The 53,111-nt window shown below is 65.0% G+C and carries 51 protein-coding genes and 2 pseudogenes; 22 read left to right on the top strand and 31 right to left on the bottom strand.

What is annotated here, in order from left to right:
• A pseudogene (locus JWN03_RS03795) lies at window positions 1-605 on the top strand (ATPase); the annotation flags it as partial.
• Window positions 606-651: 46 nt separating this feature from the next.
• On the opposite strand, the gene JWN03_RS03790 reads toward JWN03_RS03795, so the two are convergent.
• A complete protein-coding gene (locus tag JWN03_RS03790; RefSeq protein ID WP_297609729.1) occupies window positions 652-1,656 on the bottom strand; it encodes a helix-turn-helix transcriptional regulator in 1,005 nt (334 codons plus the stop codon).
• Between the two features lie 110 nt (window positions 1,657-1,766).
• On the opposite strand from JWN03_RS03790, the gene JWN03_RS03785 reads away from it, so the two are divergent.
• Window positions 1,767-2,234: a VOC family protein gene (locus JWN03_RS03785; RefSeq protein ID WP_297609726.1), complete on the top strand. Its 468-nt coding sequence runs from the start codon at window positions 1,767-1,769 to the stop codon at window positions 2,232-2,234.
• A 206-nt stretch (window positions 2,235-2,440) separates the two neighbouring features.
• Window positions 2,441-3,196: a class I SAM-dependent methyltransferase gene (locus JWN03_RS03780; protein ID WP_297609723.1), complete on the top strand. Its 756-nt coding sequence runs from the start codon at window positions 2,441-2,443 to the stop codon at window positions 3,194-3,196.
• Between the two features lie 409 nt (window positions 3,197-3,605).
• Here JWN03_RS03780 and JWN03_RS03775 read toward each other — a convergent pair whose 3' ends face one another.
• Window positions 3,606-4,046 (bottom strand): hypothetical protein, encoded by a 441-nt coding sequence (locus JWN03_RS03775; RefSeq protein ID WP_297609721.1) that lies wholly within the window; start codon window positions 4,044-4,046, stop codon window positions 3,606-3,608.
• Between JWN03_RS03775 and JWN03_RS03770 the strand changes: the two genes are divergently transcribed.
• Window positions 4,036-4,302: a hypothetical protein gene (locus JWN03_RS03770; RefSeq protein WP_297609718.1), complete on the top strand. Its 267-nt coding sequence runs from the start codon at window positions 4,036-4,038 to the stop codon at window positions 4,300-4,302. The two genes, JWN03_RS03775 and JWN03_RS03770, sit on opposite strands and share 11 nt — an antisense overlap.
• A 297-nt stretch (window positions 4,303-4,599) precedes the next feature.
• A complete protein-coding gene (locus JWN03_RS03765) occupies window positions 4,600-5,088 on the top strand; it encodes a MarR family winged helix-turn-helix transcriptional regulator (protein WP_297609714.1) in 489 nt (162 codons plus the stop codon).
• Between the two features lie 95 nt (window positions 5,089-5,183).
• Here JWN03_RS03765 and JWN03_RS03760 read toward each other — a convergent pair whose 3' ends face one another.
• From JWN03_RS03760 to JWN03_RS03715, 10 genes are all read right to left on the bottom strand, one after another.
• Window positions 5,184-6,128, bottom strand: a complete 945-nt coding sequence (locus JWN03_RS03760; protein ID WP_297609711.1) for an alpha/beta hydrolase — start codon at window positions 6,126-6,128, stop codon at window positions 5,184-5,186.
• A 364-nt stretch (window positions 6,129-6,492) separates the two neighbouring features.
• On the bottom strand, window positions 6,493-7,080 hold the full coding sequence (locus JWN03_RS03755; RefSeq protein WP_297609708.1) for a DUF4291 domain-containing protein: 588 nt from the start codon (window positions 7,078-7,080) through the stop codon (window positions 6,493-6,495).
• 158 nt (window positions 7,081-7,238) lie between these two features.
• Window positions 7,239-7,916 carry a response regulator transcription factor gene (locus JWN03_RS03750; protein WP_297609705.1) on the bottom strand — a complete coding sequence of 226 codons (678 nt, stop codon included), beginning with the start codon at window positions 7,914-7,916 and terminating at the stop codon, window positions 7,239-7,241.
• Window positions 7,913-9,151, bottom strand: a complete 1,239-nt coding sequence (locus tag JWN03_RS03745; protein WP_297609702.1) for a sensor histidine kinase — start codon at window positions 9,149-9,151, stop codon at window positions 7,913-7,915. Before JWN03_RS03745 ends, JWN03_RS03750 begins: the two co-directional genes overlap by 4 nt.
• A gap of 224 nt (window positions 9,152-9,375) precedes the next feature.
• Window positions 9,376-10,692: a cytochrome P450 gene (locus JWN03_RS03740; RefSeq protein WP_297609699.1), complete on the bottom strand. Its 1,317-nt coding sequence runs from the start codon at window positions 10,690-10,692 to the stop codon at window positions 9,376-9,378.
• Window positions 10,650-11,798, bottom strand: a complete 1,149-nt coding sequence (locus JWN03_RS03735; protein WP_297609697.1) for an MAB_1171c family putative transporter — start codon at window positions 11,796-11,798, stop codon at window positions 10,650-10,652. The genes JWN03_RS03740 and JWN03_RS03735 overlap by 43 nt, the downstream gene beginning before the upstream one ends.
• Window positions 11,798-12,274, bottom strand: coding sequence for an ImmA/IrrE family metallo-endopeptidase (locus JWN03_RS03730; protein WP_297609694.1), 477 nt, complete (start codon window positions 12,272-12,274; stop codon window positions 11,798-11,800). Before JWN03_RS03730 ends, JWN03_RS03735 begins: the two co-directional genes overlap by 1 nt.
• Entirely contained in the window at window positions 12,261-12,692 is a 432-nt protein-coding gene (locus tag JWN03_RS03725) for a hypothetical protein (protein WP_297609691.1), read from the bottom strand. The genes JWN03_RS03730 and JWN03_RS03725 overlap by 14 nt, the downstream gene beginning before the upstream one ends.
• Complete coding sequence (locus JWN03_RS03720; RefSeq protein WP_297609688.1) at window positions 12,689-13,357, bottom strand: XRE family transcriptional regulator; 669 nt, start codon at window positions 13,355-13,357, stop codon at window positions 12,689-12,691. Before JWN03_RS03720 ends, JWN03_RS03725 begins: the two co-directional genes overlap by 4 nt.
• A 260-nt stretch (window positions 13,358-13,617) precedes the next feature.
• Window positions 13,618-15,849: an MMPL family transporter gene (locus tag JWN03_RS03715; protein WP_297609686.1), complete on the bottom strand. Its 2,232-nt coding sequence runs from the start codon at window positions 15,847-15,849 to the stop codon at window positions 13,618-13,620.
• A 324-nt stretch (window positions 15,850-16,173) separates the two neighbouring features.
• Here JWN03_RS03715 and JWN03_RS03710 point away from each other — a divergent pair, with 324 nt between their 5' ends.
• Window positions 16,174-17,412, top strand: coding sequence for an Ig-like domain-containing protein (locus JWN03_RS03710; protein WP_441342930.1), 1,239 nt, complete (start codon window positions 16,174-16,176; stop codon window positions 17,410-17,412).
• 1 nt (window position 17,413) lies between these two features.
• Here the strand turns inward: JWN03_RS03710 and ligD are convergent, their stop codons facing one another.
• From ligD to JWN03_RS03695, 3 genes are all read right to left on the bottom strand, one after another.
• Complete coding sequence (ligD, locus tag JWN03_RS03705; protein WP_441342929.1) at window positions 17,414-18,382, bottom strand: non-homologous end-joining DNA ligase; 969 nt, start codon at window positions 18,380-18,382, stop codon at window positions 17,414-17,416.
• Window positions 18,383-18,445: 63 nt separating this feature from the next.
• Window positions 18,446-18,697: a hypothetical protein gene (locus tag JWN03_RS03700; RefSeq protein ID WP_297609677.1), complete on the bottom strand. Its 252-nt coding sequence runs from the start codon at window positions 18,695-18,697 to the stop codon at window positions 18,446-18,448.
• A gap of 178 nt (window positions 18,698-18,875) precedes the next feature.
• Window positions 18,876-19,367, bottom strand: coding sequence for a hypothetical protein (locus JWN03_RS03695; protein ID WP_297609674.1), 492 nt, complete (start codon window positions 19,365-19,367; stop codon window positions 18,876-18,878).
• Between the two features lie 217 nt (window positions 19,368-19,584).
• On the opposite strand from JWN03_RS03695, the gene JWN03_RS03690 reads away from it, so the two are divergent.
• From JWN03_RS03690 to JWN03_RS03680, 3 genes are read left to right on the top strand one after another with little or no spacing between them, the layout of a single operon-like run.
• Entirely contained in the window at window positions 19,585-19,914 is a 330-nt protein-coding gene (locus JWN03_RS03690) for a hypothetical protein (RefSeq protein WP_297609672.1), read from the top strand.
• A complete protein-coding gene (locus JWN03_RS03685) occupies window positions 19,895-20,413 on the top strand; it encodes a DUF6879 family protein (RefSeq protein WP_297609669.1) in 519 nt (172 codons plus the stop codon). The genes JWN03_RS03690 and JWN03_RS03685 overlap by 20 nt, the downstream gene beginning before the upstream one ends.
• 3 nt (window positions 20,414-20,416) lie before the next feature.
• Window positions 20,417-21,250 (top strand): helix-turn-helix domain-containing protein, encoded by an 834-nt coding sequence (locus tag JWN03_RS03680; protein WP_297609666.1) that lies wholly within the window; start codon window positions 20,417-20,419, stop codon window positions 21,248-21,250.
• Between the two features lie 17 nt (window positions 21,251-21,267).
• Here the strand turns inward: JWN03_RS03680 and JWN03_RS03675 are convergent, their stop codons facing one another.
• A complete protein-coding gene (locus JWN03_RS03675; protein ID WP_297609663.1) occupies window positions 21,268-24,027 on the bottom strand; it encodes an AAA domain-containing protein in 2,760 nt (919 codons plus the stop codon).
• A 136-nt stretch (window positions 24,028-24,163) separates the two neighbouring features.
• Window positions 24,164-25,399, bottom strand: a pseudogene (locus tag JWN03_RS03670) (cytochrome P450).
• A 239-nt stretch (window positions 25,400-25,638) separates the two neighbouring features.
• On the opposite strand from JWN03_RS03670, the gene JWN03_RS03665 reads away from it, so the two are divergent.
• On the top strand, window positions 25,639-26,184 hold the full coding sequence (locus tag JWN03_RS03665; protein WP_297609660.1) for a hypothetical protein: 546 nt from the start codon (window positions 25,639-25,641) through the stop codon (window positions 26,182-26,184).
• 18 nt (window positions 26,185-26,202) lie between these two features.
• On the opposite strand, the gene JWN03_RS03660 is transcribed toward JWN03_RS03665, so the two are convergent.
• Window positions 26,203-26,754 carry a cutinase family protein gene (locus JWN03_RS03660; RefSeq protein ID WP_297609657.1) on the bottom strand — a complete coding sequence of 184 codons (552 nt, stop codon included), beginning with the start codon at window positions 26,752-26,754 and terminating at the stop codon, window positions 26,203-26,205.
• Window positions 26,755-27,186: 432 nt separating this feature from the next.
• Here JWN03_RS03660 and JWN03_RS03655 point away from each other — a divergent pair, with 432 nt between their 5' ends.
• The 7 genes from JWN03_RS03655 to JWN03_RS03625 all read left to right on the top strand — a co-directional run bounded on the left by JWN03_RS03655 (window position 27,187) and on the right by JWN03_RS03625 (window position 33,719).
• Window positions 27,187-27,837 carry an ABC transporter permease gene (locus JWN03_RS03655; protein WP_297609735.1) on the top strand — a complete coding sequence of 217 codons (651 nt, stop codon included), beginning with the start codon at window positions 27,187-27,189 and terminating at the stop codon, window positions 27,835-27,837.
• On the top strand, window positions 27,830-29,011 hold the full coding sequence (locus tag JWN03_RS03650; protein WP_297609654.1) for an ABC transporter ATP-binding protein: 1,182 nt from the start codon (window positions 27,830-27,832) through the stop codon (window positions 29,009-29,011). The genes JWN03_RS03655 and JWN03_RS03650 overlap by 8 nt, the downstream gene beginning before the upstream one ends.
• The gene (locus tag JWN03_RS03645; RefSeq protein ID WP_297609651.1) at window positions 29,008-29,796 is read left to right on the top strand and encodes an ABC transporter permease; all 789 of its coding nucleotides are present in this window, start codon (window positions 29,008-29,010) and stop codon (window positions 29,794-29,796) included. The genes JWN03_RS03650 and JWN03_RS03645 overlap by 4 nt, the downstream gene beginning before the upstream one ends.
• A complete protein-coding gene (locus JWN03_RS03640) occupies window positions 29,793-30,773 on the top strand; it encodes a glycine betaine ABC transporter substrate-binding protein (protein ID WP_441342928.1) in 981 nt (326 codons plus the stop codon). Before JWN03_RS03645 ends, JWN03_RS03640 begins: the two co-directional genes overlap by 4 nt.
• Window positions 30,774-30,854: 81 nt before the next feature.
• The gene (locus JWN03_RS03635; protein ID WP_297609648.1) at window positions 30,855-32,225 is read left to right on the top strand and encodes a TIGR01777 family oxidoreductase; all 1,371 of its coding nucleotides are present in this window, start codon (window positions 30,855-30,857) and stop codon (window positions 32,223-32,225) included.
• A 214-nt stretch (window positions 32,226-32,439) separates the two neighbouring features.
• Window positions 32,440-33,210: a type 1 glutamine amidotransferase domain-containing protein gene (locus tag JWN03_RS03630; protein ID WP_297609645.1), complete on the top strand. Its 771-nt coding sequence runs from the start codon at window positions 32,440-32,442 to the stop codon at window positions 33,208-33,210.
• Between the two features lie 56 nt (window positions 33,211-33,266).
• Complete coding sequence (locus tag JWN03_RS03625; protein ID WP_297609641.1) at window positions 33,267-33,719, top strand: SRPBCC family protein; 453 nt, start codon at window positions 33,267-33,269, stop codon at window positions 33,717-33,719.
• Window positions 33,720-33,766: 47 nt separating this feature from the next.
• On the opposite strand, the gene JWN03_RS03620 is transcribed toward JWN03_RS03625, so the two are convergent.
• The gene (locus tag JWN03_RS03620) at window positions 33,767-34,531 is read right to left on the bottom strand and encodes a glucose 1-dehydrogenase (protein ID WP_297609638.1); all 765 of its coding nucleotides are present in this window, start codon (window positions 34,529-34,531) and stop codon (window positions 33,767-33,769) included.
• Between the two features lie 177 nt (window positions 34,532-34,708).
• Between JWN03_RS03620 and JWN03_RS03615 the strand changes: the two genes are divergently transcribed.
• Complete coding sequence (locus tag JWN03_RS03615) at window positions 34,709-35,983, top strand: hypothetical protein (protein WP_297609635.1); 1,275 nt, start codon at window positions 34,709-34,711, stop codon at window positions 35,981-35,983.
• Here the strand turns inward: JWN03_RS03615 and JWN03_RS03610 are convergent.
• The 6 genes from JWN03_RS03610 to JWN03_RS03585 form a co-directional block, all read right to left on the bottom strand.
• Entirely contained in the window at window positions 35,973-36,512 is a 540-nt protein-coding gene (locus JWN03_RS03610) for a hypothetical protein (protein WP_297609632.1), read from the bottom strand. The two genes, JWN03_RS03615 and JWN03_RS03610, sit on opposite strands and share 11 nt — an antisense overlap.
• 278 nt (window positions 36,513-36,790) lie before the next feature.
• Entirely contained in the window at window positions 36,791-37,174 is a 384-nt protein-coding gene (locus JWN03_RS03605) for a DUF5313 family protein (protein ID WP_297609629.1), read from the bottom strand.
• 118 nt (window positions 37,175-37,292) lie between these two features.
• Window positions 37,293-38,012, bottom strand: a complete 720-nt coding sequence (locus JWN03_RS03600; protein WP_297609626.1) for an acyl-CoA thioesterase — start codon at window positions 38,010-38,012, stop codon at window positions 37,293-37,295.
• Window positions 38,013-38,185: 173 nt separating this feature from the next.
• A complete protein-coding gene (locus JWN03_RS03595; RefSeq protein ID WP_297609623.1) occupies window positions 38,186-39,136 on the bottom strand; it encodes a hypothetical protein in 951 nt (316 codons plus the stop codon).
• Window positions 39,133-40,011 (bottom strand): alpha/beta fold hydrolase, encoded by an 879-nt coding sequence (locus tag JWN03_RS03590; protein ID WP_297609620.1) that lies wholly within the window; start codon window positions 40,009-40,011, stop codon window positions 39,133-39,135. Before JWN03_RS03590 ends, JWN03_RS03595 begins: the two co-directional genes overlap by 4 nt.
• Window positions 40,008-40,511, bottom strand: coding sequence for a cupin domain-containing protein (locus JWN03_RS03585; RefSeq protein WP_297609617.1), 504 nt, complete (start codon window positions 40,509-40,511; stop codon window positions 40,008-40,010). The genes JWN03_RS03590 and JWN03_RS03585 overlap by 4 nt, the downstream gene beginning before the upstream one ends.
• Before the next feature lie 126 nt (window positions 40,512-40,637).
• Between JWN03_RS03585 and JWN03_RS03580 the strand changes: the two genes are divergently transcribed.
• On the top strand, window positions 40,638-41,441 hold the full coding sequence (locus tag JWN03_RS03580) for an IclR family transcriptional regulator (protein WP_297609614.1): 804 nt from the start codon (window positions 40,638-40,640) through the stop codon (window positions 41,439-41,441).
• On the opposite strand, the gene JWN03_RS03575 is transcribed toward JWN03_RS03580, so the two are convergent.
• Window positions 41,405-42,907: a flavin-containing monooxygenase gene (locus JWN03_RS03575; RefSeq protein WP_297609612.1), complete on the bottom strand. Its 1,503-nt coding sequence runs from the start codon at window positions 42,905-42,907 to the stop codon at window positions 41,405-41,407. The genes JWN03_RS03580 and JWN03_RS03575 overlap by 37 nt on opposite strands.
• A 169-nt stretch (window positions 42,908-43,076) precedes the next feature.
• Between JWN03_RS03575 and JWN03_RS03570 the strand changes: the two genes are divergently transcribed.
• Window positions 43,077-43,565 (top strand): cupin domain-containing protein, encoded by a 489-nt coding sequence (locus JWN03_RS03570; protein ID WP_297609609.1) that lies wholly within the window; start codon window positions 43,077-43,079, stop codon window positions 43,563-43,565.
• A 1,257-nt stretch (window positions 43,566-44,822) separates the two neighbouring features.
• The gene (locus tag JWN03_RS03560; protein WP_297609606.1) at window positions 44,823-45,587 is read left to right on the top strand and encodes an SDR family oxidoreductase; all 765 of its coding nucleotides are present in this window, start codon (window positions 44,823-44,825) and stop codon (window positions 45,585-45,587) included.
• Window positions 45,588-45,652: 65 nt separating this feature from the next.
• Here the strand turns inward: JWN03_RS03560 and JWN03_RS03555 are convergent, their stop codons facing one another.
• Window positions 45,653-46,594 carry a hypothetical protein gene (locus JWN03_RS03555; protein ID WP_297609603.1) on the bottom strand — a complete coding sequence of 314 codons (942 nt, stop codon included), beginning with the start codon at window positions 46,592-46,594 and terminating at the stop codon, window positions 45,653-45,655.
• A gap of 91 nt (window positions 46,595-46,685) precedes the next feature.
• On the opposite strand from JWN03_RS03555, the gene JWN03_RS03550 reads away from it, so the two are divergent.
• Window positions 46,686-47,792 (top strand): lycopene cyclase family protein, encoded by a 1,107-nt coding sequence (locus JWN03_RS03550; protein WP_297609601.1) that lies wholly within the window; start codon window positions 46,686-46,688, stop codon window positions 47,790-47,792.
• Window positions 47,793-48,084: 292 nt separating this feature from the next.
• Here JWN03_RS03550 and JWN03_RS03545 read toward each other — a convergent pair whose 3' ends face one another.
• The 4 genes from JWN03_RS03545 to gcl form a co-directional block, all read right to left on the bottom strand.
• Window positions 48,085-49,215 (bottom strand): MFS transporter, encoded by a 1,131-nt coding sequence (locus JWN03_RS03545; protein ID WP_297609598.1) that lies wholly within the window; start codon window positions 49,213-49,215, stop codon window positions 48,085-48,087.
• A gap of 181 nt (window positions 49,216-49,396) precedes the next feature.
• On the bottom strand, window positions 49,397-50,419 hold the full coding sequence (alc, locus tag JWN03_RS03540; protein ID WP_297609595.1) for an allantoicase: 1,023 nt from the start codon (window positions 50,417-50,419) through the stop codon (window positions 49,397-49,399).
• A gap of 15 nt (window positions 50,420-50,434) precedes the next feature.
• Window positions 50,435-51,565, bottom strand: coding sequence for a glycerate kinase (locus tag JWN03_RS03535; protein WP_297609592.1), 1,131 nt, complete (start codon window positions 51,563-51,565; stop codon window positions 50,435-50,437).
• 44 nt (window positions 51,566-51,609) lie between these two features.
• Window positions 51,610-53,111, bottom strand: a 1,502-nt coding sequence (gcl, locus tag JWN03_RS03530; protein WP_297609589.1) for a glyoxylate carboligase, incomplete at its 5' end; no start/stop codon positions are given.

The following is a 53,111-nucleotide window of genomic DNA, read 5'->3' as shown; positions in this document are numbered from 1 at the left end:
GCAGCGTCCGATTCCTCGAATCGTGGCACCGCACCGGCAGCCCCACCGGGTCGGGCCTCGGCGCGGCAGTGGCCGGTGTCGAGTTGATCCACGGCCTCCGCGCGGACGACGACGCCCGGTCCGAATGGACCTCCGTCATGAACCAGCTCGACACCCCGCCGGAACATGCCTACGGCTACAGGGCCGTCTTCGACTCGATCCTCCTGCTGCACAACGGCTATGCCGACGAGGCACTGGAAAGAATGGCGCCCGAGCCCAGCGAGGTCTGGCGCTGGCTCACCTGGATCTGGCTCCACTGGTATGTAGCGCTGCGCGCCGAAGCCGCCGTGCTCGCCGGAAACCCCGACGCCGGTGCACGTCTCACCGAGGCCCGGACCATCGTGGCCGCAAACCCCATATCCACAGCCATTGTGGAGCGAGCCGAAGCACTGTTCACCAAAGATCACGAGCGACTGCTGGCCACCGCAGGGGCGTTCACCGCCGCCGGTTGCCACTACCAGTCGGCGCGCACCCTGGTGCTCGCCGGGGGCGACCATGCAATTCGCGGCGCCGCAGCACTGGCCGATCTCGACCTCACGCCGATGGTTCCGTACCGATACTTTTGATGACCGGACGCTGGTGTTCCGCGAAAACTGTAGGGACGCCGGATGTTCACGCGGCCGTGCTGCCCGCAGCGCGTTCGGCGCGGCGGGACAGCTCGGCGAAAGCCTGCCGCAATGCGTTCGGTCCGATGACCTCGATCTCGGCGTCGAAACGTGCGAGCGTCGCCGCGAGAGCACCCCAGGACCAGGCACCTGCCCGCAGTCCGGTTCGGTCCGGGCCGAGCTGTTCGACAACACCATCAGCGGCGAACGGGGCCACCCGCTCGGCCGGGAGGTTCAGGATCACCTCGCCCTGGCATGGCCAGGTGTTCGCGCTCGGGGAGCCTTTGAACCGGGCCGCGAGGAAGTCGGCGACATCACCGCCAGGTACCTGCCGAGGGGTGAAACGTGGTCCGTTGGGGGTACGAAGGGTCATCCGGTCGAGGCGGTGGATTCGCCAGTCTCCACGCTGGGGGTCCCATCCGATGAGGTACCAGCGTCCACCGCGGACCACAAGGTGGTGCGGCTGCACCCGGCGAGGCGGGCGCGGACCGGCATCGTCCGGCCGGACCGGTGACCCGTAGTCGAACCGCACTTCCTCCGCGGATCGGATGGCGGCGCTCAGCGCGAGCAGAACCTCGGTGTCGGCTTGGGGGCCGTCCCCGCGTGCCGCTGATTCGACAGCGGTGATCTCGAGGGCATCGATGCGGTGCCGCAACCGGGACGGCATTACCTGCCGCACCGTGGCCAGGGCCCGTGCGGCGGCCTCCTCGATGCCCGCTCCCGTCCCGACCGCGATCCGCAGCGCCACCGCGAGCGCGACCGCCTGCTCGTCGTCGAACAATAGCGGCGGCAGGTCGCTGCCTGCTTCGAGGCGGTATCCGCCGTCGGGCCCCTTCACCGCTGTGACCGGGTAACCCAGATCGCGCAGGCGGTCGACGTCGCGCCGCACCGTCCGGTCGCTGACACCGAGCCGCTGGGCGAGCAGCTCCCCCGGCCAGTCACGCCGGACCTGGAGCAGCGACAACAGCGAGAGCAGGCGAGAAGAGGTTCCGGTGGCGGATGCGGTCGGCATGAATTCCACACTGCCAGCAGTAGCGGACAATAACTGACCGGTACTGCTGACACGGTGGGTCTCGTCGCCGGAACCACGGTGGCGAAACCACTCCCGTGAAGGACCAGACCATGACGGTAAACGCTGTTGCTCACTTGAACTTCCACGGTCGAGCTCGTGCGGCACTGGAGTTCTACCAATCGGTATTCGGCGGGCAGATCAGCATCGCTACCTACGGCGACTTCGGCATGCCCGCCGAGGCGCCCGACGCCACCAAGGTGGTGTTCGGCCAGGTCGTCGCCGACAACGGCTTCCGGGTGATGGCCTACGACGTGCCCGGCGACGACGCACCGGTCGCCGACGGCACGCCCACCACACGCCGCGAGAACGGCGCCACCCTCACCGACGAGCGGTTCTTCCTCTCCGTTCGCGGCGAGACCGTCGACGAGGTCGGCGCATTGTGGAAACGCCTGGCCGAGAACGCAACTGTCATCGAGGAATTCGGTCCGGCGCAGTGGGCACCCGCCTTCGGCATGCTGACCGATCGCTTCGGCGTCACCTGGATACTCGACGTCGCCGCCGAGTACACCCAGGCCTGAGCTTTATCGGTCTACCCCGCTCCGGGGTGCGCGCCGGACCGGCCGCACCCCGAGGTTCGAACGCCACCGGTCGACATCGCGCTGACCGAACCTCCAGAATCATCGTGCTATCTCTGCGATCACATGATGTTCGCTCGACTATCCAGAATGGTTGACTGACAAGGCTTTCCAGCGCATACACATGCCGACGTGCCAGGATGGCACGCATGACTCCGGTTCCAGAATGGCGTGCACTTCCCACTGATCCGGCGCAGGCGAACGGCTACGACACCATCGCCGATGGATACACCGCCGAGAACGAGACCAGCCTGCTGAACGCGTATTACGAGCGGCCCGCGATGCTGGAGCTCGCCGGGGACGTGACCGGACAGCGGATCCTCGACGCCGGCTGCGGCTCGGGTCCCCTGTTCGCCGCCCTGCGCGACCGAGGCGCCATCGTGACCGGCATCGACGCGAGCGCTGGGATGCTGGAGCTGGCCCGTCGGCGACTGGGCGCCGACGCGGACCTGAGGGTCGCCGACCTTGCCAACCCACTACCGTTTCCCGACGATGCCTTCGACGATGTCGTCGCGTCCCTGGTTCTGCACTACCTGCAAGATTGGGCACAGACGCTGGCCGAGCTGCGACGCGTGCTGACGCCTGGCGGCCGGCTCCTCGTCTCGGTCGAGCATCCCTTCGCCATCTGGCTCGCGCAGCGCTCGGCCGGGGAGAAGACCGACTATTTCGAGACTCGCAAGCGGACCGAAGAGTGGACCATGGGCGGGCAGATCGCCCGGTTGAGTTTCTGGGACCGGCCGCTGCACGCGATGACCGAGGCTTTCACCGCGGCGGGCTTTCGCATCAGCGTCATCAGTGAACCGCCACCTGTGCCTGCCGCCCGCGATCTGTTCCCCGAGGTATTCCGCGAGGTCATCGGCACAAGCTTCCTAGCCTTCCTGTTCTTCGTCCTACAGGCGGGCTGACTGCCAATCGTATTCGTATCGGCGTGACCATCCTGATATCTCTACCACAGACGGCTCGAATGATCAGAAGGGTCACGAGGCATTGATGTCAACAAGTTCGAGCTCGCACTCCGATTTTCGGCAAGATAGTCCCTGGACCCGCAAGCGTACGCAGGTAAATCGATAGTCGGCAAAAGAACTATATCCAGTTCAGGGCCGGTATTATATCGAATTTTCTCCGCATTGTTCCTGCGTTCGGAACGCTGACGTGCGACATGCATTTGATCGATTCGCGTCAATGTCTTAGTGAAATTAGCTTTCTAGAGTGAATATTTAACTGCGGATAAATACATACCGCACAGCCGCCCCGCAGGGATGGACGATACCAAACCGTTATTTCCGATTTCGCCCACAAGAAGATGAGAACAGGTTACATTTCAAACCTCTTGAGGTTACGGCTCACCATCCCCGGGTCGTACCATTGCTTCACATTTTTGGAGATAATTATGAGATCGACCGCATCCGTGCTGCTTCGTGCCGGCGTCGTTACTCCGGTGGCGCTTGCGACTCTCTTCTGTTTGGCTGCACCCGCAAATGCCACCCCCGTCAGCGTGAACTGGAGTTGCCAGGGCACGGTCTTCGGCATCAGCCAAACCTCGAGCATGACCACATCGGTCGACGGCACCGCGCCGAGCTCGGCGGCATCCGGCTCGGCCGTGGCCATCACCCTCACCCCCGGCGTTTCCTCGGTTCCCAGTTCGGCCGCCGGCCTCAGCGTGACGAACATCAGCAACTTGAAGATGACCTTCCCGACTCCGGCGAATTCGACGCTGGTCTCGGCTACCGTCTCCGGCGGTACCGTGGCCGGCACTGTGGCCACCTCGGGCGGGAATGTCGTTCTCACCGTGCCGGGTCCGATCGCGGGCGGCACCACCTTCACCCCGCCGGCGGTGACCATCAATGTCACTGCCGGCGCCTCCGGAACGCCGATCACCAGCAAATACGCGGGGACCAGTTATGCCAACCCCGGTATGACCATGACGACCAAGGTTTCGCTCGTCGGCAATGTCGCGACCGCGTGCTATCCGAGTCCGTCCCCGACGCTTACCACCACAACCGTCAGCTGAGCCTCAGGGCAGAAGGAACAGCGTGACGGCCGGTAGCCACACCGGCGAAATGTGGTGAATACCTGGACTGGACTGTCATCAGCAGCCCAGTCCAGGGTTCCGCCCGAGTCGCATCAGGCAATTACCATGCCCTGCTTCGGTTTTCATGCGCGAAAACCGCTATGACCCGGATATGCGATGCAGACTATCGCATCGGCCACTGTGTCGTACAGTGCATGTCCGGCCCAGACGTGGACGGTGACTCCTGTTGAGAGGTTTCATGTTTCAAGTGTTCGAGGATGGGAGCCTGTGCGTCCGATGTCAACCGACCCGGCTCCGATCGCAGTAGAGCTCGGAAAGGCCCTGGAGTTCTATCACGGAACCCTCGAGGATCTTGCCCGCGAATTGATCAGATTGCTGGGCGTGAACGAGACCGATCGACGTGCGCTGGAAATCGTCCTGCTCGGGGACGGGAAGTCCACCACACCTGGAATGCTGGCCGAACGGCTGGGCCTCACCGCCGCCGGTGCCACGATCATGCTCAACCGGCTGGAGAAGCAGGGCTATATCGCCCGGTCACTGCACCCCACCGATCGTCGCCGCGTAATCGTGGTGGCCACCGATCTCGCCGCCCGTCGCGTCCACGACCTCATCTCGACATTGGTCGACGAGGGCTACAAGATGATGCTGAGCTGGTACGACCCCGCCGAGCTCGAAATGATCGCAGGCTTTCTCACCCGGGTGAGCGAACTGCAACGAAGCCACCGACAACGACTACGCGACATGGACCCCTACCCACGCCCCTGAAGATCCAGGCGTTCCGTCGTGCAGCCGTCGCCTCCGCTGCACGACGACACAGGCCTGCTGGTGTGAAACGTCTTGTCATTCGGCGCTACCCGGGTTCATTGGGTGAGCGCGGCCCGCAATGCCTCACACTGGCTTGCGAAGAATGACCGTGACACCGATGCCCCGGGCGCGATCGTGTCGAACCCGTGGAATGCTCCCGCGATCACCTCGATGCGGCATGACACATCTGCCTCCGCGAGCCGTTCCGAGTAGACCACGCTCTCATCATGGAACAGGTCAGCGGTACCGACGCCGATCCAGGTAGGGGCGACCCCGGCAAGATCCCTCCGGCGGGCCGGGACCGCGACCTCCGGATCGCCATCGCCGAGATATGCGGCCCATCCGAAACGGTTACTGCGCCGATCCCACACTCGGTAGCCGCTGTCGTCGAGGTCGGTGCGTGCCGATGTCCGGTCATCGAGCATGGGATATGTCAGCAGTTGCAGTACGGGAGCGATGTCACCGCGGTCGCGTGCCAGCAGTGCCAGCGCCGCCGCGAGGCCGCCGCCCGCGCTCGCGCCGCCGATCGCCACACGCGCAGGGTCGATATCCGGCCGACCGGCCAGCCAGGCCATCGCGCTGTAGCAATCTTCGAGGCCTGCGGGGAACGGATGCTCAGGGGCAAGCCGGTAGTCGACTGCGGCGACCACGATGCCCAACGTCTGGGCGAGACGGCGGCACAGTATGTCGTCCTGCTCCGCCAGGCCCAGGACATACCCGCCACCGTGGATCCACAGCAGCGCAGCCGTCGGCCCGGCCGGCACGGTCCGAGGGCGGTGCACCCGAACGCGCACCCCGGCGTCGATCACGACGACCTCGACACCCGCCGAGGGACGCAGTCGAAACAACTGGAACAGCACGCGCATCCACGGCAATGTCGCCGGGGAGATCATGTGGCGCGGCATGGCGACCGCCACCGAGCGCAGATCGGGGTGGAATTCCTTCGCCGAGAACGCGGCACGGATTCGCGCACGCAGGCCGAAGATTGTGCGATGAACCATCCTCGGCGTCCCCATACCGCCGACGCTAACACGAAAACTGAAACAAGTTCTACGCCCCGTGAAGTACTCGGATCAGATTCGTGAGATAACAGCAACACGATCGACCAGGAGAACCGAACTCCCCTCTCCTGCAACTGAAACGACGGCGACCAGGAACTGTCGGCGGCAAACATCGAGAAGGTCCCGCCGTCAGTTCCTGGTCGACTCCACTCCACACCACCGACCATGGAGAAGCGCCCACAAGTACCGCACAGGGCAGGCGTTGGCGCTGTCCGCGTTCTATCACTGTGCACGCCAGCCACGTTCGGTGACATTCCACCAACACCCCGGTGTGCGGTCGACCCAGTTTCGCCGCGGGCGCGGATCAGCGGTACAGCCGCCGCGCGAGTTCCGGCGAAATCGGATAGATGCCTTCTTTGGGGAGCAGCGCGGCGACCTTGTCGTAGCGGCCCTCGGCTCGCAGTGCGGTTATTTTGCGCACGGTCGGAGTCAGATCTCTGATTTCGGTGACCCACTCATCGACGAACTGCTGGATGATGTGCCGGCTCAACCCGACCTGGATCGATCGGGCGTCCTGGCTCGCGCCCGTGAGCGTCCGCTCCGGATCCCACTGCACGTTCACAGTCGCGCGCTTGATCTGCTGCTCCCAGTCGGCGCGGTCCAGGTGGACGCCGCGCTCGTAGCCGGTGAGGACCGCTTGTGACAGTGCGGTCTCCCAGCCATTGCGGGTGATCCGAACGGCCAAAACCCTTTCCTGGCCAGGTTTCCGGCCCCAGTTGCTGCGCTCCATCATCCACAGGAACGACGGTTTGATCCATGTCATCCGGTTGGTCGAGAACGGCGGCACGAAGCGCTGCGCCGCAACCGCGGGCTGCGCGATTGCCGGAGAATATGCCTGGTAGACAACGATCGACTTCTGGTCGTAGTCAGCACGAATTTCGTGTAGCGGCAAGGTGATTCCCCGGGATTTGGCAATGGACTATCGCTGATTCTGACACGGAGGCCTGTGGCCCGTCGCGGGGTTTATCAAGCCCTGCAGTCCCCGCGGGTTCAGGTGGCCATGCACTCAGCCCGGTCGAGCCGAAAGAGGGTGTGGGGTATGCGCGTTCGTCAGGGTTGGCGGGGTGGTTCGACGCGGACGAGGCCTGATTGGAAGGCGATTACGACGAGTTGGGCGCGGTTCTGGACGCCTACTTTCGACATGGCGCGCTGGACGTGGGTGCGGACGGTGAGGGGGCTGACGTACATTTTTTCGGCGATCTCCTCGTTGGACATACCCTCGGCGACCATGGCGACGACTTCGCGTTCGCGGGCGGTGAGGACTTCGAGGGATTCGGCTGCGCTGATGCGGCTTTCGGGGCGGGCGAGGTAGCGGGCGATGAGGGTGCGGGTCGCGGTGGGCGAGAGCAGGGAGTCGCCGGCGGCTACGACGCGGATGGAACGCAGGAGTTCTTCGGGGCCGACGTCTTTGCCGAGGAATCCGCTGGCGCCGGCGCGCAGGGCCTGTGCCACATACTCGTCGAGTTCGAAGGTGGTGAGGATCAGAACGCGGGTCTCGCGCAGATTCGGATCGGCACAGATCTCCTGAGTCGCGGTGAGGCCGTCGACGCCGGGCATGCGGATATCCATGACCACCACATCGGGTGTGGCCGCCTGGGCGAGTTCGACTGCCTCCCGGCCGTTTCCGGCAATGCCGACCACCTCCATATCCTCGGCCGAGTCGATCAGCAGCCGGAAGGTTCCGGCCAGCAGGGCTTGATCGTCGGCCAGCAGAACACGGATGGTCATAGTGTCTTGTCCTCGTCGTCAGGGGGTTTCGGTGGCTCGAGGGGCAGTTCGGTGGTGACTTCGAAGCCGCCGTCCGGCCGGCACCCGGCCTGCAGGTGACCGCCGACGGAGACGGCTCGTTCGTTCATGCCGATCAGACCATAACCCTGGCTGTCCGAATCCTCTTCGGCGCGAACGGGTTCGGAGACGGCGCCGCCGTCATTGGTCACGCTGATCGTCAGCAGCAGCCGGGAGTAGACGAGCCGCACCGTCGCCGCCGAGGTACCCGCGTGCTTGGTGACATTGGTGAGCGCCTCCTGGATGATCCGGTACGCCGTCAAATCCGCGCCGGGCGAGAGCGGGCGCGGCACCCCGGTGATCGACAGCGCCAGGGTGAGACCGGTTCGCTCGAAAGAGGTCAGCAGTTCCGACAACTGCGCGAGGCCCGGCGTCGGTTCCAGCGGAGCGTCGGAGTCGTCCTCACGCAGCAGTCCCACGGTGGCTTTGAGTTCCCGCAGCGCCGCAGAGGTGGTGCCTGCCAATTGATCGAGCATCTCCTGCGCCTGATCGGGCTTGGTGCGCAGCAGGTATGCGGCAGTGGAGGCTTGAGCGTGCGCCAATGCCATATGGTGCGCGACGATATCGTGCAGTTCGCGCGCGATCCGGAGCCGCTCCTCACCGACGCGTTGCCGCGCCTCCTCCTCACGAGTCCGTTCGGCCAGTTCGGCTCTCGCGTGCAGGGCCGCCAGATAGTCGCGCCTGCTGCGCCCGGCCTCCGCGAACGCGCCCGCCACCAGCACCGCGGCCACCAAAGTGATGCGGCCGGGATTCAGCAACGGCCAGAATTCGTGGAAGAGCGAGGTGATCAGCAAGACGCCACCGGCAATCACCGGTGCGACCTTGGCGGTGCGCAAATCCGGCGTCCAGAGCCCGACCGAATACGCCGCGACCAATGCCGCACCCGCGGTCACTATGGACATCTCGAAACCCAGAGCGCCGATGGCAACACCGCAGGCAGTGGTGATCACCAGCACCGCACGCGGAAACATGCGCCGCCACAGCAGTGTGAACGAGGCCAGCGCCGACAACCCGAGTACCGCCAGCGAGGCCGGGCGGACCACCACCGCACCCTGCCCGGCGCCGTGATCGGGGGCCAACCGGCTCGCATAGGTGGCCAGCCCGCACAGCAGAATGGCGATGACCACATCGACGGCACGGCTGTGCCTTCGTGGCCACTGCGACCATTCTGCGGTCATCATGCGTTCCTCTCGTCGTTGAGAACCCTAATCGGCCGACTCCGAAGAGACCGGTAGGCCGCCCACCCGGGACGGCCTACCGCAATCGCGCCATATTCCCATCGTCGTTGCAGGGCCATGTAGTCGGCATCGTGCATGTGAAGGCCGTCACGCGTACTGCGCATGCAGTACATCTGCCCGCCACGTACTGCGTTCCGCAGATCGAGTGCTGCGATCTGCCGAGTTCAGCTCGAATACTGGTGGGCGGTCAGCGCGAGAGTGCAGTCGCGGGGCTTCAGGGTCGGGAACTCCTCGATGTCCAGACGGTATCCGGTCGGGGTGAGGGTCTGGGTATGCAGGACGTGGACGAGAGTCAGCACGGCTTCGTGCAATGCCAGGGCACGACCTATACAGGCTCGAGCGCCGGTGCCGAACGGCTTATAGGACTTGGGGGTAGGTCCGGTGAGGAATCGATCCGGGGAGAACGCGTCGGGGTTGTCCCAGCGGGCGGGATCACGGTGGATCGCGAGCAGGTTCAGATAGACCCAGTCCTGCGGCGTGACCGGATGCGAGCCGATTGTGGTGTCGGACAGCGCGCTTCGAATGAATGCCGGGGCCACCGGGTGCAGGCGGAGGGTTTCGTCGATGATCGCGCGCAGGAAGCGCAATCCGACGATGTCTTCGTATTCGAGTTCCGCTGGGCACTTACCGGTTTCGGCGATCTCCTGGCGCGCACGCTCGGCGATCTCTGGATTGCGAGCGAGCTCGTAGAGCGCGAATGCCACTGTACCCGAGGTGGTTTCGTGCCCGGCAATAAGCAGTACCAGCGCTTGATCGATGATCTGATCCCGAGTCAGGGCCGCACCCTGTTCAGGATCGGTATCGCTGAGAGCCCGCAGAATGGGGGCGTCCGCGCCGGGGGTGTCGATGATCATCTCGACATGCCGGCGCAGGGCCTCGGCATGCGGAGGTGTGGGGTTCACGCCCAGGACGGCATCGAGAAACGGAATGATCTTGCCGCGGTTGGTGGCCCGAATGAGCGCGAACATGGTGCGCACGAAATCGTTGCGCTGCGCACGGGTGAGAGCGGCACCGAACCCGGCCTGGGTGATGACGTCGTAGGCCAGGTCCTGCGTCAGGTCCGTGATGTTCACCGGCTGTGGCGCATCGGCCCAGCGGCGGACGTGCGCGGCGATGAGCGGATTCATACTCGCGTGATACTCACGCATGGCAGCGCGACTGAACGCCGGTTGCAGGCGCTGATGCGCGAGCTTCCAGAGCGCGTCCTCGGTGCCGGTGAACAGCAGTCCGGTCGGCGCCATGGGCGCCAGGCGGCGGAAAGCCGGACCATTGACCTTCGTCCACGCGGCATCATCGAGGATCGGTTCGGCGAGCTCGGCCGAGTTCACGATGAGCATGCGCGGGTACCGCAGAACGCGCACCTCGAACACATCACCGAGCCCGGCATACCCGGTAATGCTCTGCGCGGGCGTCTGGGCCGAGAGCGAGAGGGCGTCGCCTATGAATGGAATGCGCCAGGGGGGATGGGGGACGGCCGGCATCTGGACCACTCCTTTGCGAGGGCGGACAGGACTTGCGTTTCGGTCTGCAGATCGGCGCCACCGGGAATCTCGAGTTGCCGGGCGGCGAAATTGGGCGGGTCCGCGGCCAGCTTCGCATCACGCGCGGCCCGCAGCAGCGGGGCGATCGACGCGAGATCGGTTGCCGCCGAGGGCTCATGGTCGGGCACATACGGGAGCAAGGACAGGATCGCGTCATTGATCTCGATGACCATGCGATGCAATTGGTAAGTGGCCCCGGCATTCTCCGGACGAGGCTGGACTATATCGGGACACGCGGCGGTGAGCTCCTGCCACAGCGGGGTGAGCTCGTCGAGGGCGCGCGCGACCGGATCACCGCGCACGGCATCGAAAGCCCGCAGCACCAACGGGATAGCGGCGAACGGAGTGAAGGCGATGATGTCCATGACGAACGCCATCCGGTCGGTGTTCGCCGCGTATTCGGTGAAGGCATCGACATGCCCGGTCGCGAGCACGAACGACGTGCTCAGCCCGAAGCTGAGACTGCAGAGCAGACCGGCGAAGATGGCCATGAACAGCAGATAGAAGAACCGCGCGGCGAGCGGCGGCCGGGCCCGGAGCTCCTGGACGCACGCGGCAACGAGCAGCACCGAACACGCATAGGGGAAGACGACGAACAGCACAGTCATCGGTGCGGCTTCCCAACCGGGATACTGCAGGACGATCCCGCCACCGGCGGCCACGGGGCTGCCCAGTGCCAGATAGCCGAGTCCCATAGCGACGGCTGCGGCGTAGACGATCCGCTGTGACAGCGGGTTTTGTTGCCGCGCATGGGAAATCATCAGATACGCCTCGGCGGTCACCACGATCATCAGCGCATTCGCGAGCTGGTACTGCCGTGCGGGAGTGGGCCATCCGAGCAGGTGCACAATCCACTGCTGAGCTGTCGCGATGAGCAGGAACCACGCGATAGTGGATCCGACCAGCGCGCCATTGATGCGCCGCTGCGCGAAAGTGTCTTTGCACCAGCGCAATCGAAGAATCGTTACCGTCGCGGTAAGGATCCACAGCGGCCATGCGAGCACTTCGGGCATGGACGAGTACGGGGGCAGCAGCTGCGAGTTCATCAGCCCCGCACGAAGATATTGCGCAGCGGCGCGAACGGGCGGCGGCGAATAGCGGGCATGATGAGATTCGCGAAGGTCTCCGCCTCGAGCTCCTTAGCCGTATCGAAGACGCCCCGCGCGAGCACCGTCTCCATTCGCGCGATCGATGCCGATCCGACAAATCCACCGAGGTAGTCGCCCAGGGATTCCTGCATGCGCTCCCCCTCGTGCCCGAGCAGCAGGTGGCCGATTTCGTGCAGCACGGTGTGCTCGACCATGTACCGGGAGGACCGCTCCTCGTAGACGATGAGCGTCAGATCATCCATCTCCGCCAGCAGACCGCACGGAAACCCGGCGGCGCGCAGACCCCGATGCCCGTTCAGCACAATGGGTTTGCCGCGTTGCTCGGCGAGCAGGTCGACGAATTGCTGCAGATTCCAGGGGCTGGGAATCCGGAGCCCCGCGACCAGCGTCGCGAGGGGGTCAGCGCCCGCCATGCGGTGCATTCACGGGGTGCGGCTGCGCGGCGGACCGCGCATCTCGAACGGTGGTGACCAGCAATTCCAATGCCTCGACATCCATGGCGCCGCCTCGAAAGTGCACCGCGCCGAGCTTGATGCCGAGGGTGCGCGCCCTCTCGAGGATGGCGAGCTTCTGATCGAGTACCCGCATCTCCTCGAGGTCGGGCTCGAGCACGTATCTGACATCGACGTCGAAATGGATTGCGATGGCGCGCAACAGATCCGGTGGCGCGCCTCGGTCTCCGCGGCGCACCGCGGCGATCTCGGAAGCAGTGACAGCCCGATCGAGGATCGAGTGCGCGGCCGCGGCGATGACGGCGTTCAGGTCGGCCTGATCGTCGGATGATCCGAGCAACCCACACAGCCGGTTGACTCGATCCGCGACGACATTCATGCCTGGTTTTCCCCTAGATCCTTATGTGCCTGCTGCAGTCTGTCCATGAATCTACCTGCCAGGTCACCCGCAATGCCCGTCGTGCCGCCGATCAGCCAGCGCCGGTACAGCTTCTCCTCGTAGTCGGGATCGTCCTCGGGAACCGGTGCGCTCAGCAGCTCCCCGAAAGCGTGTTCGACCAGCGGCAGCGCCGATCCGTCCGCCCGCCAGTTCCGTTCCAGCAGGTCGGTGAGATACAAACCGAGCAGGCGGCCGAGATCGACATTGAGCCGATCGACGGTCGCACGCAGCCGGCTCGGATCTGCCGGATCCTCGGCGAGCACCTGATTCAGTTCGATCTGACTACCGAACAGGTCCAATGCAAGAGCAGCCGGAACCGCCACGAAGGCGGTGCCCGCATCGAGCTTCGGACCCGCCGCGGCGGCGTGCGGCTTCTCGCCCCGCCAATATGCCCGCGCGGCACTGCCACTCCCCCAGGACAGCGCGGAATCGAGGCGCCGGAAAGTCACCGGCTTCGGCTCCGGCCCCAGATTCGCGGCCTCGACGCGGACCAGGGTGCGCCGCGTCGGACCGCCGGCGGCGATCACATCGTCGAGGCTGAAATTGAGCTCCCGCCGCCGCTCCCGCACACAGGCCGCGAGGAACGTGGCGTACTCAGGTTGCATGTAAACCGAATCTACTCTGCCATCCGCATTTCACGACATTAATAACCGGTTCCTTTTCTACTGATTTTTCTTGCTGCCCCGTGGGATCTGACCTAGGCTGTGAGGGCCGACGACCCGGACAGCGCAGTGCTGGTCGTCGCGCGACAACTCGCGGTGGTGCACCGATCTGTGCGGAGGGGTGAGATCGGCGCACCACCCCGAGGCTCCGGAGATAGCACAGTAGGCCGCCCACTGGGGACGGCCTACCGGTGCTATTCGATTCAGGCGTTGGCGGATTCGAGTTCTCGGACCGGCTCTTCTGCCTTCAGATGGTTCAGGCTCTCGCCCTCCACATCCACATTCGGCAGGATCTTCGCCAGCCACTGCGGCAGCCACCAGGCCTTGTCGCCGAGCAGTGCGAGCACCGCCGGGACCAGGGTCATTCGGACGATGAAGGCGTCGAAGAAGACCGCCGAGGCGAGCCCGAGGCCCATCATCTTGATCATCGGTTCGCCGCCGCCGATGAAGCCGGCGAACACCGCGATCATGATGGCCGCCGCGGCCACCACCACCCGGGCGCTGTGCCGGAAACCGGTGATGATGGCATCGTGTGCACTCTCGCCGTGTGCGTAGGCCTCACGCATGCGGGTGACGAGGAAGACCTCGTAGTCCATCGCGAGTCCGAACACCACGCCGATCAGGAAGATCGGCATCATGCTCATCACCGGTCCGGTCTGATGGACGCCCAGCAGACTTGCCAGCCAGCCCCACTGGAAGACCGCGACGATCACACCGAAGGCCGCACCGACCGAGAGCAGGAAGCCGAGCGCCGCCTTGATCGGTACCGCGATCGAGCGGAATACGATCATCAGCAACAGGATTGCCAGCCCGACGACCACCGCGAGGTACGGCAGCAGTGCATCGGACATCTTCTGCGAGACGTCGATATTCATCGCGGTCGCACCCGTGACCAGCACGGTCGCACCCGTCGCCGACTTCAGATCGCCGGACTCGCCGCGCAATGCGTGGACGAGGTCCGCGGTGTCGGTCGAGGACGGACCCGTGGCCGGCACCACGGTGAGCATGGCGGCGTCACCGGCCTTATTGAACATCGCAGGGGTGACGGATACGACGCCCTTGGTCGCGGCCAGGGTCTTGGATACCTGATCCAGCGCGGCCTTCGGGTCGCCGACGCCCTTGACATCGACGGCGACGGTGAGCGGTCCGTTGAAGCCGGGACCGAAGCCCTCGGCCAGCGCATCGTAGGCGCGGCGCTGTGTCGTCGAGGTCGGCTGCGATTCGTCACCGGGCATGCCGAGTTCGAGACTCGTCACCGGCAAGGCCAGCACACCCATCCCGACCAAGCCGATCAGGAGTACTGCCACCGGGCGGCGGACGACGAAGGTGGCCCAGCGGGTGCCCATATTGGGCTTCTTCTCCGCGATCGGGTCGGCAATCGGCGCAATTCCGTCGACCGGAGCCTTCGCGTTACCGGCCAGCGCCTTGCGGAATGCCTTCGGCATGACCGCCCGCTGGAAGAATCCGAGCAGCGCGGGCAGCAGTGTCAGCGCGATCGTGACGGCGATGGCGACGGTGCCCGCCGCGGCCAGACCCATCTTGGTGAGCACCGGGATACCGACGACGGCCAATCCGGCCAGCGCGATCACCACCGTGAGTCCGGCGAAAACCACTGCGGATCCGGCGGTTCCGACCGCTCGGCCCGCCGCTTCCTCGGCGCTGTAGCCCTCGGCTCGTTCCGTCCGGTACCGGGAGACGATGAACAGCGCATAGTCGATGCCGACCGCGAGCCCGATCATCATGGCGAGTGTCGTTGTCGTGGTCGACATGCCGATCGTCACGATGGCGGCGATACCGACGCCGATGCCGATCAGCGCGGTGAGCAGAGGCAGACCGGCCGCCGCGAACGCACCGAAGGTGATCATCAGGACGATGGCCGCAATGGCGATGCCGATAGCCTCTGTGGCGCCGCCCATTTCGGGCTTGGCCATGAGCGCGGTGCCGCCGATCTCGACGGTGACCCCGGAGGTCTTGCCATTGTCGATCGCGGTGGTCAGCGCCGTCTTGGTGGCGTCGGTGAGATTGTCGGGGGTCACCCCGTAGCTCACGGTCGCATAGGCGGTGGTGCCGTTCTTACTGACCGCACCGGTCTGGAACGGGTCGAGTACGCCCTTCACCTGCGCACCGCCCGACACGTCGGACACGATCTTCTCGACCGCGGCCTTGTTCGGTTCGGAGCTGATCTGCTGGCCTTCGGGCGCTACGAAGACGATACGAGCTTGTGCGCCATCGGATTTGGTGCCGGGAAAGCGTTCGCCGAGCAGATCGAAAGCCTGCTGGGATTCGGTCCCCGGAATCGAGAACGTATCCGGCGGGGGCGTCGGCGCATTGGCCGCACCGGCCACCAGCGCGGCCATGACCCCCAGCCAGAGCAGGACGACGAGCCGCCGCTTCTCGAACGAGAACCGACCGAGCCGGTACAGGAATTTCGCCATGTCGCCATGATCGTTCTACGGCTCTGTAGTCGGCATCGTGCGTGCGGAGGCCGTTGGGCGTACTGCGGATGCAGTACGTCCGCCCGCCCTGTACTCGATCCGCAGGCCGAGCGCAGCAAAACGCCGTAATCCGCATGCCAGGAGTCCACTTATGGTGTGAGCGCGGCCACTTCATCAGCACGCAGGATCAGGGTTGATTGCCGAAGACCGGCGTGATGTCCGGACGAAGATCGTCCGAACGTTCGATCGAGGAAGTGTGTCGGTTGCGCGACGGATCGGTGGAGGTGTGGCTTGTCGGCGCGGCGGCGGGGTGGTTGCTGTCGCATGCTGACCGATGCCGGTCGGACACCCGGCGAAGGGAGATATGCGGTGGCCTTGCGACGTCGTGAGCTGCTGATCGGCTTCGCCGGAGCGGGTGGTCTCGCCCTTGCCGGGTGCGGCCGGGATCGGGAACCGGCACCGCCGCCCAAACCCGCGGTGATCAAGTTCGATCCGGCGGCTGATGCGCACGCTGTCGATGCCCGAAAGCCCGGCACGGTCAAGGTCACCGACGGGACGCTGCGGAATGTCGAGTGGATCGACGAAACGGGCCGCCCGCTGCCCGGCGCATCGGCGCCCGATCACCGCAGCTGGACCAGTAGCGAACCGCTTGGCTACGGCCACACCTATACCGCGAAAGCCGTGGCGCAGGGTGAAACCGGAGAGGTCAGCGCGACAACGACCTGTTCCACGGTGCTGCCCGATCGGCTCATCGACGTCTCGCTGCGTTCCGCGAACAAGGTCGAGCTTGCCGAAAACGACACTTACGGAGTGGGTTTCGTATTGGTAGCCCATTTCGACGAACCGGTCGACCGGGCGGTCGCGGCCGCGCGCATAAAGATCACCACCGAACCCGCAGTCGCCGGGGCTTGGTATTGGCTCGACGATCAGAACGCGCACTGGCGGCCGGAGCGGTACTACGCGCCCGGAACCAAGATCACCATCGCGGCCGAGCTGTTCGGCACGGCACTCGCCGACGGCGGCTACGGTCTGCGCGATCAACGGGTGTCGGTGCTCATCGGCCCCGCGCACGTCGCGATCGCCGATGACAATACGAAGCAGATCGAGGTCTTCGAGAACGGAAACCTGGTGCGCACCATGCCGACATCGATGGGCAAGGGCGGCACCGCGGTTGTCGGCGGCAAAGTCCTGTCCTTCTGGACCAGGCCGGGCATATACACGGTCCTGGACTGCCGGAATCCGGTGACCATGGACTCCTCCAGTTACGGCTTGCCGGTCAACTCAGGACTCGGCTATCGAACGACTATCTATCACGCGGTCCGCATCACCCACGACGGCATCTACGTACACGAACTGGCAGCGAGCATGTGGGCGCAGGGCAATTCCGATGTCTCGCACGGCTGTCTGAACATCTCCCCCGACGATGCGGCCTGGTTCTACGACTTCGTCATTCCCGGCGATGTGGTCGAGGTCCGCAATACCGGCGGCGATCCCCTCGACATCTGGCAGAACGGCGACTGGACCATCGCCTGGCCGGACTGGATACGCGGCGGCGCAGCCTGACTCAGTCGTTCGGGTCCTCGTCGAGGTCGACTACTTCGACCTTGTCGCGGTCGGCCCACTCCAGCAGCGGTTCCAGGTCGAACACCGCTTCGTCGATACCGGCGTGCAGATCACCCAGTTCGGCGTAGCGGGCGGGGACCGTTGCCATGGTGAAATCGCGGGGATGCAGGTCGGGCAGTTCGTCCCAGCGGATCGGCGTGGACACCGTCGCCTCCGGTACGCCGCGCACCGAATACGCCGCTGCGATGGTGTGATCGCGGGCGTTCTGGTTGTAGTCGACGAACAGCTGACTCGGATCCCGGTCCTTGCGCCACCATGCGGTGGTGACCTCTTCCGGGGCACGGCGCTCGACCTCGCGGGCGAAGGCCAGTGCGGCCCGGCGCACCTCCTGGAACCCGAAGCGGGGTGCGATTCGCACGTACACGTGTAATCCCTTGCCGCCGGACGTTTTCGGCCAGCCGACCGCCCCCAGTTCATCGAGCACTTCGTGCACAACACCGGCCACCCGCTGCACCCGCGACCACGGGCAGTCCGGCATCGGATCCAGGTCGATACGCCACTCGTCGGGCAGCTCGGTATCGAAGCGGCGGGAATTCCAGGGGTGGAACTCCACCGTCGACATCTGCACCGCCCACGCGACATCGGCGAGCTTCTCGACACACAGCTCATCGGCGGTCCGCCCGTAGCGCGGAAAGTACAGCTGCACCGTAGGAATCCACGCCGGCGCACCTGCAGGCACCCGCTTCTGATGCACCTTCCCGCCAGGCAGCCCCTTGGGAAACCGATGCATCATGCAGGGCCGGTCCCGCAGCGCATTGACGATCCCGTCCCCCACGCTGAGGTAGTACTGCACCAAGTCGAGCTTGGTAGCCCCGGTCTCGGGGAAATACACCCGATCCGGATTGGACACGCGCACCGTCTGCTCGCCGACCGCCAACTCCACGGCCGGCGAACCCGATTTACTGGCCACCCGTCCGACGATAACGGGCATTCCGCCCACACGCCCGCCACAACACGATTCGCGGCGAGGGTGTCACACAGTCACAGCGACTGTTTCGTAAACACTCTCCAGCTCGGTCGACTCCACCAACTCGTCGACCCGCCGATGCGACTCGGGATGAATCAGCCGCGGCATCGCCTGCTGAAACGCCTGCATATCCCCGTCAAACCTGATGATCGTCAGAATCCGGCGGTCATCGGCCGGGTCCACCCCGACCTCGACATCAGCAGGATAAGGATCACCGTTATCCGGCGCCCAGGCCCGCACAAAATCGTCCACCGACACCCCCGGCCGAACCTTTCGAGCAAACACGGCAACTATCACGAACGTCTCCCCACTCTTCGGCCACCACATGGCGGCATCGAAATTACGAACCGACAGCATCCCCGCCCACGCCAGAATCCAACCTACTCCATCAATTCAACGACACTCAGGATCACTCCAGATCCCTTGAGCGACAAAATCACCCATATGGCAGCTGCCGCACAGGGCGCCGCGCGTAGGTCTCCTCGGGGTTCACAATGATCACGTCCACCTGCATCACAAGCGCCCCCGGTATCTCCCCGCCCTCGAAATGCTCGGGGCTGGGGACGATCACCGCTTCGGCATCCAGACGGGTCGCCTGCGCCTTCAGGCGTGCCAGCGGCGGCCGTCCGAACTTCGGGTCATAGATCACCATATCGGCGAAGTCGTACCCGAGACGCTCAGCGAGCCTTCGGATTTGGGATTGATCCCACAACTGGGCCACACCGGAAACATCGGTACGCAGATACCCGATACATGTTGGCTTCCAACGCATTACAGACCCTCCGCCTTCGCCTTCTTCGACGTCAGCATGTTTGTGGAACTGGAGGTAGAACCCGGCGTAGTCCTCGTCTACGTCGCCGGTGCTCTGAAGTTCAAGCACCCCGCCGGGGAACGAGAACAGTCGTGTGCGCTCCACTTCGTCGTCCATGACCGCCCCTTTCGTCGGTTGGAGAAGCCGCCCGGGATCGGAGCGACTGCACCGGCCCCGAACGCCCGAATCGACGATAAGAGACTTCCAGCCCCCTCGGCCACACCTATGCCGAACTATGCTGAAATTCGCCTAATCTCAGCTCAGGCAGGTCATCTGGGCGAGACAATTGGAGTGCACAAGCATAGTTGCGCGTAGTCCAGACAGGAGCCTCATCATGTGGTTGAAATTCCTTGGCAAGGGTGGTTCGGGTGACGGCGAGTGCCCAACGCTGTACGCGACCGAGATCGGCACCTACGTTGTAGTGGGCTGGAAGACGGAGACGCGGGAGACGGTAGAGATTCCCCATCTACTGCTGGGGTTCACTGAGCCGGAGACGTTCATCGGTGCCACCATGAGCGACACGGGCCGCGGAACGTTCCTGGTCTCGGGCCGACCGATCACCGACCGTGAGACGGTGGACAGGATGAGGATGGAACCCCACGAAACCGCCATTGAAGTGCCGAAGGCGGAGAGGACTTTTCACGGTGTTACTGCGGCAGCCTAGCCCGTGGCCTGAACTGTTCCGACAAGCCGAACAGGAGGCATTCCATCTGGAGGTCAGAGACACCTACTCCGTCCCCAGCGAGTCCGAACCGCTGCGCCGATTCCTGAACGGCGAACCACCGGCACCGGACTACGACATGCGACCGTGGACCGAACTTGTGCAGGACACCGTCGGTCGCGGTGTACGGGTTACTCGGGTCCGTGTAGTCACGGTGCCGCACAGCGACTATCAGCGCTGGTTGCTTTCGATCACAGCCGGCAATGTAGATGCTGGAGAAGATATTCGTTATCTGCCCCGACACCTTGCCGGGGAGGTGCCCACGGATGACTGGTGGCTGTTCGACGACACAAAAGTAGGTTTCAACCTGGTAGACGATGATGGCAAACCCGCTGGAGCGGCAATCACCACCGACCCTGATATCGCGGCGTACTGCCGGAGCGTGAAGGAAAAGCTGTGGCAATCAGCGATCAGGTTCAACGAATACGACGGTGAACTCTGACCGGTGACCAATTCGCTACAGCAAGCGCGCGAAGCTCTCGGGGAACGCCTCCGGGGGCTTCGCCAGTCTGCCGGCCTCAGCGGCAGCGAGCTCGCCCGTAGGGCGGGATGGCACCAGACCAGGGTGCCTAAGATCGAATACGGTAAGACGAAACCGTCGATTATCGACATCCAGGTGTGGTGCACCCTCACGGGGGCCGAGAGTGAGATACCGAATCTTGTTGCTACGCTGCGGAATATAGAGGCTGCGTATCGCGAGTGGCGGCGAACGCTCAGCGGTGGGACCAAACAAAAGCAGCACGAGATCCTGCGTCTGATGCAGCAGTCCAAGGTGATTCGTGTGTATCAGCCGTCGCTGATACCCGGGCTTCTTCAGACCGCAGAATATGCTTCCACGGTGCTGCGGCGGTCGATCAAGTTCCACGGAATACCCGACGATCTCGACGAGGGAGTCTCCAGACGCATTGAGCGCCAGCAGATTCTCTATCGAGGGGATCGCCGGTTCCATATCCTGATGGGCGAGCAAGCTTTGTACAACGATGTCGGCGGGAACTCGGTCATGATCGGGCAGCTGGACCGATTGCTCGCTGCAATGGGATTACCCCGCGTCGCCTTCGGGATCGTGCCGATGAGCACCGAACTGCCGATGCAGCTGACAAACTTTGTCATGTTCGACGAGCGCCGGGTAACCGTCGAGTCGATTTCCGCGGAGCTCACCATTACCCAACCTCGAGAGATCAAGCTGTACCACCGGACCTTCGATCACCTGGTTGGACAGTCGGTGTCCGGAGACGGTGCTCGTGCGCTGATCCGAACGGCCCTGGACAAGCACCGATAGAAACATTTAGTCGATCCTCACCCTCTGAGCCGGTCGAGCTCCCGACGAAGCCGTTCGACCTCTTCGCTGCCGGTGGTCGGAAACCGTAGGAGGGGTATGCGGTACGTAAGACAGATACTGTCCTTCAACGCATCTCGCGCCAACTGCACCGGATCGCTCTCGTGAAACGCGAACCCATCCACTTCGATCGCACACAGCGGCAGATTGGTCACCCGGTTGTAGACGACGAAGTCGATCGACGCGCGCCTTGCTACGAACCCACGCTGCTCCGCACTGAGGAGGCGGGTGTCCGGCAGGAGATTCACCAGCAGGACTTGGGAAACCACGCTCAGCTCACGGTATTCGTCGTCGGCCAGCAGGTCCTCAAGTACGGTCTGCATGATCGCTTCGGACGGAACCTGTCCGGGGCGCGCGCGGCGTCGAGCCGCCAAGGGGCGCAGTAGCGCCGAATATTCCTGATATAGCAGGTCGAAGACCGACACGACCGAACTGTCGAAAGTCTCCTTGTCTGGATTGTGGTATCGGATGTAGCCGATCAGATCCCGCAGGTGTCGGCTTCTCGGCAGCATGTCGTGGTTGGTCACCAGCACAAAGCGCTTCTTGGCGCGCGATACCGCGACATTGACCAGGTTCGGCTGGTCCGCGAATGCGATGCCGCCTCTACCGCTTTGGCTGATCTCGCGCTCGTCCAGGACGGTGGTCATGACGATCGCGTCCTTTTCACGTCCTTGGAAACTGTGCACGGTATCGGCCTCGATACTGGCGATGAGCTCGTCGGTCACCCGGCCTGCTTGCTTCCGATAAGGCGTGGTGACACCGATCTGCTGGGGCGTGAACTCGGCACAGTACTGCGGCAACACTTCTCGCCGAATCACATCGATTTCCCGCTGATTGATGCGCTTCCCGTCGAGTCTCCGCATATGATTGCCCGCAACGGTCCGCGCCACCACCATCGCCTCGTATCCGGGCGAGCCGCTGGTGAAGGCGATGAGTTCATCGCCGTAGAACTTCTTGTTGCAGAAGCCGATGATGCTCGGGTCACAGCGGTAATGCTCCCGCAGCATGACCCGCGGCAACTGATCGCCGTACAACTCGATCACCGACGAGAGAATACTGTGCCGCTGACAGTCGTACGCGGGGGCGGGTGCGGGCGGACACCGATCCTTCGGCATATTGTCGATGAATTGCAACTGCCGCAGATCGCCGACGACAACCAGATTTCTGCAGCAGGCCATGGCAATTCCTGCGGCGAGCAAGTCTACCTGCGATGCCTCGTCGACAATGAGATAGTCCAGCAGCCGTCCTTTGCCGATGCTGCGCTCGAGCGAATGACATGTACTCAGGGTGACCGGATAGTCGTGGCTGAACCAAGCCCACTTACTGCGATAGCTCTTGTCATAGATTTGGGACGGCTGCCGTGCGTAGCGCTGCCGCAGGCACACTCTGAGCCAGTCTGCGGAGAGCCCCTGCTGCTCGGCCGCCAGCCTCTCGAATCGAGCACCTTCCAGAGAGTTCTCAATCTTGCCGATGTCCCGTTCCAGCTCGGCGATCTTCTTGTCGTAGAACGCACTTTGCAGTCGCAGCACGATCTCCACATCCCCGGCGTCGAGCTGCCGCATGGACCGGTATCTGAAGTACCTCCACATGCGGTCCCAGAGCAGCGTGATACCTGTGATCCGAACCAATTCGGGATCGGTGTCGCCGATATAGGCAAGAACTTTCGCGGCGCTCCACCGCAGCACCGGCAGCTTCTCCAGAGCCGGCAGCTCGTGCCGTTCCAGGTAGTCACGGAAATGACGGCGCTCCAATTCGAACCCGGCGAGCCGCGAACGCAGTTGTGCCAGTTCTCGTTCGACACCCTGCAGACCGCGCAGACGACGGTCCAGCTCCACCAGCCGTTTCACCGGGGGCGGTTCCTGCTGAGCCGATGCCCGCAGTGCGGCGACGACCTCATTCCGCGGTGACTGATTGCCGAGGAAATCCGCCCGCTTCGCCGCGCGCCCCAGATCTGCCGCGACGTATCCGAATCCTGCCTCAGCGAGCTTTTCGCGGACGTTCTCCACCGCCGCGTTGTTGGACGACACCACCGCGACCGTCTTCGACTCGTCCACCAGGATATTGGCGAGCAGATTCAGAATGGTTTGCGTCTTCCCGGTCCCCGGCGGCCCGTCGATCACCGAAATCGGGTGGCGCAGAGCATTGTCGATGGCCGTGCGTTGACTCAGGTTGGTGTGAAATGGATAGATCGCCGGCGACTGCGGCTGCTCTCCAGCCTCGACCGGCCCGCCCTCCAGAAAGCGATGCAGCGCACTCTCCGGATGTACGAAGTTCAGCCCCGCGAATCCCTCACGCAGTGACTGACTTCCGTCCGGCAGCAGTGTGGCCACGGTGCGCCAGTACTCCAGAACACTCGTTGTCCGCGCATCGTGCGCCGCATTGCGAACAAGCGCGACACTGTCTCCCGAACGGACCGACCATTTCCCCTCAGGACCGTAGAAGAGATGCCACCACACCTGCCCCGCCCCGGTGAAGGAGTGCACCTCTAGGAGGTTCTCCCAGATCTCACCATCGACGGTGACCGCGGTTTCCGGTCCGATCGGAACCGCTTGACCATTGCTGAGCACGAGAACGTTTTGCGCCCCATACCGGTAGGTCCGGCCGTCCGCGAAGGTCACCTGCACCCGTCCGCCATCGGCTCGCAGGCCGGAGACGTCTCCGGTCCTGTCCTCGAACACCCCGTTCTTCGCAATGAGCACCACCACCTGACGCAGATCCATCCCGCACCCCCTCCCCGACGGCCTCAACCTTTCGAGAGTACGTTCCGAAAAGGCAAGCGGAGCAGGTTTTCTCGACAATCGTCAGGCAGTCGAGTCCTCCCGATTCAGAATCCGACAAGGAGGGGCACGAGAGCGATTACGCCGGTACCGGGAGGGGCGGCGAAGGGGCGAAAGTGATTGGGAGGGAGGAGAGGGCGCGGTGGAATGGACCTGGGCGCCAGGATAATTCGGCGAGTGGGACTGCTAGGTGGATTTCGGGGAGGGCGTCGAGGAGTTGGTCGATGGCTTCCTGGGCGATGAGGTAGGCGAGGGAGCTGGCGGGGCAGGAGTGGGGGCCGGCTCCCCACGCGAGGTGGGAGCGGTTTCCGGCCAATTGCCCGGCACGGATGGCGGGGTCGGTGTTGCAGGCGGCCATGCTGACCACGACCGGCTGGTGGGCGGGGAGTCAGCAGTCCTCGACCAGGACGGGCTGGCGGGGGAAGCTGATGCAGAAGTTGGCCATGGGCGGGTCGTCGAAGAGGACCTCGTCGAGGGCGTCGCGGGTGGAGAGGCTGCCGCCGAGGACGATGCCGCCGAAGCGGTCGTCGGCGAGGATCAGCAGCAGGGTGTTGATGATCAGGTTCTGTTGGGGCTCGATGCCGGCGCCGTAGAGGGTGGCCAGCTGGTGCACCATCTCGATGTCGGTCAGTTCGGCGGGGTGGCACAGCATGCGGGTGGTGACGTCGTCGCCGGGGTTCGCTCGTTTGTGCACGGCAAGGCTCTGCAGTGCGCCGATGAGCAGCTTGTTGCCGTTTTCCGCGCCGACGCCTTCGAAGATGGCGCGAAAACCGTCCGCCGCCCGCCCGGCGATATCGGCGGGGCAGCCGAGCAGGTGGTTCAGCACTTGGAAGGCCAGCGGAAAAGCGTAGTCGCGCACCAGATCTGCCGAACCGGAGGCGCAGAACGAATTGATCAGCGACACCGCGGTGCGCTCCACTGTGTACTGCAGACCGAACCGATCGATCCCGGCCAGCCCGGCAGTATTGGTCTGTCGATAGCGCGCGTGTACGTTCCCGGCATTGCGCAATGCGTTGGGGCGCCACTGCATCATCGGTAATACCGGGCAGTCGGCGGGCACCCCTTCCTGCCAGACTCGGGGATCGGCCGGAAAGCGGTCCGGATCATTCAAAATGCGTACCGCAGTGCGATATTCGAGCACGAGCGTGGCGGGCACGCCCGGAGCGAGCTCGACGGGGGCCAGCGCCCCGAACTTCTCCCGCATCTCCCGGTACGCCCGATGCGGGTCAGCCGCGAATTGCGGGGTGTACATCGGGACGCGCGGACCGGACACATCGATCGGCGCGACCGGGGCGACTGGGACCGGATCTGACATCAATAAACTCCACCGCGGTGCACGACACTCACCGCCGCCGAACACCGCACATCCCGGACGCGGAACTAAGCAACCCTACCGTCGAACCCCAATGCGGGCAGTGTCTTTCGCCGCGCAAACGAATATGCTGCGTCGTCGCTCGATACCAGGCGGGTTCGGGTGGGCGACCTGGCGAATTATCGTGCAAGACCCCTCGACAGATCCCTTGCCTTTGCGCCGTATAGTGATAGCTTTTCTCTATGATCGGCTCGGCCAAAAACACTCGGCGCATCGCGGAAGATTCCGTATCCAGAGCGGTGAAAGCTACCGCCGCAGGGGTTTGCGGGGGAATTCTGGGGATTGCCGCGTACCTGTTCGGGACGAGCACCGCGCTCGCCGATGCCACACCCGGTCCAGCACTGGTCGGCGACACCGCGTATTTCGCCTTGGGCGAGTGGAATTGCTCGATCGGCGCCGACGGGACAACGGGGTGCGACCTCACAGTCCCCGCTTCGTCCATGAATGTGCTGTACGCCGGAATGCAGGTGTCGTTGCCGAATGTCCCTGCCATCATCATCGATTCGGCCACCTCGCCGGCGCATCCCCAGTGGAACACCAGCGGCAGTCACACCCTGCCCGGCGGAAATCCCGCGCTACCGCGCATCACGCCCGAGAACTACCACGACGCACAGTATTCGGTCACCTATGCCGGGGCGAACTGCCAAATCACCTTCAACGGAACGGCGGTGTGCACCTCGATGGGGCACGGGTTCAGCCAAAGGGGACCAGTGCCGAATGGCTACTGATCCCCCATGATTCACCTATTACCGGTACCAGACACCGGAATCCCAGTCGCCGTAGTCCCAGACGTTGAAATCGTAGCGAGTATGCGCACCCCCGAAGAGGTACCCCTGCCAACCAGCCGAGGTATCGCAGATCTGGTCGTCGTGGTTGCACACCGTCAATACCGGGAAGCCGCCGAACCAGTCGTCGACACCGGCCAGCGGATAGCCGATGATCCCGCTCCCGGGAGTCGACGCCAATCCGGCCCAGCCGGGCCCGGCGTCGCGCTTGGGATCCGCCAGCAGAATGGCGTTGGCATTGCCGACATCCTGGTGTGCTGTCACCCAGGCGTGGACGATGCCCGCGCCCTCACTGTGTCCGATCAGTTTGATGTGGTCGTCCGGGCATTGGCTGCGATGCAACCAGAAAAGCCGGTCGAGTTCGTTCAACCCCGACATCGGGTCGGCGGAGTTGTACCCGACGGGCTGGTCCACAGTGGGAGCGAACACCGAGGAGGTGTTGTCCCCTAGACCGCCGATACCTATGGCCCAGTCGCCAGTACAGACATCGGCTTGCGCCTTCGAACTTGTCACGTATGTGATGGAAAAGAGGATGGCCAACAGTAATGCGGCGAAGAGCGCCGTTGCTCTACGCATAGTCGTACTTCTTAACTTATCGTGCCTCCGGGGCCTGCCCGGCTTGGACTGTATGTACCCAGAAATTGCTGGCGTCCATGCGTTCTAGCGAAACAGTTACCTCGACCGCGTTTTCGTATGCCGTATTGCGATGTCAGAGGCCATCATCCCGAACGCATAGCCGCTTGCCAGGCGTTCACTCGAGCGCAGCCGCCGCAGTAGTTGCGAAACCCGCTGCCCCGGCGGAGAACTCGCATAACCGAAGGTTTGCACACACCTCGAGCCGCTGTCCGAGCCCCACGACACCGCGTGGCAGAGCACCGATTTCCGTCCGGATGGCACGGGATCGGGTTAGGGTCCGGGTACACCAGGCGACGGGGAGGTAGGGCCCTGGACACACTGTGGACATTCGTGGTGCACCGGCGGGCGCAGCTCGTCACCGATTCGTATCTGCATGTTTCGGCGGTGGTGCAGTCACTGCTGATCGCGACGGTGATCGCTGTGCTGATCGGAACTCTGGTCTACCGCAGTCCGGTCGGATCGGCGGTGGCGACCGCGCTGGCCAGCGCAATCCTGACTGTTCCGTCCTTCGCACTGCTCGGGCTGCTGATTCCGTGGCTCGGGCTCGGCGTCGGGCCGACCGTCACCGCGCTCGTGCTCTACGCCCTGCTGCCGATACTCCGGAACACCATTGTCGGACTGGCCTCGGTGGATCCGGCGATCGTCGATGCCGCGCGCGGTGTCGGCATGAACCGGCTGCGGGTGCTCGCGCGCATCGAAATGCCGTTGGCCTGGCCATCGATCCTGACCGGGATGCGGGTCAGCACTCAGATGATCATGGGCATCCTCGCCATTGCCGCGTATGCCAAGGGCCCGGGGCTCGGCAATCTCATCTTCTCCGGCCTTTCCCGGGTCGGCAGCACGAATGCGCTGCCGCAAGCCCTGGTCGGCACGATCCTGATCGTCGTGCTCGCGCTGCTGCTCGACGGGCTCTTCGTGATCGTCGGACGGCTCACCACTTCGAGGGGAATTCGTGACTGACACCGAGATTCGCGGCGAGGGCACGGCATCGGCGGTGTCCGGCGTCGAGATCGTGCTCACCGAGGTCACCAAACGCTATCCGGGACAGGATGATCCCGCTGTCGACGCCGTATCGATGACCATCCCGGCGGGTGAGATCGTCGTCCTGGTCGGGCCGTCCGGCTGCGGCAAGACCACCACCATGCGCATGATCAACCGGCTTATCGAGCCGACGTCGGGCACTATCACCATCGGCGGGCGCGATGTCACGGCGGTGAATGCGGATCACCTACGTCGCGGCATCGGCTACTCGATCCAGCAGGCCGGGCTGTTTCCGCACCTCACCGTCGCGAAAAACATTGCGACAGTGCCGGGTCTGATCGGCTGGGATCGCAAGAAGATCGCCGCGCGCACCGACGAGATGCTCGATCTGGTCGGCCTCGATCCGGGCACCTATCGCAATCGGTACCCGCGGCAGCTCTCGGGCGGTCAGCAGCAGCGGGTCGGGGTGGCCCGTGCGCTGGCGGCCGATCCGCCGGTGCTGCTGATGGACGAGCCGTTCGGCGCGGTCGATCCGATCACCCGCGGGCTGCTGCAGGACGAGTTGCTCCGGCTGCAGTCCGAGCTGAGTAAGACGATCGTCTTCGTCACCCACGATTTCAACGAGGCCGTCAAGCTCGGCGACCGAATCGCGGTGCTGGGCAACCAATCCCGCATTCTGCAATACGACACACCGGCGGCGATCCTCGCCGATCCCGCCGATGAGACCGTCGCCGGATTCGTCGGCAGCGATGCCTCGCTCAAACAGCTCACGCTCACCCGGGTTCGCGATGTCGAACTCGGCGACTGCCCCACGGTCGCCGAGACCGATCCCGTCGAGAATCTCCGGGCCGCCCTGGCCGAGAAGGACTGGCCGTGGGCGCTGATCTGCGACGCACAGCGGCGACCACTGCGCTGGGTGTCCAATGAGCAACTGGCGCATGCGGATTCGCTGCGGGATATCGGATTGCCGATCGGTGAACCGCTGTCACTGCAGTCGACCCTGCAGGATGCGCTGGCCGCCCTGCTCGCCGAGCAGACGGCCACGGCGGTGGTCACCGGCCGCCGCGGCGAATACGCGGGCCTCATCACGATCGACACGCTCGTCGGCCATCTGTCGACCCTGCGAGCAACACATACGAGCGCCGACACATGACGGCCTCGATCAAAACCACCGCCGCGCCGACTACGGCCGCGCCGGCGACAGTCCGCCGGGCCGAACGCCTTCGGCTGCTCATCCAGCCGCTGGTTGTGCTGGTACTCACCGCCGGCGTCCTGGTCTGGGCGTTCCAGCGCACCCTCACCGTCACCCAGCAGGCAACCATCAGCGTGTCCAATATCGCCCATGTGACCTGGCAGCACGTGCTGATCTCGGCGACCGTCGTGGTGATCGTCATCGCGGTGGCCGTACCCCTCGGCACGCTGCTCACGAGGCCCGGATATCGCCGCCTGGCACCGATTTTCATCGGCATCGCCAATATCGGCGCGGCCGCTCCCGCCATCGGCCTGATCGTGCTGTTCTACCTCGCCACCCGCACCACCGGCTTCTGGATCGGTGTGCTTCCGATCGCTTTCTGCTCACTACTTCCGGTGCTGCGCAATACGATTCTGGGCTACCAGCAGGTGGACGACACTCTCATCGATGCCGGACGCGGACAGGGCATGTCGACGCTGACGGTGTTGCGCCGCATCGAATTTCCGCTCGCGGTGCCCTATATCCTGGCCGGACTGCGCACCTCGCTGGTGCTCGCCGTCGGCACCGCGACACTGTCGTTCCTCGTGAGTGCGGGCGGGCTCGGGATTCTGATCGATACCGGATACAAGTTGCGGGACAACGTAACTCTGGTGGTCGGCGCCGTGCTCGCCGTCGCACTTGCGCTGCTCGTCGACTGGCTCGGTGCACTGGCAGAACAGTTCCTCGGCCCACGGGGGTTGAAGTGAGGCCGGGCGCGTGGCGTGCGGCCGCACTGGGGTTCGTGGCGGCCATCGTGCTCGGCGGCTGCGGCCTGCAGTCCGGTAGCGCGGTACCACTACAGGTCGGGCCCGCCAGCATCCGTCCGGTGCCGGAACTCGACGGTGTGTCGATCACCGTGGGCTCCAAGGACTTCACCGAGCAGAACATCCTCGGCTACCTCATCGAGTTCGCCATGGCGGCGGCCGGAGCGCATGTCCGCGATCTGACAAATATCCAGGGCTCCAACAGCGTTCGCGATGCCCAGCTGAACGGGCAGATCGATATCTCCTACGAATACACCGGCACCGGCTGGATCAACTATCTCGGCAATGAGACCCCGATCCCGGACGAGGTCGGGCAGTTCAATGCCGTCCGCGACGCCGACCTGGCCGCACACGGCATCGTCTGGGCGGATATGGCGCCGATGAACAATACCTATGCGCTGGTGACGAGCGCGCACACCGCCAAAGAGACCGGGGTGGTGACCATCTCCGATTATGCCCGGCTGATCGCCACCGATCCCGGTGCCGCCACGACCTGCGTCGGCACCGAATTCAATGTGCGCCAGGACGGTTATCCGGGGATGGCGCGCAAGTACGGGATCGACGTCGGCAAGGTGCACAAGCAGATCGTGCAGGACGCGGTCGTCTATCAGGCCACCGCCGATGCCACGCAGTGCAAGTTCGGCTCGGTCGCCGCGACGGACGGCCGCATCCCCGCTCTCGGCCTGGTTCTACTGAAGGACGATCTCGGCTTCTTCCCGAAATACAATGCGGCACTGGTGATGCGCAAATCCTTCGCCGACGCCCACCCGCAGATCGCCACGATCATGGCGCCGATTTCGGCACTGCTGACCAATGAGACGATCACCGAATTGAACAGCCAGGTCGATGTCAAAGGTCGCGAACCCGCCGATGTCGCACGCGATTGGATGGTCGCCCAGGGGTTCGTCACCGCCCGCTGAGCGAATCGCAGCCCGCGACGACCCGCGCGTCAAACGATTCACAAACGTTGCATCCGGGGCTGGTCTGGCTACAGTCGATGGATGGGCATCTCGTGTTCGAGCATTGTTGCCGCTCCGCTGACCGAGGTCTTCGACTGGTTCTCCCGGCCGGGAGCGTTCACCCGGCTGTCGCCGCCGTGGCAGCCCATGTCCCTGATCCAGGAATCCACCTCGCTGGCCGATGGCCGAGCCGTGCTGGGGTTGCCGGGCGGGCTGCGGTGGGTGGCACGCCACGACCCTGATGACTATGACCCACCGCATCGATTCGTCGACGAGATCGGTGTGGACGGTCTTGCCTCGCTACCGGCCGGACTGGCTGTGCGGTGGCGGCACACGCACGAATTCGAGGCGGTCGACGACACCCATACCCGGGTACTCGATCACGTCGATACACCGGTGCCCGCCGGGCTTTTGCGCTCCACCTTCGACTATCGCTACCAGCAACTGGCCGCGGATCTGGCTGCTCACCAACGCGCGGCCGAGCACGGATTTCCACGCTCCACGATCGCCGTGACCGGGGCAGGCGGATTGGTGGGCACCGCGCTGACCGCTTTCCTCAGCACCGGCGGGCACACGGTGATCCGCCTGGTCCGGCATACTCCCCGGCATTCCGGCGAACGTCAGTGGGACCCTGCGAATCCGGCGCCGGACCTGCTCGAGAACGTGGATGCGGTGGTACATCTGGCGGGCGCGCCCATCGCGGGCCGATTCACCGAGCGGCACAAACGCGATATCGCCGACTCCCGCATCGCACCGACCCGCCTCTTGGCCGAATTGGCCACGCGCGCAGGGATTTCCACGTTTGTCAGCGCGTCGGCGATCGGGTATTACGGCTACGACCGCGGTGATGAGTCGCTGACCGAGGACAGCGCGCGCGGCGAAGGATTCCTCGCTGATGTTGTCGCCGCATGGGAGGAGGCCGCCGATACCGCGAAATGCCGAGTGGTGCGGGTCCGAACCGGCATCGTCCAATCACCGGCCGGTGGCACGCTGCGCCTGCTGCGGCCACTGTTCACACTCGGCCTGGGCGGGCGGATCGGTAATGGGCGGCAGTGGCTGTCCTGGATCGGAGTCGATGATCTGATCGACGTGTATCACCGTGCGCTGTGGGATGTTTCGCTGTCGGGCGCCGTGAACGCGGTCACGCCCGAGCCTGTACGCAACAGTGAATACACGCGGGTACTCGCAGCCGTGTTGCATCGCCCTGCGGCCCTGCCTGTACCGGGATTCGGACCGGCTCTTTTGCTCGGTGGCCAGGGTGCGCGGGAACTCGCCTCGGCCGGCCAGCGGGTCGTCCCGGCTCGATTGAACGCCGCGGGTCATCACTTCCGCACTCCCGAACTCGAGGGGGCACTTCGCCATCTCCTGGGTCGCACCGTGGATTCCGCCGACTCTGCGCAGGTCAGTAGCTGACGTGCCCCAGCCGGAATCAGCTTCGGATACCCGAGCACGCTCTCGGCAGGAGCAGCGGAACGCGCGGTCATCGCTCCATTCTGCCTTTCGCGCCTCGAAATCCCGTACCGAGCCGAGGTCACCGGAACCGCCTACTCATTTCATAAGTGGGACTTATCAATTCGCGTGGAACCGGGCATTGTTCCCCCGGACGTTCGTGAACGATCCTGCTCACATGAGCCACAAGAATCTCAATCCGGTCGACCCGGCCCATCCCAAGCGGGTCGCCATCGTCATATCCAATCCCGGAGTCTCGAGCACCACCGGCTGGCCCGTGGGTTTCTGGTGGGCCGAGCTCACGCATCCGTATTTCAAGTTCACCGAAGTCGGCTATCAGGTCGAGGTTTTCAGCCCCGAGGGCGGCGCCTGCACGGCGGATGCGATGAGTGATCCCGAGGACCCCAGCCAATGGCAGGCTGAGGACGTCATCAGCCGCGGCTACAAGCACGACCCGGCCTTCGTGAAATTGATCGAAAACACCCGTCCGATAACCGAATTGGCCGTCGAGGACTTCGATTGTCTCGTGGTCGCCGGCGGCCAGGGTCCCATGTTCACTTTCGAGAACGCGACGGCTCTGCACACGAAGTTCACCGAGTTCTACGAGGCCGGGAAGGTGACCGCGGCCCTCTGTCACGGGGTGGCCATCCTCCGGTACGCCACGCTTACCAGCGGTGAGCCGCTAGTCGCTGGCAAGACCGTCACCGGTTTCGCCAATATCGAAGAGGATTTCGCCGACCGATCCACCTGGGATATGGGTCTGCTGGAGAACGGGACGCACATCATGCCCTGGCGCATCGAGGATGAGGTCGGCCGGCTCGGCGGCAACTATGTGCGCTCCGGACTGTGGTCGGGATTCGCCATCCGGGACGGCAATCTTGTCACCGGCCAGCAGAACTTCAGCGGCGGTGAGACCGCGGACCTCATTATCGAAACGCTCGGCCGCTAGTTCGCCCGCGCGTTCTCGAAAACCCGATGGCCGAGCGGTGCTGTTAGCGTACGGGGATGCAGGGCAGTGTGACAGTTCGGATGGCCGCACCCGCCGAAGAGATTTGGCGGCTCGTCAGCGACATCACGAACACAGGGAAGTTCAGTCCGGAGACCTTCGCCGCCGAATGGGTCGGTGGCGCAACGGCGCCCGCCGTCGGGGTGAAGTTTCGCGGGCACGTCGACCGCAATGGGTGGGGCCTGAAGTATTGGACCGTCTGCCGGATCATCGCGTGTGAACCGGGCCGGGAATTCGCCTTCACCGTGCTGGGCCCCGGCGGTATGGGGATCAATACGTGGCGCTACCGGTTCGACCCGGTCGACGGCGGCACCGACGTCACCGAATCCTTCCAACTGCACCGCACCCTGCCCCTGCGGCTCTACTGGCTGGTCGCAGGCCTGGCCCGAGGCAAAACCAACACCGACGGCATGCGCGAGACGCTGGAGCGCATCAAGGCTTTCGTCGAATAGAACCGGACGCAGTACCGGATTCACCGTTGTCACACCGGGCTTGCCAGTCACTGCCCCATGACGTACTTGACGGTGGGTCCGGTCGTCCATCCGCCGTCGACGGCCAGTTCCGCGCCGGTCATATAGGACGCATCCTCCGACAGCAGGAACACGATGGCAGCGGCGATCTCGTTCGGCTCCCCGACTCTGCCCATCGGCGTGTTCGGGTAATTACCCTCACCCTGCTGGATCCCGACACCGGAGGTCATCGGCGTATACGTCATGCCGGGATGCACCGAGTTGACGCGAATCCGGTTGACGCCCTGCTCAACTGCGGCAATCTTGGTCAATCCACGCACGCCCCATTTGGACGCACCGTAGCTGCCGGTCATCGCCAGTCCCATCAGCCCGGCCGCGGACGAGACGTTCACGATCGAGCCTGCCCCGGCCCGCTGCATCGCCGGCACCGCGGCCCGCATCCCCAGGAAGACGCCGACCAGGTTGATCTCGAGCACTTTCCGGAAGTGTTCGGGGGTCTCCGTCTCGAACGGCTGTCCGGTGGAGATGCCCGCGTTATTGACCAAGCCGTGCAGTCCGCCGAATTCGCTCTCGGCAACGGCGACAGCGGCGGCCCATTCCTGTTCCGAGGTCACATCCAGCGCCACAAAACGCGCCCGATCACCGAGTGCGGCAACAGTGGCTGCTCCTTCGTCGACCAGGACATCGGCCACAACGACGTGTGCACCCGCGGCGACGGCCTGCCGCGCGGTTTCCGCTCCGATGCCGCGCGCGGCGCCGGTCACGATAATGGCCTTTCCAGCAAGATCGGTCATGCGATCCTCCATTCGGATGGACGACAATCCCTTGGTTGCACGATTCCGGGCCGGGGCCACAAGCACCCCACGTGAAGATCTCCGAAGGCCTTCCGATCCTAACTCGTGGACGCCACACCGAAACCGTCAGCTACCGCTTAGCTACGCGCGGGCAGTCTGCGGTTGTATTCTCGCAAAATGTATTCGGCCAGCGACAGGATGCAAGCCGTCACGCTGTTCGTCGGCGCCATGGCCGCCAGTTCCGCGATCGAATTGCCTACGAAGTTCAGATGGGCGACGCGGGAGAACCACATCTTCCAAATCGAGCGACTGATTCTCAGTGCGCCCCGGGCGGCCGCGATCGGAGTCATTGTTGCCGTCATGGTGGCGGTTTTCGCCTATATTTCCGGGCGGGCCACGATTGTTTGGTGGGCTGCGCTGGTCGGCACTCTCATAGTCTTTGTGAATCATATTGGGGGTCAGTACATATGGTCGCACGACCTGACATTGCCCTCGTTGAATTATGTTGATTCCATTTCCGGCGGTGTCGCATTGGGGGCGTTGGGGGCCACGGCGCAGCGGAAGTTGCTGCCTATGTTCGGCTTTGCGCTGGGCGGGTGTTCGGCCTTTGTCGCCGGGGATCTGACCGGCGGTATCGACCTGTTCGGGAGGAATCCGCTCAGCGGACCGTCGTCGGCCGGGTGGACTCCGGTCGAGGAGCCGCCGATCTGGTTGCTGGCCGCGGCATTACTGCTGATCGCTGCCTGCACTTGGCGAGCAAGACCGGATTTCGCCGCCGAACCGACGGCCATTCCCGTCCTGCCGCCCATCATCGCGGCCGTGGCAGTCGCACTCGGAGCACTCTTCTCCGCCGAGTGGCTCGCCGGACGAAACCCCGGACCGGTCGAGATCGGCATTGCCGTACTCGGGACCGTCGTGCCGGCGATGATTGCCGCAACCTTGCTACCAGGGCGGGACGGGTCCGGATTGCTCATGGTCGTCGGCATTGCGGCGGCTGCCGGCGCGGTGGGCGTATCACCGCAGCCCGAATGGATCGTCCCCGTCCTCATCATCCTCGCCGGCGTGGGGCTGGTCGTCGGCGCGCGTCGCCCTTCGGTATGGATCTCCGCCGGAATGACCTTGGCGGTGGCCGTATTCACCGCATCGACCGCCGCGTCCTACGGCGGGGGTCGAACAGTCGTACTGCTCGGCGGCGCGGTCCTGGCGTTCGCGGTCGGCCACCTGTGCGCGAGTGCACGACCACAACAGGTCCCCAGCGGTGTGCTGCTGATCGCGGCGTTAGCGCTGCCGACCTGCGTCACGGCGATTCGCACCTCGGATCGTGCGGGGTATCCGAACGATCCGAGGGCGGCCTTCGCCGCAGCACCGAGCCTGGCCGCGGGCGCAATCATCCTGTGCTGCATGGCAGGTGTGGCGCTACTGCACTCGAGGCGCCCGGCGCTCAGTCGGTGAAGGTCAGGTGATCCTGGCGCACATTCCGGCGCAGCAGCGTTGCGCTGCACAGCTCCAGGACCGCGGTGAGCAGGCCTTCGGCCAGTGAGAGATCGTCGCCGTCGAGCGCGAAGAGGGTGATCACCAGCGTGCGGGCTCCCGAGGAGCTGCGCGGCAGGCGAGGATCCTGGCTCGGATCACCGGCGATGACAAAAGCCGGGCAGCCCGAGGTCATCATGAGGGCGGCTTCGAGTCCGTGGATCGGGTCGAGGTGCTGCCGGCGGCCGAGCGCGGCATTACGAATGTGCTCCCTCGGCGTGCGGCAGCCGGGTGGCGCCGGAGGGCGCTCGATATGCGCCCAGCGGCCTATCGGCGGGAACGCATCAATATCATTTCGCCCGCACCATCTTCGATGGCAGCGCTCGAGTACATGCGCCACCACCGCTTGCAAACGGTCGATGTCATCGATGCAAGTGAGCACTTCGACCAGCCGGCACTCGACAGTTCGAACCTGAGGTTCGGCAACTGCGAGATCGATCAGCGCCGTCACCGAAGAATCCTCACCCTCGATGAGGCGCTGGAGTGACAGCGATATTCCAGGAATTCAGTTACGAGCCTTGGAACAAATACACGACCGCCACTACGCATATCCGCGCCTCCGATTCCACGAATAACACTGTGTGAAGTGCGGATTCGACGCTACCTCGCCAACGTCCGCCAATCCGGATTCGATACCGAGACGAAACAATCGAACATCCAGGCGAGAAGATATGCGACCGAATGAAATTACCTGCGCGGCGAGCCGCGGCGCGGGAGGATTGCGTGTCGTCAGTGCGGATGGTTGTGGGCGTAGCGAACGCGCTCCGCGTTGGTGGCGTGCAGGACTCCGGGGGCATCCAGGTCGGCGGGCAGACCGTGCTGAGTCAGCCGGTAGGCGCGGTTGGGGGCCATGTACGCCGCGCAGTAGAACAGGGCGAGGATCAGCGCGAGCAAGGTCATGGCGCCGCGCAGCCACAGCGCACCGGGGAAGAACAGCAGAAAGACGGCGAAGATCGGCAGGAACGGCACCATGCCGCGCACGAGATGCCTTGTGTAAGCATGCTTTCCGGTCAGGTCCCGAAGTACCCAGTCGCGCAGATCATCCGGCATCGGGCGGCCGACGGTGTACCCCAACCACTCCGGGAAGGTAGGGCGGCGGCGCTGATAGGTCATGATTCGCTCCTCTCGTCCGCTGTATCGGCGGTTCCATTCGAGCGTGCGCCCGCCGCCGCCCACCCGGTAGACCGAAGCCTTCTATGTAGTCATAGGCCGGATCTATGGGTTGGGGCGCTCACCGGACGACCCGAAGTTGCGAGCACGAAGCCAGATGTGAACCGTCCTCACTCCATACGTCGACCAGTTCTCGCACCCAACCGCCACCATCGGCGCCGGTGGTCTCGGCGCGGACCAGAACCCAATCGAAATCCGTCCGGTAGGCCGCCACCGACAGCTGTACCGACATCTCCACGGTCGGCACCATGTGCAGCTCCCCCAGCACCGCCGCATAGGAAGGCGCCAGCGCGTCAACCAGGATGAGCAGCCGCTCATCAGCGGAGACGACCTCTTCTCGCAGGTGGATCCACGCGCACAGCACCGGATCCTTGGCCCCGGAATACGGCAGTTCCGAGGTCGCCGGCCGCACCTCCATCCGCTGCGAGATCGGCACGAACTCCGGCGGCACCACGAAGACCTCCGACTCGTCCCTGCTGGTGATCGATACCGGAAGCTCGGTAGCAAACTCCCGGAAGCCACCGGACCGACCCCCGAACACGGCATGCGCGTCGACCCCGACCTTCCCCTCCGACACTGCGGCGCCCTGTGTCAGCGTCGCGGTCGATCCGTTCCTGACCAATTCGGAACTGATCGAGATCGGGCTGCCGAGCGGCCGCAGGAAGCGAGCGGACAGGGAGACAAGTTGACGATCCGGCGGAACATGAGCACGCATATGGCGAAGCAGCAGAGCTGTCGCGAGACCACCATGGAGCCCACTGAAACCGTTGAGGCTCTTCATGTCCGGGAAGTCGATGGGTGCACCGGGCCCCAAGAATTCCGCAATCGAGGTTGGCAATTTCCCTCTATCCACTTCGTCGATCCACGTCCGATGCCATCACCGCACCTGACTATCCTATAGTATAGTCACATTAGATGATCTCGCAGGTTTCGGGCCGCCCGGTGCCGCCGAAGCTATGCCGACTTCGGCTGGTCTATGGGGAAGGTGGTTCCGATGCCCATTCCCGTAATCCATTCGGGGACAGGCTCATAGCTGGTCCAGACGAACGGCTCTGCCACCGCGGCGGCCCCGATCAGCCAGTTGCGGATCTCGTTGCCGCCGCGGCCCGCGACACGTTCGAGCTCGTCCTCGGTGAGCGCGGCGATGGATGCCAGATCGCCGTGGCACAGGCGGTCCAGGAACCAGGTGTCCCATTCGGTATTGACCTGGGCGTTCGGATCGCCGCCGAGGGCGCGGATACGGGGTTCGCGGGCCGCGTCGAAGGCGTGCGGATCACGTCCGCCGTGGATTACCCCGGCTCGGCGTTCGCGGTCGAGCTCCGGGTCACGGGGATCGGCGGACGGCAGCCAGTGCGACAGTCCGCCACTGGCGATGAGCAGCACCCGCCCTGCGACGTCGGAGGCGCGGACGGCAGCGCCGAGCGCCCGCCCGAGCTGGACGCAGCGGGGCGGGGCGGGCAAGGGCGGCGCGGTGGTGTTGACGACCAGCGGGACTACCGGGATATCCGCTGTGCCGCAGATTATTTCGTAACTCTGCACAATGCCGTGGTCGACCGTCAGCGCATAGGACAGGGCCAAGTCGAATCCGGCCGCGGTGACCTGCTCCCGGATCGACCAGGCCAGCTTGTCGGCCACCGGCAACGGTCCCGGCCGGCTGCCGAAATCGCCGAAGCCGGTGGCTTGTTCCACGCCGAGCACAAACGGCGGCATCAGATCGTAGAAGTTGGCATGAAAATGGTCGGGGCCGATGACGATCACCGCATCGGGTGCCAGCCGCGCCACGGCCGCGGCGACCCGCCCGGCGGCGGCGAGGAAGCGGGCGCCGGGTGCGGTGGGTCCGTCCGGTGGCAGCAATTGCGCGAACGGTGAGTGCGAGATCGCGACCAGGCCCGCGATCTCGGTCATGCCGGATCCTTGCCGAGCAGCAGGAAATCGCGATGCGCGCGCAGGAATTCGTCGCGTTTCTCCCACTGCGGCCAGTGCCCGGCGTCGGCGATCACGTGCAGGCGGGCGTCGAGCAACCAGTTCAGCAGCAGCTCGGCTTCGTCGAGTCCGCCGGTCGGATCGTGGTCGGTCCACAGCAGCAGCGTCGGTGCGGTGATCTTGCCGACCCATTCGGGTCGCCAGGCGAAGTCCTTGCGCACCAACGGATCCTGTAGCACCAGAATGTTCTCGGCGGCCCGCTCGAAGCCGGGGCGGCTGTAGACGGCGCGGCGCAGGTCGACCAGCTCGTCGGTGACCAATTCCTTGTGATGGAAAAGGAATTCGACCCGCTGGCGCACCGTGGCGGGGCTCGGGTCGCGCACCGCGGCCATGGTGCTCTCACGCATCTTCACCATGACCGCCGGCTTGTCCGCGATATTGCCGGGGGTGTTGAGGATGAGCCGCCGCACCCGGTCCGGATGGTGCGCGGCGAGCCAGGCGACGACCCAGCCGCCGAGGGATTCACCGGACAGGTGCGCGGCCTGGATACCGAGGGCGTCCATCAGCCCGATCAGGTGCGCGGCGAGCACATCGGTCGTGTACGGATAGTCCGGGAGGTCGGACCACCCGTGGCCGACCATGTCGTAGACCGTCACCCGGAAATCCTGGGCCAGACCCGTGATGTCTCGGGCATACGCCTCCAGATGACCGGCGGTGCCGTGCAGCAGGATCAGCTCCGGTCCGGACCCGGCGCGCAGCACCCGCGTCCGGACTCCGGCGACGTCCACGAAGTGCAATTCATGTGCGGTGGTGGACAATTCGCCCCAGATACTGATGTGCTCGGGTAGCGCGTTCATTGCGGTTCCTTTCCGAATCGGGCACGGGCCTGCGCGACGGTCACCAACCCGGCACTCTGCCGCCGCCCCACTCCGAGCGCGCCGAGCAGCCGGGAGTTCTCGATGGTCAGGAATTCGACCGGTTCGGCGGCGGAGTCGTTGTAGTGGCGGTGCCAGGTCCACGGCGGGGTGTAGATGAAATCCCCACTCCCCCAGGGCTCGGTCTCGTCCTCGATCTCGCTGTGCCCGGTGCCGGAGAGGACGTAGTGCACCGTCTCGTGGTGGTGGCGCTGCATATCCGAGCTCAGCCCGGCCGGGATGGTCTGCCGGAAGATCTCGAAGGTGACAGTGGGAAGCCGGCCGGCGATCGCCAGTGCGGTCGGGTTGTGCACCTGGTCGGCCGGTAGTGGCATCAACTGATCGGCGTGCACCACGAGCGGGCGTGCCGCACCGGGCGGCACGGTGTCCGCGAGGGTGCCGAGAAAGTCCGCCACCTGGAAATTGTTTCCGCTGCCCGCCATCGGATTGTCTCCGTTCTGCCGCCATCGACCGTCAAGACGGTCCCGTTGCCAAGCCTTCTGATTTAGCCTGGCTGGTATCGGGCTGAATGTGGTCGAAGCGTTCCCCTGAGAGAAACGGCTACCGACGTGCGAAACAACACCACACCGGGCGACGCCGACAGCGTCGCGCGCGAGACGCCGATCAGCGGATTGGAGCGCGCGGCAGCCATTTTCGGGGCGTTCGACACGACGCATCGCGAATTGAGCCTGGCCGGCCTGGTCGCCCGCTGCGGGCTACCGCGTTCCACCGTGTACCGGGCAGCGGAACGGATGACCGAACTCGGCTGGCTGGACAAGTTCGGCAACCGCTATCGGATCGGAAGCCATCTGTTCGAGATCGCCAGCCTCGCGCCGATCCGGCTGCAATTGCGCGAGGCCGTGCTGCCGTTCCTGCACGACCTGCACAATGCCACGATGACCACCGTGCAACTCGGCGTGCTGGAGGGTGGCCGGATTCTGGTGGTGGAGAAGATCAGCGGGCACCGGCCCATGCCGATGCTCTCGCAGACCGGCGGCGTCGTTCCGGTGTATTGCTCCGCGCTGGGCCGCGCCATTCTCGCCTACTCCGACCGGGAGACGGTCGACTCGGTGCTCGATTCCGCACTGCCGCAACGCACTCCGCGCACCTTGACCAGTAAGACGGCCATTCTGCGAGAACTCGCCGCGGTCCCCTCCCGAGGGTGGGCGGCCGAGCGCGAGGAGGGAAATGTCGGCGTAAGTTGCGTTGCCGCACCGATTTTCGGGCCGCTGGGCGATGTCGTCGCGGCTGTCTCGGTCTCGGGGCCCAGCGCCATGGTACGGGCCGATCGGATCGCACCCGCGGTCTGCATGGCCGCGGCCGCATCGTCGCGGGCCTACTTCACCGCCGCACCCCGGGTGGACTCGATCTGACGGCGGACCAGTGCCGGGGTGATCCGGCGGTAGGCGGCCGGGTCGATCGGGGCCAGCCAGTGCCAGGCGCGAACCGGCGCGGGAATGTCGAGGCCGATATCGCCGAGCACCTCGTCCACATTGTGCATGGAGAACGGAATGATCTTCGTGCCCCGGCAGTGATGCCCGTCCGTGGCCGAATCGAGAAAGGCGAGCTGATCGATGACGGCCCGACGCCTGGTATCAGCGTCCGGCAGCGCGAGCAGGCCCGCCACGTCGGCCCCGATCCACACCGCCGCCATCTCCGCATTCAGCGGGCTGAAGAACGACGAGTTGTAGCCGTTGAAGTACAGGCCGGGCACGTCCACCGGCTGAATCTGCCTGTAGAGCAAGAAGTTCCCGCGCTCGTCGAATACCCGTTCCCGCACACCGGCGGGCAGGAACGGCACGCCCTGGGTGAATCCGGTGGCGCAGACGATCAGGTCGGCGGGCAACGAGGTGCCGTCGCTCAACTGCGCGAAGGGGCGGCCGTCGACGGCGAGCAAACTGGTAATAGTGCGGTCGCGATGCACGTTGATCATCCCCGCCGCCACGTTCTCGAAGAACCCCTCGGTGGCCAAACCGATTGCGCCCCGGACGATGTCCTCCATCTGCCCGGGCGGCACCAGCCCGAGCGTATCCAATCCGAATTGCCGAATCGAGGTCACGCCAACGGAATTGATCATGCGGTCGCGCATCCCCTTGCCCCGACCGTGCAGGAACTTCTCCACACCGCGCAGTCGTGCATAGCGGAACAGCGCCTCGCCGAGCCGGGTGAGCAGCAGCAGTTTGAAGTTGACCCGGCCGCCGATCCGGCGCGGGACCTTCCACAGCATCTGCCGGGCAATGACATCCGTGCTCGCCGCGACGCCGCTGATCGGGACCGTGACATCGCACGCCGATTTGCCGTAGCCGACGACCAGGACGCGCTTTCCGCGCGCCTGCTCAGCGTCATGGAATTCAGTTCCGGCACAGAGGATTCCACCCACCTCCTGGAATTCTCGCAGACCTGGGTACGACGGAACGGCGGGTTCACAGAACACCCCGTTGGCGATGACCAGACGATCGAAAGTCTCGGTGACAGGCTCGGAGGTGGACGACACCGAGGTGAGAGTCCAGCGGTCCTCGGTACTCGGCTGTGCGGCAGTCACTTCGGTGTTCAGGCGGATGATCTCGTCGAGCCCGAACGCGGCGGCGTACCCGGCGAGATACTCCTGCACCTGCGCGCCGGTCGGCCACTCCGGGAAGTCGCGCGGCATCGGAAAATCCGAGAACGAGTACTGCGCCTTGGGGCTCTGAGTGGTCAGACCCGGATAGCGCCGCGTCCGGCTCCACACCCCGCCGACATCCGGCGCCTTCTCGAACACCGTGACCGCGTGCCCGGCCTGGGTGAGTACCTTCGCCGTGGTGAGACCGGCGACGCCGGCGCCGATGATCGCGATTCGCATGACTGGACCCCTGACATTTCGGTCACCACAGCGTCGGCGCACAAGCGCAGAACCGCAAACGACCGTTCCTCCCAGAGGGATGATGTGTCGGACTCGATGCGGTGCGGGGTCACGCTGGAAGCCCAGCCCCGCGCGGCCCGGGTGGCCGCGACGAATGAAGGAGTCGGTTGTGGACGTGGACGAGCAGACCCGAGCCGATCAGGCGGACGACACCGCGCTCAAACTGCCGGACAGCGGCGAGAATATGGGCGCGATCGGACTCGGTATCTACCTACGACTGGACGGCGCGGACACCGGCGGTGCGTATTCGCTGTTCGAGTACGTGGTGCCGCCGGGCCTCGGCGGGCCACCCACCCATGTCCATACCCGGCAGGACGAGCTGTTCATCTGCACGGCGGGCCAGGTCGTCGTCGAACTCGACGGCGTCGCACGCACTCTGGTGCCCGGTGCGTCGATGCTGTTGCCGCGCAACGTACCCCATGTGTTCTACAACCCGTTCGAGGAGGAGACCCGCATTGTCGCGGTCGTCTCACCACCGGGACTGGAGGAGTACTACCGGGACCTCAGCCAACTGCCGCCCGGTCCACGAGACATGACCAAGGTCGCCGAAATCATGCGGACGCACGGACTGTCGCTGGTCCCGAAGGCAGCGGGATAGGGACCGATCGGCGACACAGTAGCGATGCCGACACCCGCACGTTGGGACACAATAGTCGAGTGAAAGACCTTGTCCCGGGTCAGATTTCGCGGGATACACGATCGAGCGCCTGCTCGGTGCGCATCATCGGCGAAGTCGCCGGGGGGCTGGATTACACGCATGCCAAAGGCATGCTCCATCGCGATGTGAAACCGGGAAACATTCTGTTGAGCCGCCCGGATCCCGGGTGGCGGGAACGGGTCCTGACCCAAACCGAGCCAGGGGCCGGCGACCGTTGGCGCACCAAGACTTCCGTCCGCTCTCGATGACGTGATCGTCCGCGCGCTCGCCAAGCGCTATCCGAGCTGCGGCGTGTTCGCCGAGGCCATTGCCGTTCTCTCCCAACAGGACAACTACGCGGCGACGAGGTCGGCCACCACGGTAGCGGCTTCTCCCCCACCGGCGTACACCGAGACGCAGCAGCCGAGCAACCACGAGGAGATCGCGCAGACGATCACAGACCCACCCGCGCCAGACGCCGTCGCGTGTAGTTCGTGATCGCGGGATTGCTCAGCCGCACCCAATTTCTCGTTCGAACGATCGGCGAAAGGTACTACTGCACGGGACCATGCGACGTGGAAAATCAGCACACGCTGCGAATCATCGTCCTGCTGATCGGTCTCACGATGTCGTGCGCGGGCTTGTAGGCTGCCGTTCAGCGAAATAAAAAGCAGATCGACCACGATTCGGGAAATGCGTGATATTGCTTCCCGCTGTGTGGCAGGCGGTTCGGCCGCCAAGTGATCGCACCGACGCGCTGATGTGCAATCCAGAAGAATCTATTGGCGAGATTGCGACCCCATTGGTAAGACTACTGACCACACCTGGCCACCAACCACCGGTAGGTGCCGACAGCACGGGCGGAGCATCTTTCAGTGGCCGGATCCATGCGTTGAGTCGTTCTTTCCTGACAGACTTTGGGACAAACTACTCAATTTACCTAATGAAAACCGACCAGCACGACGCCCCCCTCGGACCCGCCCCCCAGCACGGACCCCGGCACCCCCACCACAGACCCGACACCGCCCTCGGTCACCGCCCCATCGTCCGCAGCGCCCTCATCGACGGATCCCTCCGCCACGACGCGCCCACGCCAACCCGGACGACACGGCCGCGGCGGAAGGCCGACAACCACTTTCGGGCAGCACTGGTGAGTGCATGACCACCCCACTGGGGCGTATTCGCGCAGATCACGTGACTGAAGTACGCTGCCGTCACATGAGTGATGATCTGCTGGGCAAGAGCGCGCTGGTCACCGGGGCGAGCCGGGGTATCGGGTTTGCGGTGGCGTCGGAACTGTTGCGGCGTGGGGCGAATGTGGTGGTGACGGCGCGGAAGCTGGGGCCGCTGGAGGAGGCGGCCGAAGAGCTGCGGGCGCTCGGGTTTGCGGGGAAGGTGGTGGCGGTCGCGGGGAATTCCGGGGAGGCGGAGGCTCGGGCCGAGCAGGTTGCCGCTGCGGTGGCGCAGTTCGGGTCGCTGGATGTGCTGATCAACAATACCGGGATCAATCCGGTGTACGGGTCGCTCATGGAGGCGGACCTCGATGCCGTGCGCAAGATCTTCGATGTGAATGTTGTTGCGGCACTGGGGTATGTGCAGGAGGCGTACAAGGCGTGGATGGGTGAGCACGGCGGGGCCGTGGTGAATGTCGCGAGCGTCGCGGGCCTGCGGTCCACCGGAGTGATCGCCGCTTACGGCGCGTCCAAGGCGGCGCTGATTCGGCTCACCGAGGAGCTAGCCTGGCAGCTCGGACCGAACATTCGGGTGAATGCGGTGGCGCCGGGCGTCATCAAGACCAAGTTCGCCGACGCGCTGTACTCGGCCGATGAAGAGGCCGCCGCAGCCGTGTACCCGATGAAACGACTCGGCACGCCGGAGGATGTGGCGGGACTGATCGGGTTCCTGTCCTCGAGCGAATCCTCCTGGATCACCGGCACCACCATTCGCGTGGACGGCGGACTGCTCGCCACCGGCGGGATCTAGCGTCAACCAAAACGTCCGCCCCACACCATTATTCGGTGCGGGGCGGACGTATTTCGTCGAGCGGCTCAGCGCCAGACGAGAGCGGCGAGCGTATCGCTGTGCCGGTACTTCAGGTACTTCTCGACGGTCGCGGTATCGACATCGGCGGTGGCGGTCGCGAACGTGATCACTACGAACTGCGACTGACTACCGTCACGCCATTTACCGGTCTCCCAATTCGAGATGTAGCTGCCCGAAGGCAGATTGATGTCCTTGTCATCGAACTGCCCCGATGCCGCAGACGCCTTGTCCGCATCGCTCATGGTGAGAATGAACTGGGTGAGCATGACCGCACCGTTCTCGGCCTTCCACACCAGCGACGAGCCGTACTGGCAGCCCAGGCCGGTGAGCTTGCCCTTGACCTCGACCGGTGCGCAGTTGTTGTAGTCGTGGCCCTCGACCCAATCCGCCTGCAGCGCCACATCTCCGAGCTTGAAGTTCCAGACCTGCCCGTATTCGGTGTAGGTGAACTTGCCGCCCGCGGGCGCGCTCTTAGCGGTCGTGGTGGGCCGCGTGGTCGTGGTGTCGGTGGTGGTCGGTGCGACGGTGGTCGTCGAGGTGGCGGTGGCCTGGTTATCGGAGTTGCTGCCCTTGGTGACAACGACGATCACGCCGGCGCCGACGGCAAGCACCGCGACCACGGCGATCACCATGCCGATGATCAGCCCGGTATTGCGGCGCGGCGGCGGCGGGCCGCCCGGATATCCCGGCTGCTGCGGATACCCTTGCTGCCCACCCCAGCCCGGCTGCTGCGGCCATCCCGGCTGATCGACCGGCTGCTGCCACCCCGGCTGCGCCTGCGGCTGCTGCCATGCGGGCTGTTCGCCGGGCCAGCCCTGCTGCGGCTGCGCGGGCTGTACCGGCTGGCCCCACCACGCCGGATCCTGCGGCGGCTGCTGGCCCTGCCCCTGGCCATACGGATCGCCTCCGGACCCTGGTCCGGACGGCGGTCCGGGGGGATACGTCATGTGTTCACCTTTCGCGGTGTGCCGGACCCCTCCCGACCCGGCAACAGTCAACGAACTGTATGACGCCTGTCGATCATGATCCAATCACGGCATGACCTCCGATCTACTTGTCTGCGGCGTGGGCCCGGCGGGGCGAGCCCTCGCATATCGGGCATTGCGGCAGGGCCAGTCGGTGACCGTGGTCGATCCGCAGCCCGAGCGGCAGTGGACCGCGACCTATGCGGCCTGGGCCGATGAGCTCCCTGACTGGGTGGCCTCGGAGGTGCTGGCGGCCGTTGTCGATCACCCCATCGCCTGGACCACCCGGCGCGTGGAGTTGCCGCGCCGCTACGTCGTATTCGATACCCCGCGACTGCAGGATTCACTGGATCTCGCCGGAGCCCGCATCCTCAGCGATCGGGTGGTCGATATTGTCGCGCCGACACGTTCCGGGCAGCAGGCGCACGATCTGCCCTCGGTGCGACTGGCCTCGGGATCGGTCCTGCCCGCCGGCCGGGTGATCGACGCACGCGGCGTGCCGCGCTCCCGCCGGCTGGCCGAGCAGACTGCCTTCGGCGTCGTGGTGGACCGAGCACAGTGGGCCGCGCCCGAGACGCTGTTCATGGACTGGCGGAACGATAATGGCGCGGACCCGAGCGAGCCGCGCTCTTTCCTCTACGCGGTACCACTGAGCGAGGACGCCATACTGCTCGAGGAGACCTGTCTCGCCGGCCGTCCCGCCCTCGACAGCGCGGTGCTGCGCGATCGGCTGATGCATCGATTACGTGCTCGCGGAATCACTCTCAGCGGCGAGGAGCGCATCGAACGCGTGCGCTTCCCCGTCCACGGCGGCAAGCCCGGACGCAAGACATTCGGCGCGGCAGGCGGACTACTGCATCCCGCCTCCGGCTACGGCGTCGCGACCGCCCTGCGGACCGCCGACACCGTCGCCGCCGGAGACTCGATCTGGCCGCCTTCGGCCCGCGCCGTACACGGCCTTCGACTGGCCGGATTGCGTGCACTGCTGGCACTCCCCCCACAGGATCTGCCCGTCTTCTTCGACGCCTTCTTCACACTGCCCGCCGCACGGCAGCGCGCCTATCTGTCCGGCCGCGACGATCTCCCGGGCACGGCGGCCGCCATGTCCGCCCTCTTCGCGGCGCTACCCGGGCGACTTCGCCGGACCATCGCCCTCGCGACCATCGGTATCGGAAATTGAGATCCGCTCGGGCAGCTCGAACAGCTCGGAATCCAGGAAGCAGGCAATACTCACGATTCGGCAGCCGTCCAGGCCGAGTACATGGATAGCGAAAGCCTCGTAGCCGCCACCCCGCTGGGCCGGTCGGTAGTGCGCGAATGCGGGTGATCCGTTGACCTGCACAGGGATCAAGCGCGCCCCCTCGCACGAAGTGGTCTCGCGATCGCACCAGCGGCCGATCTCCGCCGCTCCCGCCATATTCGGTGGCAGGAGGACTCCGTCCAACCTTTGGGCGGCAGGCTGGCAACCGGTTTCAGCGGCGGGCACCGGACAGGGCTAGGCCGACGACGAGTTGGGCAATGGCGGTCATGAGCAGGACCGCCATGGGCAGGGTCCAGCCGCTGGAGCTGCTGTGCAGTAAGCCGATTGCGAAAGGTCCGACGGCCGCGAGCAGGTAGCCGAGCGATTGGGACAGGCTGGACAGGGCTGTGGTCTCGGCCGCGGAGCTGCCGCTCTTGCCGATCACGCTGAGCACCAAGGGAAACGAACACATTCCGAGACCGCAGAGGACCGCCCAGAGCACCGGCTCCGATACCGGTGCCAGCAGCAGACCGGCGAATCCCGCGATCATTGCACCCGAAATCAGTAGGAAGGCAAGGCGCAGTCGCCCGGGCTCGCGAGCGAATGCAAGCACCAGGAAGGTCGCCGGGATGCCGACGGCCTGGGTGAGGGCCACGATGCCGCCCGCACCCCCGCTGGACATCCCATGATCGGTCAAAAGTACTGCCACCCAGCCGATCAGGGAGTGTGCATTCAATGCCTGCAATGCGAAGTAGGCGGTCACCAGGAGACCGAAGCGGGTACGGGCCATGCTCATGGGCGAGATGTATTCACCCACCTCCGTCTGCCCCGCTTCGCCCGTGGGGGCGCGCACGAAAGACCATGTGAGAGTGGCGATCAGCGCTGGAAGCGCCCACACCGCAAGGCCGAGAGACGGTGTTCCCACGCCCGCTGCGATCGGCACCGCCACCGCTGCGGCGAGCGTCGAACCCAAGGCCATCACGGTCGTATAGACACCGGCCAGCATGGCTACCCGGTCCGGAAAGTGCGATCGAAGCAGGGTCGGCAGCAGGACATTACACAGCGCCAGCCCTGACATTCCGAAGACTGTGCCTGCGAGCAGCGCCCAGGTGGCGGGAGCCGCGCGGAGCGCGAGTCCGGCGGTCAGTGCCGCAAGCCCGAAGAGAACGGTGCGCTCGAGTCCGTACCGCACGGCCAGTCGGCCGGCGCCGAATCCTGCGACCGCGAAACTCGCTGTCGGAAGCGCGGGAATCGTCGCCGCGAGTACGGAACCGAAGCCGAGTTCCGTGCGCACCGAGCCCATCAAGACGGCGGCACTGCTGATGCCCAGGCGCAGATTGAGCGCGATGAGGACGATACCCACACCCGCAAGCCAAGCGGCCCGGGTGCGCTCGCTCAGCCTGCTCGGGATACGGGTCGCGGTATTCGCATTGTGTAACAAGAGAAGTCCGATGTTCGTTCATGTTTCGGACGCACTACAGCAAACTGCCGCACTCGCCCATCGACGAGTGCGGCAGGTCCGCATGCGGAGGCTCACGCCTCGCTCAGGAAGCGCTCCAGCGAGTCGCCAACTGGTTCTCGCCCGCAGCGGTGAGCGACCCGTGGATGCGCAATCGGCCCACGCCGCCGTCGGGGTAGATATCGAGCCGAACGTGGGTGGTCGGCCGCTGCGAGCCCGAATCGAGGCGAAGACGATGCGGCGTGTCGGGTTGAATCGCCACGCGCGCAAGCAGTTCGAACCACGCCGAGTTGTCCGTCGGCACCGGTTCGCCGTCAGCGAGGTCGATGCCGAGTAGCCGGACTTCACCCGGGGCGTTGAAGACCAGGTTGGTGGTGTCGAGTTCGATCAGATCCGGAATGCCCTGCGCCGCAAGCTGAATCACCGCCCAGTCATTGCCGTCGTCACGGCGGCGCGCGGTTTCCCAGCCCTCGGATTGGTTGCGCGCCAAACCCGGAGCGAGCATGTTGTCCGGTGCCGAATAGAACATATTCGAGCAATCCAGCGTGCGTGCACCGTTTTCCAGCGCGGCCAGGTCCACCGTGAGCCCGGTGAGCAGCGCGGGATCCGGCACTACCTCGCCGTGCACACGGAAGCGGGCGATGCCGCCGTCCGGGTACATGTTCAACCGGACGTGGGTGAAGATCCGCTCGTCCTCGACCGGCAGTTCGTGGCGAGCGTCACCGCCCAGCGCGGTGCGCGGCAGGATCTCCACCCACTCCGCCGAATCCAATTCCGCCACAGCGGGATAGCCCGAAACCCGGCACGCCTCGACGGAGGCATGGGGCGGATAGTTCCCCTTGAACCAGGCGGTGTCGATCACCACTCCGCGCACGATGCCGGGCATGCCCAGCCGCACAATGGCCCAATCGTGGCCGGGTCCGCGATGGCGGCGGGTCTCCCAGCCGTCGTATTCCTGCCCCTTGGTGCCGAAGGTTTCGGCGGAGTACCGCGGCTCCCACGGTTGGATGAGATTCTCACGCTCTTCGAAGGATTCGTCGCTCGCGGCGATCACACTCGCACGGTAGGTGCGCAGCGCCAGGTCCGGCAGGCTCGTGAAGTCCGACATCGCTTCCTTTCTCGACTAGTTGGTAGTGCGGGCCAGCAGCTCGCTCAGGCGGGTGGCGGCGATCTGCGCGGCAAGTTGTTCCAGCAGCGCATCGGCGTGCGAAATACACAGCTGCGGATCGGGTTCGATATCGGTGAGCGCATAGGCATCCTCGAATCCGAAGCGGCGCAGCACGTCCCGGGTCAGCAACCGCTGCCCTGAGACCGCCAGCACCGACACCCCGGCCGCAGCCGCGGCCCGCGCCACCCCGATCGGCGCCTTGCCGTGCAGGGTCTGCCGGTCCAGGCAGCCCTCACCGGTGATCACCAGTCGCGCCCCGGCGAGCCGATCGGTGAAGTTCAGGTGGCGCAGGATGATTTCGATCCCCGGCTCGGTGCGGGCGCCGAGAAAGGCGAGCGCGGCGAAACCGACACCGCCCGCGGCCCCGGCACCGGGCCGATCCGCCTTGTCGACGAAGTGATCACGCGCGGCGATCTCCGCGAACCGCGCGAGCCCGCGCTCCAAGGCCTCGATCTCGTCCGAGCCCGCGCCCTTCTGCGCACCGTAGACGTGCGCGGCGCCGCGCGGTCCCAGCAGCGGATTGTCGACGTCGGAGGCAACGGTGATCTGCACTCGCATCAATCCGCTGGTGTCGATGCGCGCCAGTCGCTGCAAGGCCACCCCGCCGGGCGGCAATTGTTCCCCGTCATCGTCCAGCAGCCGGGCCCCGAGCGCGGTGAGCATGCCCGCACCGCCATCGGTGCAGGCACTGCCGCCGAGCCCGAGCACAATACGGCGCGCGCCCCGCAGTACCGCGGTGCGAATGAGCTCGCCGGTGCCGAAGCTGCTGGCGGTGCGGGCGGTGAGGGGGGTGGGCCGGTCGGGTAGTCGCCGCAGCCCGGAGGCTTCCGCGAGTTCGATGACGGCCGTGTCGCCCCTCATGGCAAACGCTGCGACCACTCGATTCCCGACCGGCCCAGTGACGGCAGTCTGGAGTCCGGAGAACCCGGACGCCACCATTGCCTCGACAGTGCCGTCACCGCCGTCGGCGACCGGAATGGTCACCACGGGCAGATCGGGCCGTTCCCGCCGCAGGCCGGCCGCAATGTGTGCGGCGACCTGTCCGGCGGTGAGCGACCCTTTGAATTTGTCCGGGGCCACGATCACGTGCCCCTCCTGCCAGCCTCGCCCCGAACCACCCGGCGCGTGAATCACCTGGTGCCCCCGGCAGCTTCGACCAGGGCGGCGATCGAGGTGGGCGCGTCGGCGGCGGAGCCGGCGAGCTCCTCGAATTCGGTGACGCTGTCGATCTCGAGACCCATTGACACATTGGTGACACGCTCGAGAATGACCTCCACCAGGACCGGCACCTGATGTTCGGCCATGAGCCGCTTGGCTTCTTCGAGCGCCGAGCCGATGCGATCGGGTTCGGTGACACGAATCGCCTTGCAGCCCAGTCCCTCCGCCACCTTCAGGTGGTCGACACCGTAGCCGCCGAGCTCGGGGCTGTTGATGTTGTCGAAGGACAGCTGCACGTAGTAGTCCATATCGAACGCGCGCTGCGCCTGACGGATCAGCCCCAGGTACGAATTGTTCACCACCACATGGACATACGGGATCTTGAACTGTGCGCCGACCGCCAATTCCTCGATGAGGAACTGGAAGTCGTAATCACCCGAGAGCGCGACCACGGTCGCATCGGGCAGTGCGGTGGCCACACCGAGCGCGGCGGGCAAGGTCCAGCCCAGCGGGCCGGCCTGTCCGGCATTGATCCAGTGCCGCGGCTTGTACACGTGCAGCATCTGCGCCGCTTGGATCTGCGACAGCCCGATGGTGGTGACGTAGCGGACGTCCGCGCCGAAGGCCCGGTTCATCTCCTCGTACACCCGCTGCGGCTTGATCGGCACGGAGTCGAAGTGGGTCTTGCGCAGCAGGGTTCGCTTGCGCGCCTGGATCTGCGCGGCCCATTCACTGCGGTCGGGCAGCCGTCCGTCGAGGGCCATTTCGTGCGCGACCTCGAGGAAGACGGCCAGCGCCGCACCGGCGTCGGACACGATGCCGAAATCGGCGGCGAACACGCGGCCGATCTGGGTCGGCTCGATATCGACGTGCACGAAAGTACGGTCCCGCGTGTAGGTTTCGACGCCGCCGGTGTGCCGGTTGGCCCACCGGTTTCCGATGCCGAGCACAAAATCCGACTCCAGCAGCGTCGCATTGCCGTAGCGGTGCGAGGTCTGCAGCCCGACCATGCCCGCGTGCAAGCGGTGGTCGTCGGGAATGGTGCCCCAGCCCATCAGAGTCGGCACCACGGGAACACCGGTCAGCTCGGCGAATTCGACCAGCAGGTCCGCCGCATCGGCATTCACCACACCGCCACCGGACACGATCAGCGGCCGCTCGGCGGCGCAGAGCATGGTGATGGCCTTCTCCGCCTGTGCCCGCGTAGCGGCCGGCCGGTGCACATCGAGGGGCGAGTAGGTCTCGATATCGAATTCGATCTCGGCCAACTGCACATCGATCGGCAGGTCGATCAGCACCGGACCGGGACGCCCGGAACGCATGAGCTGGAACGCCTTCTGAAAGGTGCCCGGCACCTGCGCGGGCTCCAGCACGGTGACCGCCCACTTGCTCACCGGCGCGGCGATGGAGGCGATATCGACTGCCTGGAAGTCCTCCTTGTGCAGCTTCGCCACCGGCGCCTGCCCGGTAATGC

It is taken from the genome of Nocardia sp., assembly GCF_025465275.1.
Classification (GTDB): Bacteria; Actinomycetota; Actinomycetes; order Mycobacteriales; family Mycobacteriaceae; genus Nocardia.
Note: the sequence above shows the minus strand (reverse complement) of the source record. Positions and strands in the feature narration are given on the sequence as shown.

What these genes read in the sequence shown, in the direction of transcription:
- JWN03_RS03790 (WP_297609729.1), bottom strand. Translation starts at nt 1,656, where the DNA reads ATGCCGACCGCATCCGCCACCGGAACCTCTTCTCGCCTGCTCTCGCTG.
- JWN03_RS03785 (WP_297609726.1), top strand. Translation starts at nt 1,767, where the DNA reads ATGACGGTAAACGCTGTTGCTCACTTGAACTTCCACGGTCGAGCTCGT.
- JWN03_RS03780 (WP_297609723.1), top strand. Translation starts at nt 2,441, where the DNA reads ATGACTCCGGTTCCAGAATGGCGTGCACTTCCCACTGATCCGGCGCAG.
- JWN03_RS03765 (WP_297609714.1), top strand. Translation starts at nt 4,600, where the DNA reads ATGTCAACCGACCCGGCTCCGATCGCAGTAGAGCTCGGAAAGGCCCTG.
- JWN03_RS03760 (WP_297609711.1), bottom strand. Translation starts at nt 6,128, where the DNA reads ATGGTTCATCGCACAATCTTCGGCCTGCGTGCGCGAATCCGTGCCGCG.
- JWN03_RS03750 (WP_297609705.1), bottom strand. Translation starts at nt 7,916, where the DNA reads ATGACCATCCGTGTTCTGCTGGCCGACGATCAAGCCCTGCTGGCCGGA.
- JWN03_RS03745 (WP_297609702.1), bottom strand. Translation starts at nt 9,151, where the DNA reads ATGACCGCAGAATGGTCGCAGTGGCCACGAAGGCACAGCCGTGCCGTC.
- JWN03_RS03740 (WP_297609699.1), bottom strand. Translation starts at nt 10,692, where the DNA reads ATGCCGGCCGTCCCCCATCCCCCCTGGCGCATTCCATTCATAGGCGAC.
- JWN03_RS03735 (WP_297609697.1), bottom strand. Translation starts at nt 11,798, where the DNA reads ATGAACTCGCAGCTGCTGCCCCCGTACTCGTCCATGCCCGAAGTGCTC.
- JWN03_RS03730 (WP_297609694.1), bottom strand. Translation starts at nt 12,274, where the DNA reads ATGGCGGGCGCTGACCCCCTCGCGACGCTGGTCGCGGGGCTCCGGATT.
- JWN03_RS03725 (WP_297609691.1), bottom strand. Translation starts at nt 12,692, where the DNA reads ATGAATGTCGTCGCGGATCGAGTCAACCGGCTGTGTGGGTTGCTCGGA.
- JWN03_RS03720 (WP_297609688.1), bottom strand. Translation starts at nt 13,357, where the DNA reads ATGCAACCTGAGTACGCCACGTTCCTCGCGGCCTGTGTGCGGGAGCGG.
- JWN03_RS03715 (WP_297609686.1), bottom strand. Translation starts at nt 15,849, where the DNA reads ATGGCGAAATTCCTGTACCGGCTCGGTCGGTTCTCGTTCGAGAAGCGG.
- JWN03_RS03710 (WP_441342930.1), top strand. Translation starts at nt 16,174, where the DNA reads ATGCTGACCGATGCCGGTCGGACACCCGGCGAAGGGAGATATGCGGTG.
- JWN03_RS03695 (WP_297609674.1), bottom strand. Translation starts at nt 19,367, where the DNA reads ATGGACGACGAAGTGGAGCGCACACGACTGTTCTCGTTCCCCGGCGGG.
- JWN03_RS03690 (WP_297609672.1), top strand. Translation starts at nt 19,585, where the DNA reads ATGTGGTTGAAATTCCTTGGCAAGGGTGGTTCGGGTGACGGCGAGTGC.
- JWN03_RS03675 (WP_297609663.1), bottom strand. Translation starts at nt 24,027, where the DNA reads ATGGATCTGCGTCAGGTGGTGGTGCTCATTGCGAAGAACGGGGTGTTC.
- JWN03_RS03665 (WP_297609660.1), top strand. Translation starts at nt 25,639, where the DNA reads ATGATCGGCTCGGCCAAAAACACTCGGCGCATCGCGGAAGATTCCGTA.
- JWN03_RS03645 (WP_297609651.1), top strand. Translation starts at nt 29,008, where the DNA reads ATGACGGCCTCGATCAAAACCACCGCCGCGCCGACTACGGCCGCGCCG.
- JWN03_RS03635 (WP_297609648.1), top strand. Translation starts at nt 30,855, where the DNA reads ATGGGCATCTCGTGTTCGAGCATTGTTGCCGCTCCGCTGACCGAGGTC.
- JWN03_RS03630 (WP_297609645.1), top strand. Translation starts at nt 32,440, where the DNA reads ATGAGCCACAAGAATCTCAATCCGGTCGACCCGGCCCATCCCAAGCGG.
- JWN03_RS03625 (WP_297609641.1), top strand. Translation starts at nt 33,267, where the DNA reads ATGCAGGGCAGTGTGACAGTTCGGATGGCCGCACCCGCCGAAGAGATT.
- JWN03_RS03620 (WP_297609638.1), bottom strand. Translation starts at nt 34,531, where the DNA reads ATGACCGATCTTGCTGGAAAGGCCATTATCGTGACCGGCGCCGCGCGC.
- JWN03_RS03615 (WP_297609635.1), top strand. Translation starts at nt 34,709, where the DNA reads ATGTATTCGGCCAGCGACAGGATGCAAGCCGTCACGCTGTTCGTCGGC.
- JWN03_RS03605 (WP_297609629.1), bottom strand. Translation starts at nt 37,174, where the DNA reads ATGACCTATCAGCGCCGCCGCCCTACCTTCCCGGAGTGGTTGGGGTAC.
- JWN03_RS03600 (WP_297609626.1), bottom strand. Translation starts at nt 38,012, where the DNA reads ATGAAGAGCCTCAACGGTTTCAGTGGGCTCCATGGTGGTCTCGCGACA.
- JWN03_RS03595 (WP_297609623.1), bottom strand. Translation starts at nt 39,136, where the DNA reads ATGACCGAGATCGCGGGCCTGGTCGCGATCTCGCACTCACCGTTCGCG.
- JWN03_RS03590 (WP_297609620.1), bottom strand. Translation starts at nt 40,011, where the DNA reads ATGAACGCGCTACCCGAGCACATCAGTATCTGGGGCGAATTGTCCACC.
- JWN03_RS03585 (WP_297609617.1), bottom strand. Translation starts at nt 40,511, where the DNA reads ATGGCGGGCAGCGGAAACAATTTCCAGGTGGCGGACTTTCTCGGCACC.
- JWN03_RS03575 (WP_297609612.1), bottom strand. Translation starts at nt 42,907, where the DNA reads ATGCGAATCGCGATCATCGGCGCCGGCGTCGCCGGTCTCACCACGGCG.
- JWN03_RS03560 (WP_297609606.1), top strand. Translation starts at nt 44,823, where the DNA reads ATGAGTGATGATCTGCTGGGCAAGAGCGCGCTGGTCACCGGGGCGAGC.
- JWN03_RS03555 (WP_297609603.1), bottom strand. Translation starts at nt 46,594, where the DNA reads ATGACGTATCCCCCCGGACCGCCGTCCGGACCAGGGTCCGGAGGCGAT.
- JWN03_RS03550 (WP_297609601.1), top strand. Translation starts at nt 46,686, where the DNA reads ATGACCTCCGATCTACTTGTCTGCGGCGTGGGCCCGGCGGGGCGAGCC.
- alc (WP_297609595.1), bottom strand. Translation starts at nt 50,419, where the DNA reads ATGTCGGACTTCACGAGCCTGCCGGACCTGGCGCTGCGCACCTACCGT.